Origin of the sequence: Cocleimonas sp. KMM 6892, assembly GCF_035798195.1 — a bacterium.
Taxonomy (GTDB): domain Bacteria; phylum Pseudomonadota; class Gammaproteobacteria; order Thiotrichales; family Thiotrichaceae; genus Cocleimonas; species Cocleimonas flava.
Genome location: NZ_JAPFBV010000001.1, coordinates 115,344 through 173,014 on the forward strand (window position 1 = coordinate 115,344; position 57,671 = coordinate 173,014).

At 40.0% G+C, this 57,671-nt stretch carries 54 protein-coding genes and 8 tRNA genes (1 of these 62 only partly in view); 18 read left to right on the plus strand and 44 right to left on the minus strand.

From position 1 onward, the window contains the following. Window positions 1–171 carry the 3' portion of a peptidylprolyl isomerase gene (locus OO007_RS00560; protein WP_131904101.1) on the plus strand. 111 nt of this gene lie to the left of the window's left edge, so only the last 171 of its 282 coding nucleotides appear in the window; the start codon falls outside the window, past its left edge; it ends in the stop codon at window positions 169–171. A gap of 60 nt (window positions 172–231) precedes the next feature. On the opposite strand, the gene OO007_RS00565 is transcribed toward OO007_RS00560, so the two are convergent. The 6 genes from OO007_RS00565 to rpsU form a co-directional block, all read right to left on the minus strand. Next, the gene (locus OO007_RS00565) at window positions 232–1,242 is read right to left on the minus strand and encodes a hypothetical protein (RefSeq protein ID WP_325807236.1); all 1,011 of its coding nucleotides are present in this window, start codon (window positions 1,240–1,242) and stop codon (window positions 232–234) included. Window positions 1,243–1,427: 185 nt separating this feature from the next. Continuing rightward, on the minus strand, window positions 1,428–2,021 hold the full coding sequence (locus tag OO007_RS00570) for a sulfite oxidase heme-binding subunit YedZ (protein WP_325807238.1): 594 nt from the start codon (window positions 2,019–2,021) through the stop codon (window positions 1,428–1,430). 80 nt (window positions 2,022–2,101) lie between these two features. Beyond that, a complete protein-coding gene (gene msrP / locus OO007_RS00575; RefSeq protein WP_325807240.1) occupies window positions 2,102–3,025 on the minus strand; it encodes a protein-methionine-sulfoxide reductase catalytic subunit MsrP in 924 nt (307 codons plus the stop codon). A 307-nt stretch (window positions 3,026–3,332) separates the two neighbouring features. Further along, window positions 3,333–4,388, minus strand: coding sequence for a uroporphyrinogen decarboxylase (gene hemE, locus OO007_RS00580; RefSeq protein WP_325807242.1), 1,056 nt, complete (start codon window positions 4,386–4,388; stop codon window positions 3,333–3,335). A gap of 151 nt (window positions 4,389–4,539) precedes the next feature. Continuing rightward, a complete protein-coding gene (locus OO007_RS00585) occupies window positions 4,540–4,989 on the minus strand; it encodes a GatB/YqeY domain-containing protein (protein ID WP_131904106.1) in 450 nt (149 codons plus the stop codon). A 96-nt stretch (window positions 4,990–5,085) separates the two neighbouring features. Beyond that, entirely contained in the window at window positions 5,086–5,301 is a 216-nt protein-coding gene (rpsU, locus tag OO007_RS00590) for a 30S ribosomal protein S21 (RefSeq protein WP_131904107.1), read from the minus strand. Between the two features lie 339 nt (window positions 5,302–5,640). Here rpsU and OO007_RS00595 point away from each other — a divergent pair, with 339 nt between their 5' ends. Beyond that, a complete protein-coding gene (locus OO007_RS00595) occupies window positions 5,641–5,871 on the plus strand; it encodes an outer membrane protein assembly factor BamE (protein WP_325807247.1) in 231 nt (76 codons plus the stop codon). 13 nt (window positions 5,872–5,884) lie between these two features. Here the strand turns inward: OO007_RS00595 and OO007_RS00600 are convergent, their stop codons facing one another. The 3 genes from OO007_RS00600 to OO007_RS00610 are packed head-to-tail and all read right to left on the minus strand — an operon-like array spanning window position 5,885 to window position 6,881. Continuing rightward, complete coding sequence (locus OO007_RS00600) at window positions 5,885–6,124, minus strand: hypothetical protein (protein ID WP_131904109.1); 240 nt, start codon at window positions 6,122–6,124, stop codon at window positions 5,885–5,887. Further along, window positions 6,125–6,457: an RnfH family protein gene (locus tag OO007_RS00605; protein ID WP_325807250.1), complete on the minus strand. Its 333-nt coding sequence runs from the start codon at window positions 6,455–6,457 to the stop codon at window positions 6,125–6,127. Then, window positions 6,450–6,881, minus strand: a complete 432-nt coding sequence (locus OO007_RS00610) for a type II toxin-antitoxin system RatA family toxin (RefSeq protein WP_325807252.1) — start codon at window positions 6,879–6,881, stop codon at window positions 6,450–6,452. Before OO007_RS00610 ends, OO007_RS00605 begins: the two co-directional genes overlap by 8 nt. A 116-nt stretch (window positions 6,882–6,997) precedes the next feature. Here OO007_RS00610 and smpB point away from each other — a divergent pair, with 116 nt between their 5' ends. Beyond that, entirely contained in the window at window positions 6,998–7,480 is a 483-nt protein-coding gene (gene smpB / locus OO007_RS00615; protein ID WP_131904112.1) for an SsrA-binding protein SmpB, read from the plus strand. A 111-nt stretch (window positions 7,481–7,591) separates the two neighbouring features. Here smpB and dnaQ read toward each other — a convergent pair whose 3' ends face one another. Genes dnaQ through OO007_RS00630 form a run of 3 tightly spaced genes read right to left on the minus strand, consistent with a single transcriptional unit; the run spans window position 7,592 to window position 9,608 of the window. Then, window positions 7,592–8,311 carry a DNA polymerase III subunit epsilon gene (gene dnaQ, locus OO007_RS00620; RefSeq protein ID WP_325807255.1) on the minus strand — a complete coding sequence of 240 codons (720 nt, stop codon included), beginning with the start codon at window positions 8,309–8,311 and terminating at the stop codon, window positions 7,592–7,594. 14 nt (window positions 8,312–8,325) lie between these two features. Then, a complete protein-coding gene (gene rnhA / locus OO007_RS00625; RefSeq protein WP_325807257.1) occupies window positions 8,326–8,775 on the minus strand; it encodes a ribonuclease HI in 450 nt (149 codons plus the stop codon). After that, window positions 8,772–9,608 carry a class I SAM-dependent methyltransferase gene (locus tag OO007_RS00630; RefSeq protein WP_325807259.1) on the minus strand — a complete coding sequence of 279 codons (837 nt, stop codon included), beginning with the start codon at window positions 9,606–9,608 and terminating at the stop codon, window positions 8,772–8,774. The genes rnhA and OO007_RS00630 overlap by 4 nt, the downstream gene beginning before the upstream one ends. A 212-nt stretch (window positions 9,609–9,820) precedes the next feature. Between OO007_RS00630 and OO007_RS00635 the strand changes: the two genes are divergently transcribed. Continuing rightward, window positions 9,821–11,230, plus strand: a complete 1,410-nt coding sequence (locus OO007_RS00635; RefSeq protein ID WP_325807261.1) for a transglycosylase SLT domain-containing protein — start codon at window positions 9,821–9,823, stop codon at window positions 11,228–11,230. Between the two features lie 71 nt (window positions 11,231–11,301). Beyond that, window positions 11,302–11,886 (plus strand): 5-formyltetrahydrofolate cyclo-ligase, encoded by a 585-nt coding sequence (locus tag OO007_RS00640; RefSeq protein ID WP_325807263.1) that lies wholly within the window; start codon window positions 11,302–11,304, stop codon window positions 11,884–11,886. Here the strand turns inward: OO007_RS00640 and OO007_RS00645 are convergent. The 16 genes from OO007_RS00645 to OO007_RS00720 form a co-directional block, all read right to left on the minus strand. Further along, on the minus strand, window positions 11,883–12,491 hold the full coding sequence (locus OO007_RS00645; RefSeq protein ID WP_325807265.1) for a hypothetical protein: 609 nt from the start codon (window positions 12,489–12,491) through the stop codon (window positions 11,883–11,885). The genes OO007_RS00640 and OO007_RS00645 overlap by 4 nt on opposite strands. A 2-nt stretch (window positions 12,492–12,493) precedes the next feature. Continuing rightward, on the minus strand, window positions 12,494–13,783 hold the full coding sequence (gene mtaB, locus OO007_RS00650) for a tRNA (N(6)-L-threonylcarbamoyladenosine(37)-C(2))-methylthiotransferase MtaB (RefSeq protein WP_325807267.1): 1,290 nt from the start codon (window positions 13,781–13,783) through the stop codon (window positions 12,494–12,496). Window positions 13,784–13,973: 190 nt separating this feature from the next. Beyond that, window positions 13,974–15,881: a SurA N-terminal domain-containing protein gene (locus tag OO007_RS00655; protein WP_325807269.1), complete on the minus strand. Its 1,908-nt coding sequence runs from the start codon at window positions 15,879–15,881 to the stop codon at window positions 13,974–13,976. A 332-nt stretch (window positions 15,882–16,213) separates the two neighbouring features. Continuing rightward, window positions 16,214–16,290: transfer RNA gene (locus OO007_RS00660), tRNA-Asp, on the minus strand. 30 nt (window positions 16,291–16,320) lie between these two features. Beyond that, a tRNA-Val gene (locus OO007_RS00665) sits at window positions 16,321–16,396 on the minus strand. Window positions 16,397–16,572: 176 nt separating this feature from the next. After that, a tRNA-Asp gene (locus tag OO007_RS00670) sits at window positions 16,573–16,649 on the minus strand. Window positions 16,650–16,684: 35 nt separating this feature from the next. After that, window positions 16,685–16,760 (minus strand) — tRNA-Val (locus tag OO007_RS00675). Between the two features lie 38 nt (window positions 16,761–16,798). Next, window positions 16,799–17,071, minus strand: a complete 273-nt coding sequence (locus tag OO007_RS00680; protein WP_131904120.1) for an HU family DNA-binding protein — start codon at window positions 17,069–17,071, stop codon at window positions 16,799–16,801. A 302-nt stretch (window positions 17,072–17,373) separates the two neighbouring features. Beyond that, a complete protein-coding gene (gene lon / locus OO007_RS00685) occupies window positions 17,374–19,824 on the minus strand; it encodes an endopeptidase La (RefSeq protein ID WP_131904121.1) in 2,451 nt (816 codons plus the stop codon). Window positions 19,825–19,985: 161 nt separating this feature from the next. Then, the gene (gene clpX / locus OO007_RS00690; RefSeq protein WP_131904122.1) at window positions 19,986–21,275 is read right to left on the minus strand and encodes an ATP-dependent Clp protease ATP-binding subunit ClpX; all 1,290 of its coding nucleotides are present in this window, start codon (window positions 21,273–21,275) and stop codon (window positions 19,986–19,988) included. Between the two features lie 186 nt (window positions 21,276–21,461). Further along, the gene (gene clpP / locus OO007_RS00695) at window positions 21,462–22,067 is read right to left on the minus strand and encodes an ATP-dependent Clp endopeptidase proteolytic subunit ClpP (RefSeq protein ID WP_424273794.1); all 606 of its coding nucleotides are present in this window, start codon (window positions 22,065–22,067) and stop codon (window positions 21,462–21,464) included. Window positions 22,068–22,141: 74 nt separating this feature from the next. After that, complete coding sequence (gene tig, locus OO007_RS00700) at window positions 22,142–23,434, minus strand: trigger factor (RefSeq protein WP_325807274.1); 1,293 nt, start codon at window positions 23,432–23,434, stop codon at window positions 22,142–22,144. Between the two features lie 104 nt (window positions 23,435–23,538). Then, window positions 23,539–23,623 (minus strand) — tRNA-Leu (locus tag OO007_RS00705). 105 nt (window positions 23,624–23,728) lie between these two features. Further along, window positions 23,729–23,804, minus strand: a tRNA-His gene (locus OO007_RS00710). Between the two features lie 25 nt (window positions 23,805–23,829). Continuing rightward, window positions 23,830–23,906: transfer RNA gene (locus tag OO007_RS00715), tRNA-Arg, on the minus strand. Between the two features lie 42 nt (window positions 23,907–23,948). Next, window positions 23,949–24,025, minus strand: a tRNA-Pro gene (locus OO007_RS00720). A gap of 421 nt (window positions 24,026–24,446) precedes the next feature. On the opposite strand from OO007_RS00720, the gene folD reads away from it, so the two are divergent. Then, the gene (folD, locus tag OO007_RS00725; RefSeq protein WP_325807276.1) at window positions 24,447–25,301 is read left to right on the plus strand and encodes a bifunctional methylenetetrahydrofolate dehydrogenase/methenyltetrahydrofolate cyclohydrolase FolD; all 855 of its coding nucleotides are present in this window, start codon (window positions 24,447–24,449) and stop codon (window positions 25,299–25,301) included. Between the two features lie 114 nt (window positions 25,302–25,415). On the opposite strand, the gene OO007_RS00730 is transcribed toward folD, so the two are convergent. Continuing rightward, window positions 25,416–26,768 (minus strand): OmpP1/FadL family transporter, encoded by a 1,353-nt coding sequence (locus OO007_RS00730; protein WP_325807278.1) that lies wholly within the window; start codon window positions 26,766–26,768, stop codon window positions 25,416–25,418. A 418-nt stretch (window positions 26,769–27,186) separates the two neighbouring features. Between OO007_RS00730 and tgt the strand changes: the two genes are divergently transcribed. After that, entirely contained in the window at window positions 27,187–28,308 is a 1,122-nt protein-coding gene (tgt, locus tag OO007_RS00735; RefSeq protein ID WP_325807280.1) for a tRNA guanosine(34) transglycosylase Tgt, read from the plus strand. A 133-nt stretch (window positions 28,309–28,441) separates the two neighbouring features. Here the strand turns inward: tgt and OO007_RS00740 are convergent, their stop codons facing one another. The 3 genes from OO007_RS00740 to OO007_RS00750 form a co-directional block, all read right to left on the minus strand. Beyond that, window positions 28,442–29,854 (minus strand): peptidoglycan-binding domain-containing protein, encoded by a 1,413-nt coding sequence (locus tag OO007_RS00740; RefSeq protein WP_131904128.1) that lies wholly within the window; start codon window positions 29,852–29,854, stop codon window positions 28,442–28,444. Between the two features lie 725 nt (window positions 29,855–30,579). After that, complete coding sequence (locus OO007_RS00745) at window positions 30,580–33,042, minus strand: ABC transporter permease (protein ID WP_325807281.1); 2,463 nt, start codon at window positions 33,040–33,042, stop codon at window positions 30,580–30,582. 134 nt (window positions 33,043–33,176) lie between these two features. Continuing rightward, window positions 33,177–33,872, minus strand: a complete 696-nt coding sequence (locus tag OO007_RS00750) for an ABC transporter ATP-binding protein (RefSeq protein ID WP_325807282.1) — start codon at window positions 33,870–33,872, stop codon at window positions 33,177–33,179. 39 nt (window positions 33,873–33,911) lie between these two features. Between OO007_RS00750 and OO007_RS00755 the strand changes: the two genes are divergently transcribed. Continuing rightward, window positions 33,912–34,556, plus strand: coding sequence for an arylesterase (locus OO007_RS00755; RefSeq protein WP_325807283.1), 645 nt, complete (start codon window positions 33,912–33,914; stop codon window positions 34,554–34,556). 139 nt (window positions 34,557–34,695) lie between these two features. Here the strand turns inward: OO007_RS00755 and OO007_RS00760 are convergent, their stop codons facing one another. From OO007_RS00760 to OO007_RS00770, 3 genes are all read right to left on the minus strand, one after another. Next, the gene (locus OO007_RS00760) at window positions 34,696–35,334 is read right to left on the minus strand and encodes a rhodanese-like domain-containing protein (RefSeq protein WP_325807284.1); all 639 of its coding nucleotides are present in this window, start codon (window positions 35,332–35,334) and stop codon (window positions 34,696–34,698) included. A gap of 210 nt (window positions 35,335–35,544) precedes the next feature. Continuing rightward, window positions 35,545–36,432 carry an RluA family pseudouridine synthase gene (locus OO007_RS00765; protein ID WP_325807286.1) on the minus strand — a complete coding sequence of 296 codons (888 nt, stop codon included), beginning with the start codon at window positions 36,430–36,432 and terminating at the stop codon, window positions 35,545–35,547. Between the two features lie 182 nt (window positions 36,433–36,614). Next, the gene (locus OO007_RS00770; RefSeq protein WP_165874589.1) at window positions 36,615–36,926 is read right to left on the minus strand and encodes a putative signal transducing protein; all 312 of its coding nucleotides are present in this window, start codon (window positions 36,924–36,926) and stop codon (window positions 36,615–36,617) included. A 253-nt stretch (window positions 36,927–37,179) separates the two neighbouring features. Here OO007_RS00770 and OO007_RS00775 point away from each other — a divergent pair, with 253 nt between their 5' ends. Beyond that, window positions 37,180–37,707: a hypothetical protein gene (locus tag OO007_RS00775; RefSeq protein WP_325807287.1), complete on the plus strand. Its 528-nt coding sequence runs from the start codon at window positions 37,180–37,182 to the stop codon at window positions 37,705–37,707. Between the two features lie 144 nt (window positions 37,708–37,851). Here the strand turns inward: OO007_RS00775 and OO007_RS00780 are convergent, their stop codons facing one another. From OO007_RS00780 to OO007_RS00790, 3 genes are all read right to left on the minus strand, one after another. Continuing rightward, window positions 37,852–38,436: a YceI family protein gene (locus tag OO007_RS00780; RefSeq protein WP_442784323.1), complete on the minus strand. Its 585-nt coding sequence runs from the start codon at window positions 38,434–38,436 to the stop codon at window positions 37,852–37,854. A 108-nt stretch (window positions 38,437–38,544) separates the two neighbouring features. Then, on the minus strand, window positions 38,545–39,099 hold the full coding sequence (locus OO007_RS00785) for a cytochrome b (RefSeq protein WP_325807289.1): 555 nt from the start codon (window positions 39,097–39,099) through the stop codon (window positions 38,545–38,547). 46 nt (window positions 39,100–39,145) lie between these two features. Then, window positions 39,146–40,039 (minus strand): pirin family protein, encoded by an 894-nt coding sequence (locus tag OO007_RS00790; protein WP_325807290.1) that lies wholly within the window; start codon window positions 40,037–40,039, stop codon window positions 39,146–39,148. A 353-nt stretch (window positions 40,040–40,392) separates the two neighbouring features. On the opposite strand from OO007_RS00790, the gene tmpT reads away from it, so the two are divergent. Next, window positions 40,393–41,040: a thiopurine S-methyltransferase gene (tmpT, locus tag OO007_RS00795; RefSeq protein ID WP_325807292.1), complete on the plus strand. Its 648-nt coding sequence runs from the start codon at window positions 40,393–40,395 to the stop codon at window positions 41,038–41,040. 146 nt (window positions 41,041–41,186) lie between these two features. On the opposite strand, the gene OO007_RS00800 is transcribed toward tmpT, so the two are convergent. After that, window positions 41,187–42,320, minus strand: a complete 1,134-nt coding sequence (locus OO007_RS00800) for a hypothetical protein (protein WP_325807294.1) — start codon at window positions 42,318–42,320, stop codon at window positions 41,187–41,189. A 365-nt stretch (window positions 42,321–42,685) separates the two neighbouring features. Here OO007_RS00800 and OO007_RS00805 point away from each other — a divergent pair, with 365 nt between their 5' ends. The 5 genes from OO007_RS00805 to OO007_RS00825 all read left to right on the plus strand — a co-directional run bounded on the left by OO007_RS00805 (window position 42,686) and on the right by OO007_RS00825 (window position 48,766). Next, window positions 42,686–43,798: an acyltransferase family protein gene (locus OO007_RS00805; RefSeq protein WP_325807296.1), complete on the plus strand. Its 1,113-nt coding sequence runs from the start codon at window positions 42,686–42,688 to the stop codon at window positions 43,796–43,798. A 186-nt stretch (window positions 43,799–43,984) separates the two neighbouring features. Then, window positions 43,985–44,482, plus strand: a complete 498-nt coding sequence (locus tag OO007_RS00810) for a TspO/MBR family protein (RefSeq protein WP_325807297.1) — start codon at window positions 43,985–43,987, stop codon at window positions 44,480–44,482. A gap of 123 nt (window positions 44,483–44,605) precedes the next feature. Next, entirely contained in the window at window positions 44,606–46,573 is a 1,968-nt protein-coding gene (locus OO007_RS00815) for a putative bifunctional diguanylate cyclase/phosphodiesterase (RefSeq protein ID WP_325807298.1), read from the plus strand. Window positions 46,574–47,067: 494 nt separating this feature from the next. Continuing rightward, on the plus strand, window positions 47,068–48,459 hold the full coding sequence (locus OO007_RS00820) for a mechanosensitive ion channel family protein (protein WP_325807299.1): 1,392 nt from the start codon (window positions 47,068–47,070) through the stop codon (window positions 48,457–48,459). A gap of 13 nt (window positions 48,460–48,472) precedes the next feature. Continuing rightward, on the plus strand, window positions 48,473–48,766 hold the full coding sequence (locus OO007_RS00825; RefSeq protein ID WP_325807301.1) for a putative quinol monooxygenase: 294 nt from the start codon (window positions 48,473–48,475) through the stop codon (window positions 48,764–48,766). Between the two features lie 107 nt (window positions 48,767–48,873). On the opposite strand, the gene OO007_RS00830 is transcribed toward OO007_RS00825, so the two are convergent. From OO007_RS00830 to OO007_RS00840, 3 genes are all read right to left on the minus strand, one after another. Then, window positions 48,874–49,269, minus strand: coding sequence for a hypothetical protein (locus OO007_RS00830; RefSeq protein WP_131904145.1), 396 nt, complete (start codon window positions 49,267–49,269; stop codon window positions 48,874–48,876). A 48-nt stretch (window positions 49,270–49,317) separates the two neighbouring features. Beyond that, the gene (locus tag OO007_RS00835) at window positions 49,318–50,352 is read right to left on the minus strand and encodes a hypothetical protein (protein WP_325807302.1); all 1,035 of its coding nucleotides are present in this window, start codon (window positions 50,350–50,352) and stop codon (window positions 49,318–49,320) included. Window positions 50,353–50,777: 425 nt separating this feature from the next. Continuing rightward, on the minus strand, window positions 50,778–52,022 hold the full coding sequence (locus tag OO007_RS00840) for a glycoside hydrolase family 26 protein (protein WP_325807303.1): 1,245 nt from the start codon (window positions 52,020–52,022) through the stop codon (window positions 50,778–50,780). Window positions 52,023–52,549: 527 nt separating this feature from the next. Here OO007_RS00840 and OO007_RS00845 point away from each other — a divergent pair. Further along, entirely contained in the window at window positions 52,550–53,080 is a 531-nt protein-coding gene (locus OO007_RS00845; RefSeq protein WP_325807304.1) for a hypothetical protein, read from the plus strand. A gap of 397 nt (window positions 53,081–53,477) precedes the next feature. On the opposite strand, the gene OO007_RS00850 is transcribed toward OO007_RS00845, so the two are convergent. Beyond that, complete coding sequence (locus OO007_RS00850; RefSeq protein WP_325807306.1) at window positions 53,478–53,651, minus strand: hypothetical protein; 174 nt, start codon at window positions 53,649–53,651, stop codon at window positions 53,478–53,480. 156 nt (window positions 53,652–53,807) lie between these two features. Between OO007_RS00850 and OO007_RS00855 the strand changes: the two genes are divergently transcribed. Next, window positions 53,808–54,719 carry a helix-turn-helix transcriptional regulator gene (locus OO007_RS00855; RefSeq protein WP_325807308.1) on the plus strand — a complete coding sequence of 304 codons (912 nt, stop codon included), beginning with the start codon at window positions 53,808–53,810 and terminating at the stop codon, window positions 54,717–54,719. Window positions 54,720–54,878: 159 nt separating this feature from the next. Here OO007_RS00855 and OO007_RS00860 read toward each other — a convergent pair whose 3' ends face one another. Beyond that, window positions 54,879–56,660, minus strand: a complete 1,782-nt coding sequence (locus tag OO007_RS00860) for an N-acetylglutaminylglutamine amidotransferase (RefSeq protein ID WP_325807310.1) — start codon at window positions 56,658–56,660, stop codon at window positions 54,879–54,881. A 415-nt stretch (window positions 56,661–57,075) separates the two neighbouring features. Between OO007_RS00860 and OO007_RS00865 the strand changes: the two genes are divergently transcribed. Then, window positions 57,076–57,654: a superoxide dismutase gene (locus OO007_RS00865; protein ID WP_131904150.1), complete on the plus strand. Its 579-nt coding sequence runs from the start codon at window positions 57,076–57,078 to the stop codon at window positions 57,652–57,654. The last annotated feature ends 17 nt before the right edge of the window (window positions 57,655–57,671 follow it).

Genomic DNA, 57,671 nt, shown 5'->3' on the forward strand with positions numbered 1-57,671 from the left:
TCGAGCTGCCCTTCAAAAGCACAGGGTGGTGATTTAGGTTCTTTTGGCCCAGGCCAGATGGTTCCTGAGTTTGATAAAGTTGTATTCAGCGCGCCAGTTAACACGGTACAAGGCCCTGTTAAAACACAGTTTGGATATCACTTACTTGAAGTAACAAGTCGCACAGACTAATTACAAAAGCACATAAAAAAAGCCCTGATGATCAGGGCTTTTTTTATGTCTAAATTTTGTCTAGATCGGATTGCGATATGTATTCGTTCTGTTTCTCCAACCAGGCAACCACTTCTTTTCATTTCTACTTGGATTAGAATTTCTTACTCGACGCTCTAACACTCTCATCGAGGCATCTGCAAATTCATTAAGCGCTTGCTGTCCCGGGTTAACTGGACGCATTTCTTCAAGTACTTGCAATAAGCCCCAGTTTTGGCCTTTATAGCCGCCACTTCTGTTTAGGCCTTCACCTTTGAAATTTACATAATCAACAAGCACATACCTTCCACCTCTCGAATTTGCTACAGCGTTCAAGTTATTCGCAACTTGTCCTCGTAAATGCTGAGGTGTATTTTTAACGAGCTTAGGCATGGCACGCATTGCACGATCCATAATATATTTGGCTTGCAAGTGGCGCGTGTTGTATAAAAGTTGTGAAAATTGTTTGATTTCAGGACTGTTTTTAGCAGCCATTAATTGCTCTCTATTTCTCCAAGGAGCTCCTTCAAATCGTGCTCTTTGAACCCATGCTGGAAGTTGCACACCGTTTTTCTGCAAATAATCTAGCAGTCCCGGAAATGTATTACCAAATCTTTGGCTTCGACCCGATGGATACCAGGTGAAATGACCTATCCCCATTGCCGCGAAATCTTCTCTTAAATTCCAATGCACGAGCTGATCGATACGTCCGCCTGTTTCATTTTTGAATATTTGGTCACCAATACCATAGAGTTCTGATAACTCTGCTTGCTGACGCGCATCTGGCGAAGGTTGAGCAGGTCTTGCAACAACTCGTGGCTGTTGCACAACAGGACGTCTTACTTGTTGCTGAGATACGCTCTGCTTGTAGGTAGGCGCTCTTCTCTGTTGTTGAAAAACTACCTGTTGAGGTTTCGGTGTATGTTTGGGGGTTTGGACATAATATGTCTTTGAAGAATTAGCTGTGTTCTGGGGTGCTGCAGATTGCTGACTACAAGCTGACAATCCCAATAGGGACGCCGCAGCTACTGCACTAAAGGCTTTAACTTTCATAGAGTTACCATGTTTTATTATTATTATTTTTGGAGCTACTTTTACAGCCAATGTAATTATGGCTAGTAAAGTGGTTCACTGGTCTAACTATGGTACATAATATACGAATGAAAAACCCAGTCGAGAAAGTCACGACGAATGGACATATTTATTTAAAATATCAGATATAAAAACAATGACTTAGCTTATTTACTAAATTCATTGAATAGCCTTTCACCCAATAAAATAGCCAGTATGACTGCATAAATAACAGGCTCCGTAATATCCAGCTTTACCATCCACCAAAAATGCAGAACACCCAGCATAGAAATAGAGTAAATCAGCATATGCAACTTCTTCCATTTCTTCCCTAGTCGCCTAATCATTCCGTTAGTCGATGTAACTGCTAAAGGTGTAAGCAATATAACGGCAACCATACCCACCGTTATAAAAGGACGCTCCAGGATATCAAACCAGATCTCTTCCCAGTCAAAAAATTGATCAAACCAAAGATACCCAAATAAATGCAGTACCACATAGAAATAGGCGTATAAACCCACCATGCGGCGCAAACGGAGTAATTGAGGCCAATTGAATAAACGCCTTAGAGGAGATATCGCCAGCGTAAGCAACAGAACTCTTAAACCCCAGTCACCCAACCCTCTGATAACAGCCTCTAAGGGGTTAGCACCTAGCAAATCCTGCCAGACTCCCCAAGCATAATAGATAGCTGGGAGTGACAATAATGCGAATAGTGATGGCTTAAGAATGCGCGAAAACTTATTTTCAGAGATTTTCATTATTTAGCAGCCCTCAATGAAATGACTTATTTTTATTAGATGAGTCAATCTTCAGATAATTAATGCGTGACGCTTCACACTTAGAAATTTTTCTTTAAGTCCATTCCCGCATACAGTGATGCTACTTGTTCGCCATAGCCATTAAACAGCTGGGTTTTAATTTTACGGAATTCACCGATACGTCTCTCTCTGCGTTGACTCCACCGTGGATGCGAGACATCAGGATTCACATTTGAGAAAAAACCATATTCATTTTCATTCGCTTTTTGCCAGGAATTTACTGGCTGCGTTTCAGAAAATCGTATTTTAGCAATACTCTTAATGCTCTTAAATCCGTATTTCCAGGGAACGACCAATCGCAACGGCGCGCCATTTTGATTCATTAAATCTTTGCCGTAGATTCCCGTACCCATGAGGGTTAATGGATTCATTGCCTCATCCATTCTTAGTCCTTCCACATAAGGCCAATCGAGCACTGCACGTCTCTGACCTGGCATTTGCTTAGGGTCATGCAATGTTTCAAAGTACACATATTTTGCTTTGGATGTTGGTTGCATACGCTTAATGAGATCCGCCAAGGGAAATCCCATCCAGGGAATTACCATTGACCAGCCCTCTACACAACGAAAGCGATATATTCTTTCTTCTACAGAAACAGGTTTTAACAAATCTTCAAGGTTATATTTACCCGGCTTTTCGCATTCTCCTTCTACGATTACATCCCACGGAGAAGTGACTAAAGTATGCGCATTTTTCGCTGGGTCTTCTTTCCCCGTACCAAATTCATAAAAGTTACAGTAAGTTGTTATGTCTTTGTAGTCAGTCAGCTTTTCGTCGGTTGAATAAGGAGATACTGTTTTGGCAGAAGCCTCGATAATAGGCATACCACTGACCGCTGCAATACCGATTCCTGCAGCCGTCTTCATAAATTTACGTCGATTCTGATAGACTGAAAAGTCTGTCACTTCATTTTCGCTAAGTTCGTTATTTTTTTTAATTAACATCTATAAGCTCCGTTCTAACATTCAAAATCGAATATATCATAAGGCATACATGAAACCTTTTGACTGCACTCTAACAAAGGTAATACTCGACAGAGAATTCACACTTGGATTTTAATACGAAGTTAAATAGTTTTTGTACGCAAAATAAGAAAGGATTCTGCGAAAAAAGGAAGGTAATACTTAGGACTAACCTGATGACAGAAAGGAGGAATGCTTACTACACCCCTCTACTTTGAGGCGTTTTTTTTAGATAAATATTAGATGGATGTTAGACCCATCTAATATTTAATTTATAACTTATTAAGAGTTACTGTTTACCATATTCGTGAACAGCATCAACCAGAACAGTGACATTATCTGGATCAATGTGCTGATGTATTCCGTGCCCTAGGTTAAATACATGTCCCGTGCCTTTTCCAAAGCCAGTGATGACTTTTTTCACTTCATCTTTAATTGTATCGGCAGACGCATACAAAACACTAGGATCCATATTACCCTGCAAAGTCACCTTATCACCAACTCGTTGACGAGCACTTGCGATATCTTGTGTCCAATCCAGACCAAGCGCATCACAACCAGTCTCAGCCATGATTTCTAACCATTGACCTCCGCCTTTAGTAAATAACGTGACGGGTACTCGACGACCATCCGCTTCGCTCGTTAATCCAGATACGATTTTTTGCATATACGCCAAAGAAAATTCTTTGTATTTTTCTGGCGAAAGCACACCACCCCAGGTATCAAAAACCATCACCGCTTGAGCCCCAGCAGCAATCTGTGCATTTAGATAAGACGTTACACTGGAGGCTAACTTATCCAGCAAAAGATGCATTGCCTGAGGATTCTCAAACATCATTCCTTTTACTTTACCAAAATCTTTAGTCGTTCCACCTTCAACCATATAAGTTGCCAGTGTCCACGGACTCCCAGAGAAACCAATTAACGGCACTCGGCCATTTAACTCTCGTCGAATAGTACGAACGGCATTCATCACATACTGCAATTCATTCTCTGGATCAGGATCGGGAAGTTGCTGAATATCAGACAGAGTCTTTAAGGGACGTTCGAACTTCGGCCCTTCTCCTTCTGCAAAATATAGACCTAAGCCCATCGCATCTGGAATTGTTAAAATATCAGAGAAAAGTATCGCAGCATCAAGATCATAGCGCTCTAAAGGCTGAAGCGTCACTTCACAAGCTAAATCTGCATTCTCACACAAATCCATAAAACTTCCGGCTTTTGCACGAGTTGCCCGATACTCAGGTAAATAACGACCTGCTTGGCGCATAATCCATACTGGCGTTGTATCAACGGGCTGCTTGAGTAAAGCTCTTAGAAATCTATCGTTTTTCAATTCTGACATGGATGGAATTGTCCTGAACTAATTACATCAAAACAGAAAGTTTTAGATGTATTAAATTTATATAAAGAAGGTGTCATATTGTTATATGACAAATGATGACAGAATTTACTATGACATATCGTTGATGAACATACGATATGAAACAATTCTTTTAACCGGCTAAAGCGCTTTTGATGATACCGCTGATCTTACCCATATCAGCACGACCTTGCATCTGAGGCTTAAGAATAGCCATAACTTTTCCCATGTCCTTCATGCTTTCAGCACCAGAACTTGCGATTGCTTCTGTTACAAGACTCTGGACTTCATCATCGCTTAGCGGCTCAGGCAAATAGCGCTGAATGAAACCGAGTTCCATTTCTTCCTGCGCAACCAGATCGTCACGACCAGCATCTTTAAACTGACTGATAGATTCACGACGCTGTTTACTCAATTTGTCGAGTATAGCGAGTACATCAGTATCATTGAGATCTTCACGGGTATCGACTTCTTGCTGCTTGATAGCAGCTAAGATAGTACGAACTGTCATTAGAAGGTCTTTCTCTTTGGCGCGCATTGCCGCTTTCATATCATCGGAAAGGCGTTGTTTTAAGTCTGACATACTAGTGATCTTTGATTTGCTTGTAATAGTTAAAATGGATTAGCGTAAAACGCTAAGACACCCAATCAACTATAGTTAGCGATAAGAATGTATTGATTAATACATTCTTACGCGACGATTAATTTCGCGCTTTAAATTCTTGATGTTGCGCTTTACTGCAGCAGCCTTCTCTCTCTTACGGATTGAAGTTGGCTTTTCATAAAATTCGCGACTACGAACTTCAGCTACTACACCAGCTTTTTCACAGGTACGCTTGAAACGACGTAATGCAATTTCAAAAGGCTCGTTTTCTCTAACTTTTACACTTGGCATATTGTTGCTCTGTTTTATATTACTAATAGATAGTAAGTTAAATGAATATAGGTTTTAAAAGAACGGGATATTATACGCCTCACTAGAGCAAATGCAAAATCGAATTTACAATTATTTGTAATTAATACTCAATTGTTTCTTTGCCTAGCACCAAATAATCATAGTTATTCACCTTTTAACCTAAAAAACTAATAGCTCTCGATAAAATATTGTAGAATAATTAACCAATTACAAAATAAGCCTATAAAAATTATGTTTAAGACAACACCCAACTCAATGCTAAAAGTAATTCTTACTCTAACATTCACATTACTGGTATCAGGTTGCTCTATCTATAAAATGGAAGTTCAACAGGGTAATGCACTAAACAATGAGACCGTCTCTCAACTACAAAAAGGTATGAGCAAGGCAGAAGTGGCTTCTTTACTGGGAAATCCATTACTTCAGGATAATTTCAGAAGTAACCGCTGGGACTATATCTACTTTAAGCGCAGTGGCAGTAAATTAGGCAACAAACAGAACCTGACGTTATTTTTTGAGAACGACCAGCTGATTCAAGTTAGAAAGTAATTGAGCGATTAGCCTAGAGCCATTCGCTTAAGTAGTAAATATATTGTCCTTCCGATGATTTTGAAGGACCCACCACAATAGCAGCAAACTTTTTCTTTTCTTCGGCTGCATTAGATACAGCTAATTCTTTAGTCTCAAAAATTTCAACGCAATTCGCGGGAAAACGCTTTCTGTTTCTTTTAGGCACATACACGACAGCGAACCTTGGCAGTGAAACCTCAGTTTGAGGATCTGGCGGCACCATTCCTCTCATTTATTTTTCGACCTTATCAGCTTTAGCCTCACCACCACCTTTCTTAAGCGCTTTACCTTCAGCGGCGCGTTTTTTACGTACTTCTTTCGGGTCTGCAATTAACGGGCGATAAATCTCTATCCGATCTTTATCCCTCACTTTTTGCTTCATGGTTGTTACTTTGCCAAAGAGTCCGACTTTCATCGTGTCCAAATCGAGTTCTGGGTATTGCTCCAATACTCCCGACTGTTGAATAACCTGTCGCACCTCTTCGCCCTCTTCGACTTCTGTGACTAACAGGTTTTGCTCTTCGGATAACGCATAAATGACTTCTACATGGATTCGATTAGCCATAAACCACCTTAGCTTGCTTTACAAAAGAATCAACCATGGTGTTGGCGACTTGATTGAAGACCGGACCAACCACCACGCTGAGAATCTTACTCGAAAATTCATACTCCAAATCGAGCGACACCTTACAAGCCCCTGGCTTTAATTCCTTGAAGCTCCAAAAACCATGCAGCTTTTTAAACGGACCATCCACCAGCGTCATTTCTATTTGTTGATTTTCAGTGAGAATATTTTTGGTAGTAAAGGATTTTTTAACCGAGCCTTTTGATATGGTAACCGAACCCACCACAGTATTTCCTTCTCGTGAAATTTCTTCTGAGGACCCGCACCAAGGCAGAAATTGCTGATACGATGAAACATCATCAACTAGTTTATACATCTGTTCTGCACTATATGGTACTAATGCGCTTTTATTTACTTGAGACATAAAAAAAAACCACTACAATCCTTCTACCTAACTTACATGATATTCTAACAGCGAATATTTAGATTCGTCAGGTTATAATCCCTTTTTACTCAATATAGCAACAGGCTAGTATTTAGATGGCAAAGAAAAACAAAAAGAAAAAAGGTCATGGTGGCCAAACCATAGCGCGCAATAAGGTTGCGTTTCATGACTATTTTATTGAAGACACGTTTGAAGCCGGCATGGTTCTGGAAGGCTGGGAAGTTAAAAGTCTACGCGATGGTCGCGCCCAACTAAAAGAAGGTTATGTATTCATTAAGAATGGAGAAGCGTGGATATCTGGCGCTCAAATTACACCACTATTAACCGCATCTACTCACATTCATCCAAATGCAACTCGCGTAAGAAAACTTTTATTGCACGATTACGAAATTGTAAAACTAAAAGCAGAAGTTGATCGCAAAGGCTACTCAATATTACCACTCTCTCTTTATTGGAAAAACAATCGAGTTAAGTTAGAAATTGGTGTTGGTAAAGGTAAAAAGCAACACGACAAACGTGCAACTGAAAAAGAAAAGGACTGGAACAGAGACAAACAGAGAGTGTTAAAGGGGAGATAAGACCAAAGAAGCACTCATTTATAAGTTATTCATCAAATAGGCACCCCCCCCTACTTATAACGAGTTTTTTTGTTTTATTACCTTACCGCACAGCCCCTGGATAGTTTCTAATTAGCTCTTCCAGAGGGTCTTACCAGCCTCTTCTTGAATTTTTTGCAAATATTCCTGATGACTATCCAATTCTGTAGCGTCGGCTTTTATTACAGCAAATGGCTTTCGTTCAGCATCTAAGCGAGTGAATGACATTACACCAACCTCTGCCTCACTTGATCCTTCTGCTCCTAGCGATAACGCTGTTTGCCCACCTGTCATCGCCAGATAAACATCTGCAAGTATCTCGGAGTCTAATAGCGCCCCATGTAATTGACGATGATCATTGCTGATCATATAGCGCTTACACAACGCATCCAGAGAATTACGCTGCCCTGGATGAAGCTCTCTAGCTTGTACCAAGCTGTCACTGATTTCGCATATTGTGGCAAGGTCATTTATTCCGCCAGCGACATCGGCAGACAACAAAGAGAGCTCGTAATTTAGGAAACCAATATCAAAAGGTGCATTGTGAATGATTAGCTCTGCACCTTTCACATAGTCTAAAAAGTCTACAGCAATCTCATTAAACCTGGGCTTGTCAGCCAGAAATTCAGAAGTAATACCATGAACTGCCAAAGCCTCTTCATCACTTTCACGATCTGGTTTGATGTATTGATGATAGTTATTGTTGGTCAACTTTCTATCGACCATCTCCACGCAACCAATTTCAATGATTCGGTGTCCATCGCGCGTTTCTAAACCTGTGGTTTCAGTATCAAGAAAAATCTGTCTAATCATTTAAATATATTACCTTAGGTATTCCATTTCTTTTCATCCATGGCGCGATTCGCCAGATCATCCGCCCGTTCATTACCCGGATGACCACTATGACCTTTAATCCAATGCCAATTAATATTGTGAGTTTGTACCGCAGCATCTAATCGCTGCCATAGATCTTTATTTTTTACCGGTTTCTTTGCGGCGGTTTTCCAGCCACGTTTTTTCCAGCCATCCATCCATTCCAGAATACCTTTTCGGACGTATTGAGAATCCGTAGTCAGTTCTATTTCACAAGAACGAGATAGCATCTCCAAAGCACTGATTGCAGCCATTAATTCCATGCGGTTATTCGTGGTTTCAGCCTCATAACCATAGATTTCTTTCTCGTGCTCACCAAACTTCAATACCGCACCCCAACCACCTGGACCAGGATTTCCCCTGCATCCACCGTCTGTATAGACGATTACTTTCTGTTCACTCATAAATTCGAATAATTATCTTGTCTTATTTTTCTTGCGGTTCTGTTTAACGCGACTTTACCACCACTTAATACAGCCGGCGCCTGCCAGACCTTCTTATCTGGCCGCATTGCTATGACACGTTTTTTAGCGTGTATTACATACATATTTCCTAAAATAGGCCCTGTATATTCACCCCAACTTTCCAACCAACGTAAACTTTCGAAAAGTTTTTTATTTTTTACGCCAGGTCTATAACCCAGATAGTTAACATCCAGCACTTTAAATCCCAAGAGTGAGAACCAGTCCTTCACTCTATTAACACTACGCATTTTATAGGGACTTTGACGCTTTTGACGAAAGTGTCTCATTTGACGCCCAAGATTAGAAAGAGAATGGGGGTTAAACCCAATTAAAATACAATGACCCTCGGGCACCAGTATTCTATCAATTTCTCGTAGCACCTGATGAGGGTTTTTTGAAGACTCTAATATGTGGCTTGCAACAACAAGATCGACATTATCAGTAGATATCGGCAGCTGTTCGTTTGCCGCTATCAAAGAATAATTTTTATTCAGTTGCGACGCTAACGGCCCATTTTTTTCAATAGCATTCTTAGCTATACCTTCCCTAAACTTTAGCGCTTCGTCATTAACCAAAGAGAAGTCTGCTGCAATCCTGGAATGCTTTAATAAATCAGTCTGACCACTCAAAACACCCATTTGTATTGCATAATAACCAAATATTTCTGACATTAAATCAGAAAAAAAACCATCTAATTCGTCTAAGGTTGCGGCTCCAGAATGAGAGCTATACCAATTAGAACAATGCTTTAGTACTTCTTCGTTGTTTCTCATTTACTATTTAATCACCTCGTATAAGCGACACAGAACAAACCCAAAACCAATATATCCCTTGAGATTAAGCCCATATCATACTATATTTGATAGTAATATCGGGGGATACCATAGAGTTACCTTTAGATGAAAATATCTTAAATATATAATTATTTTTATCTCTAAAAGTATACTCTATTTTTTTATAGCATTTAAAATTTAAGGGCGCGGGGATGAAAACCAACCACTCACCAATCAGGGTGACTATTACTTTTATTATATCAATTTTATCGATATATGGACTTCCAACCTTAGCTTCTGCTCAAAATCCAACCGATGACCAAAGCATTCTAAATGCGGCTCGAGCGCTAGGAGTTGTAAATAACGCAGCGAGAACACCTCAACAACAAACATACACCCCCAGAACACAAGCTACGAATAACCCTGCTGTAAATAGAGTTAAACATGACCCTTATGCTGCTAAACGCCAGCAAATTCTTAGACAGAATGCAGCAAGAAGAAAGGCACACCAACAACGCATACAACAACTTCAAAGACAGCAATACCAAAAAGCAAATCTACAGAGAACTCAACAACAGAATTCGCAACATAACCTTTGGAATCGCGTTTACCAAGGCTTTAGATTCCGTGATTACAGACACCAACCGCTCGTAAAAAAATATACGCGCGAATTTTCACGTAGCCCTCAAAGAATTCAACAACTAGCTGATCGTTCTTCTGATTACCTGTTTATGGTAGTAAACGAATTAAACCGTCGCAGAATGCCAACCGAATTAGCTTTACTCCCTTTTGTAGAAAGCGCATACAAGAATGTTGCCTTTTCACACGCGGGTGCTGCTGGCATGTGGCAATTCATACCTGCTACTGGTCGTAGGTATGGCTTAAAACAAACACGAAGCTATGATGCTAGATTAGACTCTCATCAGGCAACACGCGCTGCACTGGACTACTTACAGCAATTAAACCGCGAATTCAAAGGCGACTGGCTTCTATCTCTGGCTGCCTATAACTGTGGCGAATACAGAGTTCACAGAGAGATCGCGAAAAACAGAAGCAGAGGCAAAAGAACAGATTACTGGAGCCTTGACCTTCCAAGAGAAACAAAGCAATACGTACCGCGTTTACTTGCATTTAAAGAGATATATCGCAACCCGAGCGCTTACCAGGTTCGCCTTAGAGGTATTCCGAACAGTCCTGCTCTGGCACGCATCAATGTAAACAAACCCGTAAACCTGAGAAAAGCAGCTGCTCGCGCAGGTGTTCCTGCAGACAAATTACTGGCTCTTAATTCTGGCTATCTGCACGGTATTACTACACCAAGATACTCAAATAAAATAACACTTCCTCGCAGATACGCTGGTCGTTTACACAAAGCAATACAATCACTACCACCTGCGAAAGATGTGCATAATGTTACTGCTAGAAAATATGCTAAATCGCGCGGGAAGCGCAGTAAGTTTCGCTACCATAAGGTTAGACGAGGCGATAACTTATTCCGTATTGCACGTAAACATGGAACAACAGTTAAACGCATAAAACGCCTCAACAAAATGAGAGGCAATAAAATCTGGCCAGGCAAGCGACTCATCATTGCCAAGAGCTCACGAAGAAGCTACTCTTAGTTATCAAAACCACCTTTTAGGTGGTTTTTTTATGTCCTTTTAATCTTCATTATTTTTAGCAATTCTTAATTATGGAACATCAACTCAGAGACTCTTTAAAGATAAAAAGATCATCGCTATCAAAGCAATCTCAAGGTAAAAAATCCAGAAAGATAGTTGAAACCGTTATATCCTCTGATGCTTACCAACACGCTAAAAAAATTGGCACTTACTATTCTGTCAAAGGAGAGGCCGACCCTGCTGATCTCATCAAGCTAGGCCAAAAAGAGGCTACAAATAAAACTTTCTATCTACCCGTACTTTCCTCAGACAAACAGCAAGGTTTGTTATTTGGCGAGTTAACGCCTAATACAAAATTTGAGAACAATAGATTTTCTATCCCCGAACCCATATTTGAAGAAAGCGACTTAATCAGTGGAGAACAATTAGACTTTGTATTAGTTCCACTTCTTGGCTTTGACAAAAATGGAAACAGACTTGGGATGGGCGGAGGCTTCTATGATCGATGCTTTGCTTTTAAAAAAAGCACACAAAATAAAACACTGCTAATGGGTTTTGCCTATGACTTTCAGGAAATAGATGAACTTACCCCAGAAAACTGGGATGTAAGACTCGATTTAATCGCAACTGAAACCCAGCTCATAGATTTGCGCTAGATTTGTTTTCCAGAGTGTTTCTTCTCATCCTGAGGGATTGGATCACTTGGCATCATCAACGGCTTAGAGAGCTCTCTCTTTAATTCTTGCGTACCTTCTTCAATAACCCGACCCAATTCATTCATCGACTCGGACAAGGACTCATCCAGACCTTTTACGCCTTCCTGCATCAAGCCATTCAACTGATCAAAAATATTATTTGCCGTGTATTTGACTACCGATGCCATCGATTTTTTAACATTCACGCGCCAACCGTGATTTGTTTTCACAAGAACAGTGACACCTGGCATTTTAATCCCTGACTCACCCATTTCACTTGTATAGAGGACAGTTGAAACTTCCGATCGTGTCTCCCCTATCATTTGCTCACCCAGTTCAAATCTTTCTGGATGCAACTTATCGGTGTTCAAATACTTCAAATAATCAACCGTATCCCACGTTGCCATGATCTTGGCTGATTCCATATCTCTATCTTGAATCGCTTGCCAAAAAGCCTGACTCACTTGTTTCGGAGACTCTGCTTTATTCGCATTGCATGCAACCAGAGAAAATATAATGACCAGCATAGGCAACACACATACAAATTTTTTGAATGTGTTTTTCATCGTTACAATACCTTTCCCATTAATACGCTTTTAGTCGATGAGTAATCCAGAATCTGAGTTCGTTTTACCCTACCTTCTAATAAGACATCATTTTGCCCAATAGATTCAACACGACAGAAGTTTGGTGCGTAACCACTATAGACTAACTTACCCTCTTCATTGTTTTTCTGACCTTCCCACAAGACATCCACTTGTTGATTAATCTGCTGTTGATGAAAGTCTTTCTTTAACTCATCTGCTAACAAGTGAAGCTCGTGACTTCTTTGTTTTTTTATTTCTTCAGCAATCTGATTTTGCAAACCCGCTGCTTTAGTTCCTTCTCTGGGAGAAAAAGCAAATATATGCATGTGACCGAAACCTATCGACTCAACATTTTTCAATGTAGAAGCCCATTCTTCATCTGTCTCACCGGGGAACCCAACAATAATATCTGTTGTTACATTAAACTCAGGGATTGCAGTTCTTGCCTGTTGAATAAGCGTCGAAAAATCTTCAACCTTGCAACGTCTAGACATGCGGCGCAAAACCGAATTAGCGCCACTTTGCAAAGGCAAATGCATATGCGGCATCAAGCGCTTATTTTCAAACAAAGTAAAAAAGTCTTCAGGTAAATCCCAAGGCTCAACAGATGCAAAACGAATTCTAGGTATATCAGTATCTGCCAAGAGAATTTTCACCAAATCAGTAAGCGAGCTATCAATATCACTACCATAACCGCCCACATGCACGCCTGTCAGCACAATCTCTTGAATACCTTGCTGATGCAAATGATTTACCTCATCAACGATATCGGCCATTGTACGGCTTTTTTCTTCGCCTCTGGCTACCGTAACAATGCAATAGGTACAGCGATAACGACAACCATCCTGAATTTTTATAAATGCGCGATGCTTACCTCTTAAAAACAAAGAAGACTCATCTGGCTCCATTGCATTTAATGGCATGGTATTCGCTGAAAACTCATCCATTACTTTTCTAGGCAACAGATCTTTATCCTGATTATTGACGACTAAATCCACACCAATTCGTGTTGCAACTTCCTTTTCTTCAAGTGTCGCGTAACAACCACTCACCACCAATTTAGATTGAGGGTTTTCACGATGCAAACGATTCATGAGTTTACGAGATTTCTTCGTAGCTTCAGTTGTCACAGCACAGGTATTAACTACCACCACATCGGCAACTTCGGCATCCTTGACTATCCTATGCCCTTCTCCTGTGAACTCTCTGGACCACTGCTCAAGCTCTGCTTCGTTGAGTCTGCAACCTAGTGCTTTTAAATGTATTTTCATGGCAAGTTTTGATCTTGGAATTAAAATAAAAAGGAATAAATTGTAATCAGATTAACATTACATCAAATACAGAATCAATTAAGCCAATGCTCTTGCGAGTCATTGGCTTAAAAACCCCTTATAAGTAGGGGGGTGTATTTAGCTTTAAAGAGCGATGAAACTAACTCTTCAAACAGTAAAAAGTGTTAATTTACTGAATGTTTTCTGGAAATAGCTCAACTTCAGCACTTTCACGCAATGACTTTAAAACAGCAGCCTGTTCACGAGATGACACCATCTGAGTAAAGCTATTTTTAAGATTATCATCTAGCTCTGTTGCTCCGTCTTTTACGCCAGTCAAAGCAATTAACACATAATCACCATCAGGAAGAATCGTATTCCCAAAGGTTTTCTTACCTGACTCAGGCTTATCCATGCTAAACAGTTTATCGATAATCGTATTATTTAAGCGCGTATCCGTACGCTTAACATCAGCAGTATTCTCAACCTTATCAGCACTAGCACCGATAGACTCAAGCGCAGACCAATCTCCTGTTTCTTTTAGAGAAGCCAGCACAGACTCACCTTTTTCAATCAGCAGCTTACGCAATTTTTGACCTAATAAACTAGCTTTAATTTGCTCTTCCACTTCTGCCAAAGGTTTTTGCTCTGGAACTTTATGCTCCTGCAAACGAAGTACTGCTACTTTGGTAGGGTCAATTTCTATTAACTCTGAATTTTTCCCTTCATTTAATACTTCATCACTGTATGCACTTTGAATAAATGCTGATGAAGAATATTTCTTTTCAGGGTTCGGTGTTTCACCGCGCTGAATCCAGTCAGAGGTTTCAACTTTTGCACCGATTGCATCAGCTGCGCCGTCTAGACTGCTGTCATTTTCGAAAGCAAGAGTTTGCAATTGATCTGATTGTTCCAGGAATAATTTTTCAGCCTGCTCTCTTCTGTAGAGCTCTTCCACTTCAGTCTTAACTTCGTCGAATGATTTTTGTTTTGTTTCAACAATATCGTTAAGCTTCAATATTTCAAAACCAGCTTCGGTTTTCACAACGTCTGACATCGCACCTTTTTCCAAAGCAAATGTTGCAGCTTCGAACAAAGGACCCATCTCGCCTCTTGCGATCAAACCCAGGTCTCCGCTTTTTTCAGCGGCTAACTTATCATCAGAATCCGTCTTCGCCGCATCTTCAAAAGTTTTAGTTCCTGCCTTAATTTCTTCATACAATGCTTTCGCTTTTTCTTCAGCCTTTGCTTCTGCACCATCTTCTTCACCAACTTTAATGAGGATATGAGAGACTTGGCGCTGCTCTGGGTCTGTGTAGCGACTCAAATTATCATCGTAAAAAAGCTTTAACGCATCATCATCAACAGGTATTGTTTTTGCTATTTCAGATTGTTCTAACAACACATAACTTACTTTAACTTTATCATTTGTCATGTAATTTGATAGATTCGCATCGTAATGAGCTTTAATTTCATCAGCAGTTACATCAACCTGAGATTCAAAATCAGCTTTTTTCAAAGTGTATGTTTCTGCATTTCTTTGTTGATTCTGCAACGCCTGATAGCGTGCTACTTCCTCAACAGGAAGAAAAGCAGCTTTGCTAATCGCCTGAGAGAATTGTTGATTAGAAATACTCGTTCTTATTTCTGTCTCAAAGCTTTTTTTACTACGTCTTTGTGACTCCAGTAAAAGCTCATAGGTTTTAGGGTCAAACTGACCTTCTTTTTGAAACGCAGGAATATTTGCGATTGTGTCGTAAACTTCCTGGTTACTTGCTCGATATCCATTATTCGCAGCTTCTTGTCTTAACAGCGCCTGATTAACAACCTGATCTAAAGCTTGTTGCTTTATAACATCTTCATTGAAACCTGGTGGCAGCGTTCCACCAAAGATTTGAGCCATTCTTTGGCGTTGTTGCAATACAAGATTTTGAACTTCTTGGACCTGGATCTCTTCACCGTTTACTGTTGCAGCAACCAAAGACCCACTTCCACCCAAATATGAACTGATACCAAATAGCGCAAAAGGAACTGCAATAAATCCTACGATTAAATATGCAACCCAACCTTTAGCTTTGTCATGAATATTTTGTAACATAATTTCTCTTTTGTGTTATCAAGTTAGATTACTGAAAAGCCCTATCTCAGTAATATAGTGTTATAAATTAAGCGCGTAATGATACCTTATGCGCCCGTAGTTACCAAGAAAGACAAGCTTTGCAAACGATAATATTTACAGTTAAACACCTTAAGACCTCGATTAAGAATAATAGAAAGATCAATTCAGTAAAAAAAGACCTGTAAGTGGGGAGGTGGCTATTAAAATACTCGATTTTATGCGCGATCCTTTCCATCAATAAAGCCCACCTCAAATCAAAATCACTTTATTTTAAACAAAAAAAAGGATGCCCTAAGGCATCCTTTCTAATATGGCGGAGCGGACGGGACTCGAACCCGCGACCCCCGGCGTGACAGGCCGGTATTCTAACCAGCTGAACTACCGCTCCGGATCACATTTTTCTAAAAAAATGTAAAAATGGTGGGTGATGAGAGATTCGAACTCCCGACATTCGCCTTGTAAGGGCGACGCTCTACCAACTGAGCTAATCACCCACTAATCTGAAATCTACTGATTTCAAAATTACTAAAAATTGTCACCTTTTTAGTAAGTGGGAAAAACTTTAAAACTATTTTAAAACCATGTTGAAAATACAATTCTAACGAATGATAAAAACAACAAGATACTACTTTTTATTAAAAAAGGATGCCCAAGGGCACCCTTCTTAATATGGCGGAGCGGACGGGACTCGAACCCGCGACCCCCGGCGTGACAGGCCGGTATTCTAACCAGCTGAACTACCGCTCCGCATTACATTTTTTCTAAAAAAATGTGAAAAAAAATGGTGGGTGATGAGAGATTCGAACTCCCGACATTCGCCTTGTAAGGGCGACGCTCTACCAACTGAGCTAATCACCCACTGGATCGAGACCAACCATCTGGCCTCAGAAAGCGCGCTAGTTTACTGCATCTTTTAGAGCTTTACCAGCCTTAAATGCAGGATTATTTGCAGCTTTAATTTGGATAGTTTCACCAGTGCGTGGGTTACGTCCAGTACGTGCTTTACGCTCACGAACTAGAAATGTTCCGAAACCAATCATAGTAACTTGGTCGCCCTTTTGAAGAGCTTCAGTGATACTTTCTACAAAGCCTTTAAATGCTCTTTCAGTATCAGCTTTAGTTAGCCCTGACTTAGCAGCAACAGCATCAATTAGTTCTGATTTGTTCATAAAATTCTTCCTTTATGTAAATAGTGGCAATATTAATTTCATATTATAATTATTTATGACAATAATTAGAATCGATAATAACAATGTAAATTAAAATCTCAATGTATTTCTTGAGTTATTAGTATATAAGCTATGTGGCATAAGCTCTGCCACATCTCACAAGCCGCACATTTATACCAGCGCGCATAACAAGTTTCAACTCAAACTATCAAAAAATATAAATTAAATAGATTGATTTAAGAATACCTGCCCAAAAACACGATAATATGCTTTCAGACAGGAATAAAACAGTGATTTACACGTTAATGAGCGCGCGACTCTTCTTCCTGATCAGGATTGTTTTGAGACTGGGTAGACTGATCTACATCGTCTTCAAGATCATCTTCTTCGTCAATTTCTTCTGGCATCGACTCTAATGCGATCTCTAAAACTTCATCTATCCACTTTACTGGCTTAATGCTCAAACCTTTTTTGACATTATCCGGAACATCAGCCAAATCTTTTTCATTTTCAGCAGGGATTAAAACAGTCGTTATACCACCACGATGCGCAGCTAATAACTTCTCTTTTAAACCACCAATAGGAAGCACTTCTCCACGTAAAGTAATTTCACCTGTCATCGCTACTTCTGCTTTTACCGGAATTCCTGTCATAGAAGAAACAATGGCAGTTACCATACCGACACCAGCACTTGGACCATCCTTAGGTGTTGCCCCTTCCGGAACATGTATATGCACATTCTTTTTCTTCAAGAACTTTTGTGTAATACCTAAATGACGAGAGCGACTTTTTACAACTGTCTCAGCTGCCTGGATAGATTCCTGCATTACTTTACCAAGACTACCCGTGCTCTTGACATGACCATTACCGGAAACAACCACAGATTCAATAGTGAGTAACTCACCGCCAACAGAAGTCCATGCAAGTCCAGTTACCTGACCCACCTGATTCTTCTTATCTGCTTTACCGTAATCGAAGCGTTGCACACCTAAGTATTTAGAGATATTTCTTCCCGTAACAGATGTTTTCGTTTTCTTACCAAGTAAATGCTCACGAATAACTTTGCGACAGATTTTAGATACTTCTCTTTCCAGACTACGAACACCAGCCTCACGGGTATAATGACGAATGATAGATAAAATTGCTGAGTCACTTATTGTAACCTCACCTTTTTCAACACCATTATCTTTAAATTGCTTAGGCACAAGGTAATTCTTGGCAATATTCAGTTTTTCGTCTTCCGTATAACCTGGAATACGAATTATCTCCATTCTATCAAGCAACGGACCTGGAATATTCATACTGTTAGATGTAGCAACAAACATTACGTCAGAGAGGTCAAAATCCACTTCAAGATAATGATCGGCAAAAGAATTATTTTGCTCAGGATCAAGCACCTCTAACATGGCAGACGCAGGGTCACCACGAAAATCGGTAGCCATCTTGTCGATTTCATCCAATAAGAACAGTGGATTACGTGTTTTAACTCGCGATAAATTCTGAATGATTTTACCTGGCAACGCACCTATATAAGTACGTCTATGACCACGTATTTCAGCCTCATCTCTCACGCCACCTAACGCCATACGCGTATAGTTACGACCTGTAGCTTTAGCCAAAGACTTGCCAAGAGATGTTTTACCAACACCAGGAGGACCAACCAAACACATGATAGGGCCTTTTAGCTTCTTAACTCTTTGCTGTACCGCAAGGTATTCAACGATTCTCTCTTTAACTTCGTCTAAACCATAGTGGTCTTCATCAAGCACTTTCTGTGCCTTAGCAAGGTCTTTACAAATCTTAGACTTTTTACTCCATGGTAAACCAACCATCCAATCGATATAGTTTCTTACCACTGTCGCTTCTGCTGACATTGGAGACATCATCTTCAATTTTTTCAGTTCTTCTTCAGCTTTTTCTTTAGCTTCTTTAGGCATCTTCGCTTTTTCAAGCTTTTCTGCCAATTGCTCTAGCTCATTTGATGGAGCATCGTCCAAGTCACCCAATTCTTTCTGGATAGCTTTCATTTGCTCATTCAGGTAATACTCGCGCTGACTGCGATCCATCTGTTGCTTTACGCGACCACGAATTCGCTTTTCAACCTGAAGAAGATCAATCTCCCCTTCTACCAAACTAACCAGATGCTCTAAACGCTCTTTAACTGACGTAATCTCAAGAATCTTCTGCTTATCTGTAACCTTTAATCCAAGATGCGCAGCAATAGCATCAGACAAGCGATCTGGCTCATCAATACCGGACAAAGATGACAAGATTTCAGGCGGAACTTTCTTATTTAAATTTACGTATTTGTCGAACAAATTAACAAGAGCTCGACTTAATAATTCTGTTTTTCTTTTATCAAAACTATCGTCTACAGGAATAACATCAATATCTGCAGTAAAGTATTCGCCTTCGATATCCATAGACGCAATTTTTACACGCTCCACACCCTCTACGAGAACCTTCAAAGTGCCATCAGGCAACTTTAGAAGCTGCAAGATTGTAGCCAAAGTTCCTACTTCGAAAATATCATCTGGGCCGGGCTCATCTACTTCTGCACTCTTCTGCGCAACAAGTAAAATTTGTTTATTGTTTTCCATTGCCTCATCAAGAGAACGAATAGACTTCTCTCTTCCAACAAATAATGGAATAACCATATGTGGGTAAACAACTACGTCTCTTAGAGTGAGAACAGGTATACCCTTAATATTCTTTTCAGCATTCGCTGTATTATTTTCTTTTTCAGTAGCCATTTTAGCCTCTTTTTTAAGCACCTCTGTATAATCACAGAAGTCTAATAGTTAGATTGGGACGCTTTAGAAAAAAATCAATACTTATATAAAATAAAGCCCCGCTAGTTTTCACTGCGAGGCTTTATTGAACATCTAATAAACAACTAACAGCTGTTGTTACTTCATTTAGATGATGATGCTTTCTTTTTGACGTCTTTACTTTCGTAAATAAGATACGGCTGAGATTCCCCGTTTACAACCGATTCATCAATAACAACTTTTGTCACATCTTTTTCTGAAGGAAGATCATACATAGTATCCAATAATATTTTTTCCATTATTGAACGTAACCCACGAGCGCCTGTCTTTCTTTCCATTGCCTTTTTGGCAATAGCATGTAGCGCATCGTCACGGAAATCTATCTCTGCCCCTTCCATATCGAATAGCTTTGTATACTGCTTAGTTAAAGCATTTTTTGGCTCAGTTAATATTCTCACAAGAGCATCTTCATTTAGCTCTTCAAGAGTAGCGATTACTGGCAAACGACCAACAAACTCAGGTATTAAACCGTAGCGAACCAGATCTTCTGCTTCAATTTCTTTGATAACATCACCAAAAGCTCGATCATCATCAGGCGCTTTAACTTCAGCCGAGAAACCAATACCACCTTTAGATGTTCTATCAAGAACCACTTTATCCAAACCAGAGAAAGCACCACCACATATAAACAGAATATTCTTAGTATCTACCTGCAAAAATTCTTGCTGTGGATGCTTGCGACCACCTTGCGGAGGAACAGAAGCAACAGTACCTTCAATAAGTTTCAAAAGCGCTTGCTGAACACCTTCACCCGAAACATCACGAGTAATCGATGGATTGTCAGATTTACGTGAAATCTTATCAATTTCATCAATGTAGACTATACCTGTTTCTGCTTTAGCCACATCGTAATCACATTTCTGTAAAAGCTTCTGAATGATATTTTCAACATCTTCGCCCACATAACCCGCTTCGGTTAATGTAGTAGCATCAGCCATAGTAAATGGAACATTCAACATTCTAGCCAAAGTTTCAGCTAACAATGTTTTACCACTACCTGTTGGACCAATTAATAGGATATTACTTTTAGACAACTCGATATCATCTTTTGATGAATTACTTTCCAGTCGTTTATAGTGATTGTATACCGCAACAGACAATACGCGCTTTGCAGCATTTTGATCGATGACATAATCATTTAAGAAATCATTAATTTCTTTAGGGATTGGAAGACTTCTCTTCTCACCTTCATCTTTTTCTTGCAACTCTTCAGTGATAATGTCGTTACATAAATCTACACATTCATCACAGATAAATACTGAAGGACCAGCAATTAATTTTCTAACTTCATGCTGACTCTTTCCACAAAAAGAACAATAAAGTAACTTGCCGTCACCTTTGCCATTTTGCCCATCTTTCTTATCTTTGCTCATTGACGAAAAACCTCAATTTTACTTTTCCCCTAATACCAACCCTAAAGTTAATCCTTATCCACTCAAAAGTACAGTAAGAACAGATAAAGTCGGTTAATTATTTTATAGGCGAATAGTTGATATTCAACAATAAAAAAAGCCTGATGATTCAGGCTTTTAATAAAATTCTAGTCTATTTGAATAGCTTTACTTGCTTCTGCTATCTAATACATCATCAATCAGACCGTAAGCTTTAGCCGCTTGCGAATCCATAAAATTATCTCGATCTGTATCTTTCTCAATAGTCTTCAAACTTTGACCCGTATGATGAGCCAAAACAGAATTTAACTCTTTACGGATCTTAAGAATTTCTTTTGCATGGATATCGATATCAGAAGCCTGACCTTGAAAACCACCTAGAGGCTGATGAATCATCACTCTAGAATGAGGCAAAGCAAAACGCTTACCTTTTGCGCCACCGGCTAACAATACAGCACCCATACTAGCAGCTTGACCAACACACAATGTACTCACATCAGGCTTGATAAATTGCATGGTATCGTAAATCGCCATTCCAGCAGTAACAACTCCGCCCGGCGAATTTATATACATATGGATGTCTTTTTCAGAATTATCAGCTTCAAGAAACAGAAGCTGAGCCATTACTGAAGTTGACATGTAATCTTCAACCTGACCAACAACAAAAATCACTCTTTCTTTCAGCATGCGCGAAAGAATATCTGAACCTCTTTCCTGACCACGCACGGTTTCAGTAACACCCGGCATTGGCAAGATACCATTTACACCGAGCATTTCATCTTGAAAACGAGTATTTGACATATTATTTCCTTTAAACATTGATTATATTATTTTTAAAGTAAAAACAATTAAGCCTGAGCGTTCATAAGATCTGTAAATTTAACAGTCTCTTCTTCTACCTTAGCCTTATCTAACACCCAATCTACGATCATTTCTTCCATAACCGCAGCTTCGATAGTTTGCATTGCCTGCTGATCACTTCGATAGTATTCGATTAATGCCTGTGGATCTTCATAGCTTGCAGCTAAAGAATTCAACATATCATCAACACGCGCCTGATCTTTTTCTAGTTTGTTCTTAGTGATAACCTCACCAACAATCAATCCTAGCTTTACACGGCGTGCAGCTTGATCTTTAAACATATCATCAGGTAAAGATGACATATCAGCACCTTGAGAATTCTGTTCCATCTCGCTACGTACTTGCTTGATTTCATCTTCAACTAAAGATGTAGGCAGATCAATTTCATGCAAGTCGTGCAAACCTTCCATTACAGACTGTTTGATTCGACTTTTAATACGCTGCTCAACTTCACGCTGCATATTAGATTTGATTTCAGCCTTGAAGCTCTTGCTTGTTCCATCTTCTACGCCAAACTTTTTGATGAAGTCCTCATCAACTTTTGGTAACGAAGGAGCACTTACTGTCTTAACATTCAATGTGAACTGCGCAGTCTTGCCTTTAAGGTTTTCTGCTGGATACTCTTCAGGAAATGTAACATCAGCTTCTTTTTCAGAACCTGGCTTCATTCCGGTTAGTGCATCTTCAAAGTCTTGAAGCATACGGCCCGCGCCAAGCTCAACAGAGAAGTCTTGAGCAGCTCCGCCCTCAAACTCTTCACCATCAATTTTTCCGTTAAAGTCGACAACCAGAAGATCACCTTCTTTAGCAGCGCGTTTAACTTCTTTCCACTCTTGCTGTTGTTTACGCAATGTTTCGATCATTTCATCAACATCAGCAGCAGCTAATTTTACAACTGGCTTAGTCACAGTCATTTTTGAAATATCGCCGATTTCGAATTCAGGATAGATATCAAAAGTTGCAGTGTACTCGAGGTCTTTACCAGGCTCTAAAGTAGTCGCATCAATTTTAGGCATTCCAGCTACTCTTAGCTTTTCCTGCTCTGCGGCTTCATAAAAAGTAGACTGAAAAATCTCACCAACAACTTCTTGATAAACAGAATCACCGTATTGTTGACTAACAACACTCATTGGCACTTTTCCAGGACGGAAGCCATCGATCTTGACTCTACCGCGCATAGACTTAAGACGTTTATCTACTTCCCCGTCAACGCGCTCTGCTGGCACAGTTATTGATAATTTACGTTCGATATTTCCGGTAGTCTCGACTGAAACCTGCATGCAATAAACCTCATCTCAAGCCACACGAAATGCCCTGAGTTCTTCTTATGGTTGAATAAAAGTTTAATAAAAGCCTGTTATAAAAACAGGCTTATTATAAATAATGGTGCGAAAGGAGAGACTCGAACTCTCACATCCTAAGATACTGGTACCTAAAACCAGCGCGTCTACCAATTCCGCCACTCTCGCAAAAAGAAAGCGATTATACAGTGCATTTCAATGCTTGTATAACCTGAATAAAGAAAAAAGCGCGATTAAAACAAAACTACTTCTTTTCTTTAATTTAAAAAAATCTGGGGTGGGTAATGGGACTCGAACCCACGACGACCGGCATCACAAGCCGGGGCTCTACCAACTGAGCTATACCCACCATAAATCCATGGCTAACCACTTAATGGCGCGCCTGGCAGGACTCGAACCTGCAACCTACGGCTTAGAAGGCTGTTGCTCTATCCAGTTGAGCTACAGGCGCAATATTAAAGTCCACCACGTACATCTATTCAATGCTGTAAATTGGTCGGGGTAGAGAGATTCGAACTCCCGACATCCTGCACCCAAAGCAGGCGCGCTACCAGACTGCGCTATACCCCGACACATCGCTATTAAACATAAATAATAGCTACTACCAAAACAGCAGAGCGCGAATGATACGCATCAATATAACCCTCGTCAACCCAATATTTGCAGATATTTTAAGTTTAAATCTTTCTGACATAATTTAATGGGAAAAAACTTGTTTTCATTCTATTTTCTGTTTTAAATATTTTACCTAGATCCCTGCAAACACTCGCTAGAAGCGACCATCTTAAGATAAGCCTGCCTTATTGGTTCATAAACTATATATCATTTGTTTCATCCTGAATTTCTACTTACGATACTTTCCAACAGCCAACAAGGTTTTATTATCGGCATTAAAGCTAATAAACTTCTCGTTTGGCTCTTGTAATGTCGTAAAAAAACACGCTTAATTTACAACTAATAGCAACGTTTAAACATTTATTGGATATCTAGTATGTCGGCTAAAATCATTGACGGAAAAAAAGTTTCTGCAGAAGTAAGAAATGAACTAAAAACAGCAATTGACGCGAGAAACGCTCAAGGTAAACGCCCACCAGGGCTTGCTGTAATTCTTGTAGGTAATGACCCTGCCTCTGAAGTATACGTAGGCCATAAACGCAGAGCATGTAACGAAGTTGGTATTTATTCTCGATCTTACGATTTACCAGAAGAAACCACTCACAACGAACTTGTTTCTCTGATCGACCAACTTAATAAAGACCATTTTATCGATGGCATACTGGTTCAACTCCCATTACCCGACCATTTAGATGCATCGTTAATTATTGAACGCATTGACCCAAGCAAAGATGTTGATGGCTTTCACCCAGTAAATGTAGGGCGTTTAACCTTACGCATACCCGGCCTTCGACCATGCACCCCTTATGGAATAATGAGATTACTCGAATCTATCGACGTAAACCCCAAAGGATTGAATGCTGTTATTGTCGGTGCATCAAACATTGTTGGTAGACCAATGATGTTAGAGCTATTGCTTCAAGGTGCTACTGTCACCGTATGTCACCGCTTTACTAAAAACACACCAGAATTAGTATCTCAAGCTGATCTTGTTGTGGTTGCTGTCGGTAAAGCCGGCCTTGTAAAAGGCGATTGGATAAAACCAGGCGCTGTTGTTATTGATGTTGGTGTTAACCGACTAGAAGATGGAACATTAGCAGGAGACGTAGAATTTGACGTTGCGGCAGAGAAAGCCTCATGGATTACACCTGTTCCCGGTGGTGTTGGCCCTATGACTGTTGCCATGCTAATGAAAAACACATTAACAGCCTGTGAAAAGCACCAGTTTTAAGCATTAAACATAATTAAGCCCCCCCCTACTTTTAGGCACTTTTTTGCCAAAAGCAGGGGGAGTGTGAATCACTCAATCTCTATAAATTACTCAATACTTTTCCGAAACAAAAACCTAAAAGTTTTTAGTGTAAGCAATACCAAATGAATTCTGACTCATACTGATATCTGCCGCAGTAACATCAGTCATTGGATTTGGTCCGACCTGAATAATCGACCCCGGAGAAGCCGGCCCCTGAGCCGTTAAGGTACCATCACCTTTGATTTTATTCTCAAAAGCATGCATGTACTGGAACGTTAAATTAGACGTTTTCGATAGCTTATAGTCCATACCTAAGGTTATGTGATCTTCAACGGTGGCAGGAGCCAAGACATTAAACGCTGTTTCTGTTTCAGGTATCGGAGACTTACCATGGTTATAACCCGCCAAAAGCGTCAATCGGTTATTCAACTGATGCTTAACACCCAATTTGATAATATTCTGATCTTTCCAACCAAAGCCCGCACCGTCGTCATCACCTAGTTTTGGACCTTGCAAATCAGCTGGAGCAACTCCTTGTAATAACTGCCCTTGTAGCTGCGCGGTATTATTCTTATTAGAAATAGAAGCAACGTCGGTATAATTGATATGCGCAAAGTCTAAAGCTATCGTTGTTTTAGATGTAGCTTTAAACGAAAGACCTGCGGTAATCATACTTGGTATATCAAAGCGACCTTGCTCTGCCAATAGACCACTGTAATTATCAAATTTACTCATCTTGGTCTTACCACGATAGGCTAAACCAAGTGTTAATTTATCATTTACCTGACCTTGCCACCCAAGCGAAAGACCTGCACCCGTAGAACCATCGTAGCCATTATTGGAAAGATTACTTGCATCACTACTGAACGGCGCAAAAGAATCTACACCACCTATTTTGATTCGCTGATAAACAAGGTTAAGAGAAGCACCAATACTGTTTTTTTCTCCCAGCTTCATTGACACACTAGGTGCAACAAATAACTGAGAAAAATCGATACCGGTATTATTAGTCTGACTAAAAATGGGACGATCATAAGTCGCATTCATACCACCATTTCCGTAAGCCGCAATCCCTACCGAAAACTTATCGTTTAAATGCTTTTGAAAAGCCACTTCCGGGATGGGGAAGTTGCTATCATCATTTCCATCGAGACTGGCACCTGAAATGGATGGATTAAACTCAGGCGAATCATAACTCGTACCTCGATCAGGAACAAAAATATCCAAACCAGCCGTCCAGTTATTCGCACCGAATGATAATGCTGCTGGATTTGTCGCCATATTCATCGCGTTATCACTACCTGCAACTGCGGTTCCACCCATCGCTTTTTGTATAATACCGAAACCATGCGATGCATAACCATTGGTTGCATTCGCTGAGGTAGACAATAAACATGCCACAGCGACTGAGGTCGCTAGTATTGATTTTTTTAACTGATGCTCCATCGATTCTCTCCTGTTTGTTTTTTATATTTCATCTTTTTTCATTCCCTTACAAAGAGTGTCAGAATTAACCAATACCAACAATACACATTTGTGGATAGGTTTTTTATAGCTAGGTTATTGATTTAACTAATATTATTAAATAATAATATACTTCTACTCCATATATACGTAGATGGTAGCCTTACCCAAGCACCTTTTTTACTTTTTTTACACCCCCCTACTTTGGGGCACTTTTTTATAACAATTATTCTTTTTAATTATTTCAAGTATCAATGAGACCTCAGACCTAGATGCCCCATGAAGAATTATTTACGAATATTTATATCAATAAGCCAGCGATTTTCCAACAAAGTTGTGCATCGATACAAAAGAACAATTAACATACGCCATTTGTACAATTTAACCTAAAGTGCCACTCATGGATTTCACACTCAAACATTCAGATAAATCGAACAACAACCTTGCTAGAAGAGGAGAACTAAACTTCCCTAGGGGAACCGTTCAAACCCCTGCTTTTATGCCCGTAGGAACTTACGGCACAGTAAAGTCAATGAAACCCGAAGAGATTAAAGACCTCGGCGCCGAGATAATACTTGGAAATACGTTTCACTTAATGCTTAGGCCAGGCACTGACATTATCGAAAAGCATGGAGACCTGCACGATTTCATGAACTGGGATAAACCCATCCTTACGGACTCGGGCGGATTTCAGGTATTTTCTCTGGCAAAAATGCGCAAGATTACTGAAGAAGGCGTTCACTTTAGATCACCTGTGAATGGCGACAAGGTATTACTGTCACCAGAAGTATCTATGGATATCCAACGCAAGCTGGGATCTGATATCGTGATGATATTTGACGAATGCACGCCTTATCCTGCGGGCTTGTCTGAAGCACGCGAATCTATGGAATTATCCTTACGCTGGGCTAAACGCAGCAAAGAAGCGCACGCAGACAATCCTTCAGCGTTATTTGGTATAGTGCAAGGCGGCATGCACGCAGAACTCAGAACGACTTCTGCACAAGGCTTACAGGAAATAGGATTCGATGGTTACGCTATCGGAGGACTGTCTGTTGGCGAACCGAAAGATGAAAGAGACCACGTATTAGAGGTAACCACCCCCCTACTTCCAGCCGATAAACCCAGATATTTAATGGGCGTTGGCAAACCTGAGGATATTGTAGAATCAGTCAGGCGTGGTGTAGATATGTTTGATTGCGTGATTCCAACCAGAAATGCGAGAAATGGATTTTTGTTTACACGCTTTGGCGAATTAAAACTTCGCAATAGCAAACATCAAGCTGACACAGGGCCTATCGATCCTGAATGTGGTTGCTACACCTGTCAGAACTATTCTCGTTCTTACCTACGTCATCTGGACAAATGCAGCGAAATGCTCGGTGCGCACCTGAATACGATTCACAACCTGTATTACTATCAGGAACTGATGAGAGGAATACGCGCCGCCATCGAAAACGATAGTTTTGATGCATTCGCTGATGATTTTTATGCACAAAGAGAAAATAAAGAGAACGTCTAATTCTCAGCAGTAACCTCTAATATCACCAAAGTCACCCCCCTACTTTGGGGGCTTTTTTTAATATAAAAAAAGCAGACACAAAAAAGCCGCGAATTTCGCGGCTTTTTTATTACATACTAAAACGAAGTGTTGTTTACATTACACCAAGCTTCTCAAGAGTATCGATAGTCAAACCGCCAGTAGCAAGTCCGTTATCTTTCTGGAATCTTTCAACAGCAGACATTGTGCCACGTCCAACATTACCATCTACAGCACCGGTATAAACACCAGCGTCTTTAAGCGCTTGCTGGATTCTTTTGTTGATATCAGGACCCATGTTCGTCTTACAAAGAACACGACGCCATTCTAAACGCTCGCTAGAAACTTTCGCACGCTTTTCAACAGTGTTGTATTCCGCAGGAATAGTTGTACGAATTTCTTCTGCTTCTGTAGCAACATTACTTACTTTGATTAGCTTGGCAACTGGCTCAACTTTCTCTTCTTCAATTGCAGCAGGTGTATCGATCACTAACTTCTTAACTTTAGTGAACTGAGCTGGAATTTCTTTAAGACAAATCTGGTTTCCAGTATAAGTACCTTCACCATCAACTGCCGCGCCTCTCCATGTGAAGCTTGCATCAGATACTTTGTTCGTTAGAGTAATTTTCTTGTACTCAGCAGGTATCTTAACTTTATCGATGGTTGCATCGCTAACTAGCTTAGATACTTTAACGCCTTTAGCTTCCTCAGGTACTTCAACTAGATCAATTGTAGAAGGAGTCTTAAGAACAGTTTTCTTGATGATCTTGTATTTAGCAGGAACCTGGATCAAACACATGATCTCACCAGTAGAGTTATCAATCTTTGTGATTGGTCCGTCACCCTTCTTCCAAACCGCTTTAGCTGGCTCGATTTCGATTTTTTCTTCGATAGTCTCGTATTCAGCAGGCTTGTAAACTTTCTTCTTGCTTGCTTGCTTAACAACTACAGTCTCTTCAGTTTCTTCGAACTGTGCTGCAGCTACTTTGATTTCTTCTGACTCTTCCTTAACAAGTACTTCTTTTTCAGTCTTTTCGTACTTTGCAGGAACATAGTATTCTTTGAAACACTCACCGATTGCTGCACTAGAAATATCAATACTGTTTGTTTTAGCTGCTGCTAGTAACGCAGGGCTTGCAGGAATACCTTTTTTACCAAGACTTGTAACCCACTCTGTGCTTGCTTTAGCCACTTCAACTTCTTCAAATTCTTCGCGGAATTTAGCAGGAATGACTTTAACTTTAGTGAAACCTTCTTTAGCAATGATTGATTTTTCTGCTTCATCAAAAACAGCTGGCTTAACTTCAACTTTTTCAGATTCTGGCTTGATTAGTACTTGTTCAGTTTTTGTTTCATATTCTGCTGGTACAATTACTTTCGCATAACACTCACCAGGTTTAGCGTCAGGTAAAGTATCTGTAGCATCAATTCTATCTTTTTCTTCTTCGCTATGAGAAGCAGCCATTGTCTGTGTAGCAGGTAGCAAAAGCGCCAATACGGCTGCTGAAGCAAAAGTTTTAGTGAACATTTGAAACTCCTTAATTTTTTTTAACTTTGATGGTTACAAGTTATTCTTGGCTTTAAGCCCACAATATTTTTTCCGAGCCGAATAACAGATTTTGCAAGGATAATCCATTAGTCACTAATGAGCAACCGTCTATCGCCTTATACGCAAAGGTATTGCTCATAATTCAAGTCGATTTTACAGAGTGTTTTACTTGAAAATGACATTAACAAGATTAAAGCAATAATAAAAACAGACGACGCTTAACGATGAAAACTCAGTTTATTTTACGGACGTTATTATTCCGCTAGAATTTTAAAGGCAACACCAACAAGAATGTTGAAATTTACAATCGATAAGCTAAAGAATTTTTTCCCTAATGGATGAATCACATCTACAAAACTGTAGCTTTGGGCAATTTTAAACCCTAAGAAGTTCCGTAAAAAAAATAATTTTTTTACACTACTTCCCTTTTTGTGATAAATCAAACAACTGAAAAAATTCACAGAGGTATTACGCTTACTTTGATTAAATGTGCACTTCACGAATAAACCAAGAAAAATGCGTTAAGCATTATTTGATAACTTAAGAAAACAAAATATTTATTCCAGCTTCAATAATAGGACTAAATAAAGCCTTAAAAACCCAAGGTTATTTATTCTGTAATTTATACATCGTCAACCTAACAGATAACTTCTGTTGATACTTCACAACAGAAATCTAAGAAAACGCATCTGATCCAGGATTAATTAACGAAACAAAGAAACCGGTACAACCGACAATAATCCTCTGACATTTAAATAGCCTGCAATACTTACAAGCACAGCCCCTAAAGCAGTCCCGAGAATGATCAATCCTAAATTGAACTGCGGCGTTAATTCAAATAATTGATAAGCCGCCACGTTACCAGCAATCAATGCAAGCACCGCAGCGAGAAATCCTGCCAAACCGCCAATCATGGCAAATTCAAGAATAAGGTTGCGACGTAAATACGCTCTATTCGCACCTAGTGATTTTAGTATTGCCAGTTCTTTTCTTCTTAGTGCTTTTTGTGACTGTAAGGCTGCGAATAGAACCACTACACCTGCGACTAACGTAAACAGAAATATTCCCTGCACCGCGAAAGCCGCTTTATTAATCAAATCACGAACCTGAGTAAGAATTGCGCTGATATCAATATCCGTCACACTAGGGAATTTCTTGATTAGATTAGGTAATACTTCAGGTTTACTTTCATCGAGATAAATACTGGTGATAAATGTTTTCGGGTAATTATCAAAAGCCTGTGGAGCCGCCAATACGAAAAAATTCGGTTTCATGCTATCCCATTGAACGGTTCGCATACTGGTAATGGTTTCGACAATGCGCTGACCTGCGATATCAAAGGTCAGTTTATCCCCCATTTTCACACCTAGATTATCAGCGATACCTTGCTCCATAGAAAAACCGGACTGCGCGCCTTTCTCGAACCATTTACCCGCAGTTATCATATTACCTTCGGGCATTTCTGCGCTTGCCGATAAATTAAATTCACGGGTTAATAAACGTTGCGCACGTTGGTTCTCTGCATATTTCGCATCATCTGGCGATATTGCTTTGTCGTTCACTTCCACTAAACGGCCGCGCACCATTGGGTATATGGGTGCTTCGGTATTATCTTTAGCGAGCAATTCTTTTAAGGGCTGAACTTCATTCGGTTGAATATTAATCAGAAAATGATTAGGCGCACCCTCAGGAAGACTCGCTTGCCAACGATCAATCAGATCACTACGTAAGGTAGTTAATAACAATAAACTAAATAAGCCCACGCCAAAAACGACCACCATCAACGCCATGCGACGATTGGCCTTGGGCAGATGCCAGCGTTCACCTAGTTTACGAATCAGTTTTAGCAACAATAAAGCGCACACCCAAAAAACGGCTAACGCAATCATCACTGCTACCAGCAAGTACAAACTCAATTTGATATCGGCCGTTTGTAACCACATCAAACCGAGGACAGATAAAGACAAACTTATAAAAGGCAACAATAATGGCGCTTTTGACGCGCTACTCGCTCGTTGAAGTATTTGCACAGGCGCTGTTTTAACCAGCTGCAAAAGATGAGGAGCAGAAAAACCAATTACCAATACTTGTGCAGTCAGCAACCCTACCCAAACGGGCATCCAGCCTGTACCAGGCAATTCCTGACCGATAAAGTCCTGTAAATAACTGGCGAGAAAGAACTGGATAAAGAAGCCCAGTATGGATCCAACAATTCCAGCAATAAGAGCCACAATCAATAACTGGGATAAATAGTGTTTTGTCACCTGCCAGCGAGATGCGCCCATTGTTTTAAGCACCGCAACCGCTGATGTTTCGTGTCTGGTCAGGCTGTAACTGCTTAGCGCTATACCAGCACCGGCTAAAATTACAGCCAGTAATGCCGCCATTTTCAGAAAACGTTGCCCTCGTTGTAGGGCTTGCTGGATGGCTGGCATGCCGTCTTCTAGCGTTCGGATTTTCTCGCTTCGCGTTAATCGTGGTTTCAACCAACTTCGAAAAGAATCGATTTGTGCTTCATTACCAGCAAATAAAAAACTGTAATTCGCACGACTTGCCGCGGTTAAAAGCCCGGTTTCAGGAAGTTGTGCCAAAGGCATGATCAATGTAGGTGCAAACTGAAAGGCATTACTCGCCTGATCCGGCATCTTATTAATGATTTTCGCCAGTACCTTCTGGCTTTTGCCTAGCTGTACTGAATCTCCTGCACCTGTTCCCAATGAAACAAACAATCTGTTATCCGCAATGATTTCATTATCAGACAAGGTATCAATGCGAGTTGCTTTAGTCACCCCCCCACTTACAGCGCTTGTTTCTATTTCTCCGTGTAACGGATATTTATCCGATACGGCTTTAACCTGGGCTAATTGAAATTTCTCGCCGCGCGACACCATGCTACGAAAAGAAACCGTAATGGCTGTACTCAAGCCTCTTTTTTCGGCTTCTTCTATATAAGAATCATCAATCGGACGAGTCGATACAATCACCATGTCGCCACCCAGTAATTGCGTAGCCTGAACATTCATCGCACGATCTGCACGATCCGTAAAAAAACCGACAGATGTAACAGCAACAACCGCTACCAGTAATGCCAAAAACAATAAGCGGGTTTCTGCGAGACGCCAGAAACGTTTAGTCTGAATCAAAAACTGTTGAAGTAGAGAAATCATTTCTGTGCTGTTATCCGCTATTATTTTTTGTCATGACAACTGTCATAACGTTGTGTTTTAAGTGATGTTGTAATTAGTAAGTTGTAATTGATAAATATATAGTTACAAGGTTGCAAACGTTCATTGTTAAAAGGCTATATAGCCAAAACACCGTTCACCAATTTGTAATGTGTCTGGCATTTTTCAGCCAAATCATCATCATGTGTAACCAGCACGAGTGTTGTATTGCTTTCTTTTTGCATCGCAAACAGCAGCTCGATAATTTCATCACCCGTATTACTATCTAGGTTACCCGTTGGCTCATCGGCAAATAACACCGAAGGTTTGGTGACAAATGCTCTTGCAAGTGCGACGCGTTGTTGCTCACCACCCGATAACTGAGTAGGCAAATGGGTAAGACGCTCACCCAAACCAACTTGATTCAAAGCCTCGCTTGCACGTTGTCGAATCTCGGGGAGTTTCAAACCAGATTGTCTATCCAGCTCTAGTGGCAGCATGACATTTTCAAGCGCGGTTAAATTATCCATCAAGTGAAAGGATTGAAACACAAAGCCCACTTTACTTAAGCGCAACGCTGCTCGCTGATCTTCATCTAGCTCGGTTAGTTCCTTTTTTAACAAACTCACCTTTCCTTCAGAAGGAACATCCAACCCTGCCAACAAGCCCAAAAGTGTCGTTTTTCCCGACCCGGAAGTTCCCGTAATCGCGACCGATTCGCCCTGTTCTACAACTAACGAAATGTTGTTTAAGATGTGTAATTTTTCACCCGTTGAAACCGGTAAGCTTTTACTTAAATTTTGTGATTCAATTACAATAGAATTATTTGACATTAATATGGTCATAAGGATTGGATAATAAGAGTATTAACTATGGGTTTCACATTGAAAGTTTTCAAGCTAGCACGACGTTCTTTTCTATTAATGACTATTATGCTTTTCAGCAGTGCCTTTAGCAGCACTGCTTTGGCTGATCAAAAAATTCTTGTTTGGGGGGATAGCCTCAGTGCGGCTTATGGAATACCTCGAGAACAAGGCTGGGTAAATCTCATGAGAAATGAGCTCGGCGAAAAAATAGAAGTCATCAATGGCAGTATTAGTGGCGAGACCACCCAGGGTGGAAGAACGCGATTACCTAAAGCATTAGAAGATCATCAACCTAATTATGTGGTTCTCGAATTGGGGGCCAACGACGGTTTAAGGGGCATTCCTCCTGATGTCACTAAAACTAATTTAGACACAATGATTCAAGAAGCGCAGAAGGCGAATGCAAAGGTGATTTTATTCGGGATGAAGATTCCACCCAATTATGGTGTTGCCTATTCAGAAAAGTTTGAGGCGGTTTTTGCAGATTTAGCTAAAAAATATGATCTTCCCTTTATTCCCTTTTTTATGGAAGACATTGCGCAGAATTTTGATTATTTACAGGCAGATGAATTGCACCCTACCGCTTCAGCTCAACCTTTATTGCTGAAAAAAATACTACCGACCATCAAAAAAGAACTCTCCTCAAGTTAATAGCCTTAACACTTCAGAGCAACAACTAGCGCAACAAACTAGAGAAACAAATTAAAGAAATAAGTAACACAAGTAAAAACGCTCAGGCATAAAAAAACCCACTCAAAAAATCTGAGTGGGTTTTGTACGCTTCAGATTTTTACTGAGGTGGTACAGTAGTTAAACCCAAAGTTACCCAGGATTGCATACCACCGCGATACCACTTAATTTTTTCCGCAGGGTAGCCTTTCTTAACCAGTGATCTGATGTTCACGGTAGATTGATGACACCATGAGCCGTTACAGAACATGACTAATGTTTTAGCATCACTGAAATCCAGTTTATCGTCATCACCTTTTACGCCAAAACGCTCTCTCATCACATCATTTGCTGAAGGCGCATCTTCTGAATCTTCCCATGCGCCGTTGCCAGCAACACTTAACTTTGTCCATGGAATATTGACAGAACCGGGGATAGTGCCACGCGCTACCCAGTCGTTAGTTCTAGAATCAATAACAATAACTGAGTTATCGGTAGACGCTTGTTTTAAATAATCCAGCATTTCCAGTTCAGCAATTGTTTCAACACCGGGTGCTGCAACACTTGGCTGAATGCAAAATGGAGGGCAAGAACGTGAAGTTTTAGCATAAAGCTTAGGGATTGTATGTCCCTTATCCTGATCTCTTTGAATGGTAATTCTATCGCCCATGTGAACCACATTTACTGAATCTAGTGTTGGCGAGATTTTTACATTCATAGAATCATCAGCTACTGCTGAAACTGAGATTAGAGAAGCCATGAGACCTCCCACTAATAGTGAAACTGCTTTGATTTTCATATCGAACCACCTATGTATTTAATTAATTATATTACTATGTACTAATATATAATAACGAGAGCATGAAATAATTGATGGAGATCAAGTAACTAAATTTAATCTAGCCGACGAAATAAGTGAGAATGCAAGCCTTCATATTCAAGCAAAAAACATCTGTGATCAGAGGCAACGTTAGAGTTCGAAAGTTTTCTCTGCTTGGCTAATGGGACAAATGAATGATAACCGAACTGCGCTCAACTGAAGATCTTCAGGCTCTTTGTCATTGCTATTGAGAATGTCAGTATCACTATCAGATTTAGACGCCGGATTCGTTGCCGATCCATATAATCTGTCTCCGACCACAGGAAATCCCAAACCCGAAAGGTGTTTTCTTATTTGATGTTTTCGTCCTGTTTCGATATTCACCGCTAATAAAGTTCGGTTAGCGTTTTCATCAAAGGACAAAACCGTGACATGAGAAATTGATTTTTTACCATCCAGTTCATCATCGATGGTGATAGAACCATTTTCAGCCACATCTGCAAAGCGTCCTTCAACCAATACCTGATAGACTTTAGTAATTTGTCTTTGCTCGAACATACGACCAAATTGAGCAGCTACTTTCTTTTTATGCGCGAGAATAATAAGGCCATTGGCGGCGCGGTCGAGACGATGAACAACAAATGCGACACGCTCAGGAACCAGTGTCTTTTCTGCCCAGCGTTGAATCGTGCAGTGATCACCCCATTTGGAACCTTGTGAGAACATTCCAGACGGTTTATTCCAAACGCTATAATCACCTTCATCACTTATCAGTGAGGCTGATTGAGGACTTTGTTGAAGAATAGTTTCATCGTAATAAAAATGCAGCACATTCCCTGTCGTTACTCTTTTTTTAGCGCGGCGAAGTCGTGACACAGGTTGTTTTTTTTGCTCTAACCATACACAGCCCTGTTGCATCACAGTCTTGATTTTTTGGCGAGAAAGACCTGATGCATCAGCAAGATAATCCACTGCTGTTTTATCGTCAGTAATAATCTCAATATGAAATTCTTGTTTTTGATTATCGGTTTGGGTCATTTGAGATCTAATCTGTATTTTATGAGTATTTTATTAATCTTTATCTGAAGAGAATTGCTTTCATAAGCATCATAATACACCCCCCTACTTTGGGGCGTTTTTTTATTGATAACTATTTATTAAAACCCTTTTATTGATTTCACTGTCTAAGCACATCAATTATCGCGACAAATGAGATCGAATTAAAAAGCTTTAATGCTCTGACAATTCCAGCAATCAGTAAATTGTGAGCTATGTTGCTCGCCGCAATTTTCACAAACCCAATTTTCATCTGGATTTGCAGGTTTCAACGCTTCTTGAACGAGCTCTTTTGCCCAGTCTTCTTTTAGGGAATCTTTCACCCAGAGCTCAGGCCAACATACTGTTAAAGGCACCTCACCCGCGAGCGAAGAAAGACGATCATTTTTTATTACACAGTCTATTCCCGCTGCATCCAGTATGTTTTTTAGATGATACAGAAAAACCACATTTTCAGACGTATGTACAAGTTTCAAATCATTAACCTTTTTATATGCGTTTTTGTAATCATTTTAACGCATTGTTTCGGATATTATCGTAGATCTTTCTTATATCTCTGACGATAAAATCTACGCACTTGATCGCATAATTGTGTTTATTTAAATTTATTAATCTCACATTCAGACAAACTAGCCTATAGTTTGCGCATAAACTATTTGACAATCACATAAGATATGTTTGATAAATGATAACTCTCATAATACTAACGATAAGGAGTAAAAATAAATAATGGATGGCCAAAGGTATCGCATCGTCGCGATCGGTGATAAATCACCCAAAATGCTATCCGAATTCTGCAATGAGTTATTAGGATGCAACTGCGAAATCCAGAGTATTTCATCACTTAGATTAGGGCACAGTTTTGTTGTCGTAGTAATGGTTGATGCGTATATCGGTGAATCTGACATTGAAAAATGTCTCTTAGGCGTTGTAGAAAACTACGACCTTAAATTAAACATAGATACTTGCACTCGCAAAACCTATAAATTTCAAAAATCAGATGTATTTATGCGCGTTAAAGGAATCAATACAACCGGTATTAAAGAAGCCGTTATTTCAAAACTAACAGCCGGTGGATTGGATATCCACGGATTAGAATCCGATATCTATCGAAAAGATGAAAAGAATATTTTTGTTATCAATGTTAAGGGTCACGCATCGTCTGAAGGCTTTGATAACTTAACGAAGCTTGCTGCAGAACTGCAGGAAGAAAATCTGGAAGTGGCCATTTCAAATGAATGGAAACTACTGATTTAAGATTTACAGCTCCCCTCCCCCGACGTAACGATTTCTAATCGTTATTTTTAGAAAGATAATAACTGCCAGGTTAACCTATTTCCCGGCAGTTATTATCAATCTTTAAACGCTTAAAAAAGCGCTTAAAAAATCGAATCAGTAACCTTATTTCTTAACGTCACCCTTCAATCTGATGCCTTCAACAGAAAGAATCATTTCTACATCCGCTGATTTAGGACCTAGATTTTTTTCGATACCAAAATCAGCCATTTTGAAAGTTGTACGACCTTCAAAACCAGCGCGGTAACCACCCCATGGATCTTCACCTTCGCCGATTTTCTCAACAGCAATTGACACTGGCTTAGTCACACCGTGAAGGGTTAAATCACCTTTCAAAGTCTTGCCGTCAAAACTGGTGCTTTCAAACGTCGCTTCTGGAAATTTATCTACATCAAGGAAATCATCACCACGAAGGTGCTTATCACGCTCTGCATGATTAGTATCCACACTGCTGGTATCAATTTTAACAGACACTTTTGCTTTTTCTGGTTCTGCTGCATCGTAGCTAAACGTGCCATCAAAATCATTGAAACGACCGTATAACCAGCTATAACCTAAATGCTGCACTCTGAATTGTACAAACTGATGTGCGCCTTTTTTATCGAATGCATAATCAGCAGCTTGCGCAGATAGAGTGCCTGCCAGTAAACCCAGTGCTAAAAATGATGTTGCCATTGTTTTTAATTTCATACTTTCTTCCTTCCTTTCTTTGTAAATAAATAATGATTAAATTTTCTACTTCTGTCTCTAATAAAACGGGTGTAAATTAATTTATTGTTTTTAGGCGTGTTTCGATTATTAAGCTTTGAGACCTAACATTCTCTTTAACGTTCGATCTTTCATAAAATAATGATGAACCAGTGCGGCAATGGCATGAACACCCACTAATATAATAAATGCTAAACCTAAGTATTCATGTACTGTGCCGGCCAATTCACCACGATCTTTACTGTCTGCCAACAGTGCAGGCACATTAAATAGACCAAAAACTTCGACCCCCTGACCTTTAGCGGTTGAAATTAAATAGCCACTGACCACCAGCACAAATACCATTAAATAGAAAAAGTAATGTGTCAGCGAAGCCAGCATATTCATCATGGTGCTTTTGACATCTAGATACCGTGGTTTGGCTTGAACCACATTCCACAGCAAACGCGCCAACATTAATAGACCAATGATGACGCCAACACTTTTGTGAATATACGGTGCATCCTTATACCACTTGTCGTAATAGTCCAAATCGACCATCCAGTCACCGACAAAATACATAGCGATAAGCGCTATAGCCATGAGCCAGTGAAGAGTGATCGATACCCAACCAAAACTTTCTTTGGTATTTGTTATTCCTGCCATTTATTTAATCGCCTGCTGTTTGTATACGTGTTTATTTAGTGTCTATTTAAAATCGGTTATTTCTAAAATCATCAAACGCTTGCCTGACTTCGTCCTGAGTATTCATTACAAAAGGACCACCTCGCGCGACTTTTTCATTCAACGGTCTGGCTGAAATAACAAGAAATCTGGCCGATTCAGTTTTGGTTTTGACCATAATCTTTTCGCCTGGTTCTAATATTCCCAATGTTTTTGCAGGCAAAAGCTGTTGCTGCAAACCGACCTCGATTTCACCGTCGATAACATACACCAGGGTATTATCCTGCGTATCTACTATTTGTTGATAATTATCGTAATTTACTAACGACACATCCATAAATAGCGGGCTGACATAGTCGTTTTTAACCGGGCCTGTCGTACCTTTTTCTGTGATGCCTGCAACAACCCGAATGGTAGTGCCATCTTCCCAGGTTTCCAACGGTACTTCTGACGCTGAAAACTCCTGATAGGCAGGCGATGTCATTTTATCTTCTGCCGGCAAGTTCACCCAAAGCTGAAAGCCTTGCAGCATGCCGTTCTCCTGCTCTGGCATTTCTGAATGAACAATACCTTTGCCCGCAGTCATCCATTGCACACCACCAGATTCGATCACACCTTCATTACCTGCGTTATCTTTATGGCGCATTTTGCCTTCCAGTAAATACGTGACTGTTTCAAAACCACGATGTGGGTGCGGGGGAAATCCGCCGATATAATCATTGGGTTCATCAGAGCCAAAGGCATCAAGCAGTAAGAATGGATCAACCATATCAAGCTCAGCTGTGCCGACGAGTCGAACCATCGACACACCATCACCATCGGTTGTTTTAAATCCTGCACTGGAACTTACTAATTCTTTTACAGAATTTTTATTACTCACAATAGTCATATTCAATTCCTCAAAATATTCAGTTTTCGACATGCAGTGTTCCAACCACATAAACATCATATATATTCATTAAAAAAGAATAAATATCGAATACCGCAAAACATTGTTCACATTATTAGATCAATTGAGGTTTTTATGATTAATCTCTTCGATAATTAGAACTATGCCACCCCCCTACTTATAGCGACTTTTTAAGATGCTTATTGCATGCTTATTTATTGTTATCCAATTATCGCTTACCCATTTATCACTTATCCATTTATCGCTCAGCTGGTAATGAAAAAAGTCTTGACCTCAAGTTAACTTGAGCTTGTATCATAATCATATAAACACCAGATTAATCCAATAAAAGCGATGACAGCGTCATCTAACTGAAGGAGTTTCAAATGGAAGCAGATTTTTGGCACGAAAGATGGAGTAAGAACGAAATTGGATTTCATGAGAATGAAGTGAATCCACTCTTAGTGAAACACATCAAGGATTTAAATCTATCAGAAGGCAGTCGTATTTTTTTGCCGTTGTGCGGAAAAACCAGAGACATCGCCTGGTTACACAGCAAAGGATACAAAGTAGTTGGCATCGAACTAAGCGAGCATGCCGTCAAACAACTGTTCACAGAATTATTAGGCGATGAAAAACTGCAACCTGAAGTGACGCAAATAGATCAGCACACGTTATATACGTTTGAAAATATCGAAGTATACGTCGGTGACTTTTTCAAGTTAAGCAAACAGCAACTGGGAAAAATTGATGCGGTTTATGATCGCGCCTCTCTGGTTGCACTGCCCGACACTATGCGCACGCAATATGCTCAGCATCTATTAGAAATTACCCAAGGCGTGTCACAACTCTTGATTACCCTCGAATATGATCAAAGCGTGATTAAAGGTCCTCCGTTTTCCATCTCTGATGCGATGATTAAAAACTATTACCAGAATGATTTTAATATCACTGAATTAGAAAGGATCTCAGAGAAACTGAAAGGAAAAGTCGACGCCGACAATGTGGTTTGGCAATTGCTTTCTAAAAGATAACGATTGTAGAAACATTGTAGAAACTATCGTTATTTCAGAAAAGCCCGGCATAAAGTTGCCGGGCTTTTTGTTAATCTTCTCAGCTAAAACTTAACGTAAAGCCATCACGACCAATATTTCATTGCTTATAAACAACGTGTCTATTTTTAAGGATTTCTTTCTTCATAAAAAACTTTCTGTTCTTCGTAGATCGGCTCCATATTTAGCTGATAAAACCCCAAGCCTCCGTTACGTATTTCGAATTCCTTTATAGCCCCAACCTCAAACTGCGCCCAATATTCTGAGGATGCCAAATCAAACTTTAGTGTAGGAACTTGTTCATCACTGGGAAGATTTTTCCGTTGTGGCTGCCACATCACGGTATCTGTCTTCGTATAAGAAAACCGTTGCAATCCTTCTGTATCAGTCCATTCATTGACCCTTAGCAATAAGGGATACATCACTGCCGCGGTTGAAAGCCCCATAAACACAGCAAAGATTACTTTTTCAGCCAGCGTGAACTTTGTTTTACTTAGCAGTAGATAACTCAAAATCACAGCTATGAAACCAGCTACTATCATGTACAGATAAGGAGGAGCACCAGCGTAAAACTCAGATAAGGTAAAATAAACCTCTGTGATGAAATAGAATAAAGCGAAGAAAACAAAGCCAGCCATCGCTATGGAAACCGGACTCGAATTGATATCAGTTCCGAGCGAATTCTCCGTTAAACCGGATTGATATTTACCATCAGCAGATCTTTTTATTTTTAACAAACCCTTAGCTTCAAATACCTTAACTAAGGCGCTTTCTTCGTACATATCCGCAATATCATGACCGAATTTGAATAACGGCTTTTTGACTTGCTGTGTGGGGTCTACCCATTGCGACGGTAACACTTTGATTGTTTTATTTAATAACTTTACATTCAATGGCAGTAGTATCGTATTTTTTGCGATGACCGATTGCACTGGCTCTACAACCTGAATTTCTGTCCATGAGATTCGCCAATCTGGATGAAAACGTTTCAACATATCAGGCAAACCGCTTTGATGTGATATACCAAACTCGTCAATTTCGAGCGTTGATTTATTCATAAACTGTTGATGAAAATAAAAGAATATCGACCAAATGAAAGGGATGTAGACAAATGAATGGGTAAAGAAGTCATCCGTTTTTATGAAGGTGTAAAGAACGACAAGTGATACAAAGGTAGATAAAATAAGAAACAGTTGAAGCCAGAATTGCCAGCCCTGAAAAGCCTGAAATCCGCGACGCCTTAAGATAAGTAGATTATTCATTCTATCATTTTTATTTTTAATGAAGCCTAAGCTTATATCAACTTATTTGTCTGATCACTCATAAGCCGATAACAGGAGTTCTCATTTAATCTTGTTTTATTGGCACCCCCCAACTTACAGGCACTTTTTTTACATAAAGTCGTCACTTACAAATCTCCAGATTCGAACTTACAAAGTCGCGTTATCCCTTGTCTTTCTCCCAAGCTTTGACCAAATGACAATTTTCACAGATCAACGCAAAAAATTTACAAAAATTGACAATAAGTTACATTTTTGTTCCCAAGTTGAGGCGTATCATATTTTCAACGACGTGCATCTATTGTGCTTTCGTCGTTAAAACCTCCGTCACCACACGTATTAAAACCATGAAATGGCACACTCTCAGTTCTAATGAAACGCTGATAATGAAGGGTATCGCGATCCTTATGATAGCGATGCATAACTTTATGCACTTGTTTCCTTTTCCCAAAGAAAACGAATTTGATTTTTCATTCGAGCGCACGTCCAGTATGTTGAATTTGTTATGGACAGAGCCTGAAAACAGCATACGCGTTTTGGCATCATTCTTCGGTCATTTTGGGGTTGAGGTTTTTGTCTTGCTCAGCGCTTATGGATTAACCAAAAAACACCTAAAACACCCACTGATTTACTGGCAGTTTATTGGCGAAAGAATCTTCAAAATATTCCCTGCTTTTATTATCGCCATTGTTATCTGGATGGCTCTGGAAGGTTTCTACTCGCATGGAATTTTCGGCCCTTTTAAAATGCTCTCGATGCATTATCAAGAGATTCTGTTAAAACTCACGTTGCTGTCGAATTTCATTCCCGATAAAGCACTGGAACCGATTGGCCCGTGGTGGTTCATCCCTTTTATATTCCAGTTTTACTTTGTCTTTCCGTTTTTATTAAAACTCCATGAACGCTGGCAAGAGATAGGACTAATTGCGCTTTCAGCATTTTGTCTGGTGTTTACCGACACCGTTGAAGGGCATCTGTACGGTGTTAACTTGTACTACACAATCGTGCCCTATATACCGGTATTCGCGCTGGGCCTCTGTCTGGCTAAAAAAGACACATTGATCAGCGAAATACACATTCCAAAATCATTTGTCGCTCTTGCTTTGGTCATTTTTATACTGGGAAATATCTATCAGCACTTATGGGTGTTGAGTAATATTAGTTTTATCCTGCTATTTCTGGTGTTGATGAATATTGTCATCCCTAAAATAAAAGGGAGTCTCCACCGCCTGTTAATTTTCACCGGTCAGATTTCAATGGGACTGTTTCTCGTCAACGGTTTTTTACGCTTTCCCATGGTGCGTTGGGCAATTGAAAAGGATAACTGGTTGTATACCTTATTCTTATGTTTTGTGTTCCTCGCAATATCTTACATCATGGCAGTCGTAGTTATTCGTTTAGAACGCTTACTGACCTCTACATTAAAAGCAAACCAATATAAACAAAAGCACAGTATATAAATTGCCACCCCCCTACTTTGGGGGCTTTTTTTATTAACGTATATTTGAGAATTCTTTTTAACTTGTACACTCAGGGTCATAGTTAAACGCACTCCGTTTAAAACCATTTCATTCTGAAACTGTCTGTGTTTTTATTAAGCCTATTAGACTTAATTATTTTAAATAAGCACTTTAGAGAAAAATGTGATGAACGCACCAACAAAACAAAAACAAGTGATTGGATTGATCGGCTGGATACTTTTATCCTTTGCTGCCTCAGCTGCTGGCGCGATAGCATCGATACAGGCCAAAACATTCTACGGAAAACTCACCCAACCCGAATGGGCACCACCAGGCTGGTTGTTTGGTCCCGTTTGGAGCGCACTATTCCTGATGATGGCAATTGCCGCGTGGCTAGTCTGGCGCGATGGTAGTTTTAGTAAACACCGGGGCGCACTCACCTTATTTATTTTACAGTTGATACCCAATGTACTCTGGAGTTGGTTGTTCTTCGCCTGGAATCGCGGCGCAATGGCTTTCGCTGACATCATATTGTTGTGGATATTGATTGCCGCTACCGTCATCAGCTTCTGGCGCATCAATCGTATCGCGGGAGCATTGTTGATGCCGTATTTACTCTGGGTAAGCTTCGCTGCATTTCTTAACTATTCGGTTTGGCAGTTGAATCCGGCCATATTAGGCTAGCTTGTCACAAGCGTTTAATTTTAATAAACAGAAGGAATACCACCTCTTATCGAAAAAAACATAAAACACCGACATCTCTGCTAGTATTAACAAGATAAATAGTTTGCACATAAAATAAAAATAATGACTTTAATATCCGCGTTTTTACATAGATATATTCTATCTTTGGGTTTTGCCGTTATCATTATCTTAATGATATGCACTACTTTATTTACTTCTTCGCTTATCGGAAAAACTCGTGCCACAATTTTACAAAACCAGAGTCAGATAAATGAAAGAAATAAAGTGCTTGATGTTATGGCAAGTGCAAATCTGGAACGTTCCCACACTATTTTTAAATTAGCGCAAAGTAGAGACACTGCGGACATCAACGTTTATATCAAAGAACTCTATAAACAGTCTGTGAGATTTAATGAAGCGAGGAAAGAATATAACTCTCTAAAACCTTCTGAAGCAGAACGAGAATTACTGTCCTTACAGGCGGTTATGACCATCCAGAATATTTTAAAAATCAATGAAGTTATCGATAACCTCATGATTAAAGACTTTAAAAAAGCAACCGATCTTGTTAATCAGGAGGTATTACCTAGAAACAAGCATGTAATATCACTGATTGAAAAATTACATACCGCTTCAAATAATAATGCTCACGCTAATTTAGAAAAGTCCAGGTTTCTGACTAAAAGCACATACCAGAAAATTTTAGCCATTCAATTTATTAGTATTATCTTAATCTTTCTATTTTTGTATTATCTAGGTAGAAAACAACGAAAAAATGATGAGAATTTATCGAATTTGGCCAATACCGACACTTTAACGGCATTGCCTAATCGCGCCAGTTTTATAAAAAATATAAACCAGACAATCTCTGAATCTGACCATTTAGGCGCCACATTTTCAATTGTATTTTTAGACATTGATTACTTTAAAAGCATCAATGATATTTACGGCCATGAAGTCGGCGATGAAGTCCTGAAACTATTCTCTGCGACGATTAAAAACCAGATTGCACCCAATGATGTTATAGCGCGTTTTGGTGGCGATGAATTCGTATTAATACTAAAAAATACAGCCAATGAGAATCATGCCAGTGATCTGATTAAAAACTTATCGAATGCACTTGATACCTCTTTTCACATTAACAACAATGAGGTGTTTATCAGCGCCAGCATTGGCGCCAGTGCTTACCCGAAAGATGGATCCAACGCCAAACAGCTGCTAAAAAATGCGGATATAGCCATGTATACGGCTAAAAATGCCGGACGCAACTGCTATCAATTCTACTCGCTAAAAAATAGCCAGAAACTAGAATACGAACATGCACTCAGCCATGCTTTACAAACGATCTTAAAAAACAACAACCGTGATAAAAATTTCCAGCTGGTTTACCAACCACTCGTGAACATTGATGATAATGACTTTAATGAGTGTGAAGCGTTGATTCGCTGGAAAGATAAAAACGGCAACAATGTTAACACCTCTGAATTCATTCAAATTGCAGAAAAAAGTAACCTGATTGAAAAAGTGAATTTATTTGTAATTGAAGAAGCCTGCCGACAACAAGCGGAATGGCAAAAACAAGGCATCAAAAATATTCGAATTAATATCAACCTTTCTGGCAACAAACGAATTTTTGAAAAACTTTTTGAAAGCCTTGCTGAAAATGTATCTCGTTACAATCTGGACCCTAAGCTTTTCGGTATAGAGTTGACAGAAAGAACCATGTACGAGATCTCAGAAAAAAGCATTGTGAATCTCACACACTTCCGTGATCTTGGAATGAAAATAGCGATAGATGATTTTGGTACCGGATATTCATCGTTGAGTTATTTAAAAGATTTGCCCATAACCTCACTAAAGATCGATCGCAAATTTACCGCTGGCTTACCGACAGAGAAGGTAGACATTGCACTGGTAAAATCGATTATTACTCTGGCGCACTCGCTAGATTATGATGTCATCGCCGAAGGTGTTGAAACACAAGCACAGTTTGATTTCTTGAAAAGCTATAAATGTAATATTGCCCAAGGCTATCTGTTGCATCGCCCGCTGAGTTCCGAAGCAATATCAGAACTCAAATTAGCGGCTTAACCCAATTATTATCATCGTATTTAGCTATTCTAGTTACTGATAGATTCAAATAATCTTTAAAGCCACCCCCTACTTTGGAGGCTTTTTTTAAATAGTGATTAAATGAATCATCACTCCCAAATTAAATCCATGTTCTAATCTTCCAGGCTTGCCTGGGTTTTACCTATTTCCTATGATCCCACAAACGTCAGCATTCAAAGTGTCAACTTTTTTACTCATCAAATGAAACCGATTTGATGCTAAGTCGCGTATACCAAAGTGACGTATAAGGCTTCTTTAGATACTCCGTAATTTGATATATCGTCCAGCTATTAAACACAAATAAACAATGACCTTATGGGAGGGTTAGTAATATCAACATTCATACATTAGTCAGAAAGTGGCTACTTGCTTCTATTTTTTTCTTCATCGTTCTATCGACGAATACTCACGCCGCTGAGTGCGCTAAAGACATTAAAGCGGTCACCACAGAAGACCCTGCTATTCCTGTTGAAGTGTTGGCGCTGCGTGTTGACCCACTAACCAAATGTGAACTTGAAGTTGAGGCTAAAGAATGGGTTTCATTGCTTCGCGAAAAGATTAAAGAGATCAGTAATGCGAAAGTCGCTGCCTTTTACAAAAAGCAGGAAATAAAAAAGTCTAAAGTCGTTGATGCCAGTTTAGAAAAAATCAAAACCGCGAAAGAAGCCAACGATAGCGAAAAAATCAAAGCGGCTGACAAGGTTGTAGAAGAAGCCCAGAAAGAAGCTGAAGAGATTGAAAAAATCTCGACCGAAGATAGCTCTGTGCAAGAAGCAATTGCAGTAGCGACAGACAAAGCAATCGATGAAGGCAAAACAATCGCGCCTGAAGAAAATACCACAGCAGCGAAAACCGACACAAAAATCGCACTGGATAAATACGCCAGCAGCCTTACCACACAAAGAACCGCGCTATTAGATCGCTTAAAAGTGGTACTCACCGAGTACGCAGCCAAAGGCGGCGACATCAAAGAATACAATACCTATATCGAGGCCGTTTCGGGCATTACGCTCGATGTTACTGATTTCAGCGCCACCTGGACAACCATCTCAGGCTGGCTCTCATCTGCTGAAGGCGGTTTACGCTGGTTGGTTAATTTCATCAAATTCATCGTTATTATTACCGTGTTCTACATACTCTCGCTACTTGCTGGTAAAGCCGCGAGCAGAGTGCTCTCAAAATCGAGTCACACCACCACCTTGCTGCGCAATTTTTTGATTATGACGGCGCGACGTCTTACCCTGATTATTGGCTTTTTTATTGGCCTGTCAGCGTTAGAAATCAATATCGGCCCTGTGTTAGCGATTATTGGTGCCGCCGGATTTGTCATCGCCCTAGCCTTACAAAACTCATTGAGTAACTTCGCCAGCGGCATTCTGATGTTGATTTACCGACCGTTTGATATTGGTGACTTTGTGAATGTAGCCAGCACGCCGGGAACCGTAGAATCGATGAATCTACTGTCGACCCAGTTAAGAACCTCCGACAACCAACTGGTAGTTGTGCCAAACAACTCGGTTTGGGGTGATGTGATTATCAACGTGACAGGTATCACAGAACGTCGTATCGACCTTGTTTTCGGCATTGGTTACAGCGATGACGTCGATAAAGCGCATCAAATTCTAGAAGACATCGTCAATGAAAATGAGTTAGTACTAAAAGAGCCTGAAGCAAAAATTAGGCTACACGAATTGGCAGACTCGTCGGTTAACTTTATCTGTCGCCCCTGGGTGAAGCCCGAAGATTACTGGGATGTATACTGGGGAATTACCCGGGAAGTAAAACGTCGATTTGATGCAGAAGGCATCTCGATACCTTTCCCACAACAAGATATCCATATCATTCAGGATCAGACCGAGAAATAAATAGGAGAGATTTATGTCAGAAGAATTATCAGTGGTAGTACTCATCGAAGTCTTACCAGGAAAAAGAGAAGAGCAAATAAAAGCATTTAAAAAAGTAGAACCGCTGGTATTGGCTGAAGATGGCTGCTTACAATATGAAATGAAAGCAGATCAGGATAATGAGAACCGATTCATCATGATAGAACGATGGTCATCGGCAGAAGCGCTAGCTGCACACGCAGTATCACCACACATGGTAGAAGCGGGCAAAAGTAATCATTTATTTAGAGCCAAACCTGCGGAAATTATAAAACTCTCAGATATCTGATTTAACGGGTTTAGCGCAAACTTATTTGGCATTCCTTACCTTTTAATGATTTACGTTTTTGGTTTTCAAAAACGTCAATAGAATTTATGCAGAGCCATGGCCTTTTTTTAAGTCAGTAAACTCGCGCCCAATTTACTCGCAATTGCATCGATCATGGGTTCGGGCGGGTATTCGACTGGGTTGCTCAAACGATAGCTTTGCCACTCATTAAATTCATTCGCCACACAGGCGTTAGTACCGTGACACGCTAAAACCTTAATCACGTGCCCAGAAATTTTCCACGGGCCTTCGCCTTCTAACCAGCCTTTGATTAATTGTATGCCTGATTGATCGTCTTGCAGATGCCAGTACGGCTCGAAAAACAATAACCCTTTGGGATGCTTGTAGAATTCAGCCATCAGCAATTCATCACCATTAGGTTTGGTGATAGTCAGTGGAGCGGTAACTGTAAATAAATCGGCCATTACGGCATTATAACGATAAGTCGTTATTAGAAAAGCCACCCCCCCTACTTTGAGGGGGTTTTTTAGTAATCAGATTCTGATGTGCGCTTATAGAGAAGTAAGCAACTGATCATCTGATCCAGAAATACTATTAGGCGGCACTGTTGAAGAAGCCCTAGCCAAACCAGCTTCAATCATTAATTCAACCACCTTATCATAAGCAAACTCATGCGCTAATCCGCACGCTTCTGGAAAATAACTAGAACCGAAAGTCATTCCTGGTACCAGATTCGCTTCCATGAAATAGCAGTCACCGTTTTTATTGGATTTAATATCTATACGACCAAAGTCCCTGACATTAAGCGCATTAAATGCATCGAGTGCCAGATTGGTGACTCTAGCTCTTACTTTGTCATCCGTAATTTTCAGAAGGGTTTCCGAATCATCTTTTTTAGCCTGCGAACCTAAAATCTTCAGTCCATTGCTTGATGTTGGTGGTATCACTTCAACCGCAGAGACGAGTAACTTCTCGTCATTGGTTTTGATCACGGCAACTGTAAACTCGCTGCCATCCAGATATTCTTCTGCCAAAATGGGTTGTTCGAATGTGTTGTATAAGGACGCTACTTTGCTTTCGTAATCGGCAAAATTGGTGACAAATGATAAGTCATCGATGCCATTACCATTTGCCGCATCCAAAGGTTTTAAAAACAGTGGGAATTTAACGGGTAATTGATGGTGATTTTTATACTGCCCCGGCGTTGCAATAAAATATTCAGCCGTCTTAATCCCTTTGTTAGTTAAATGGATTTTGGCACGTACTTTATTCGAATCAAATTTCAAGACTTCTCGTGAAGAACCCGTGTAGTTGATTTTATGTTGCGCGAAAAACTTAGACAGCCAGATATCGCTCTGACCTTTTTCCAGACCATCACTAACCGGAATGTACTTTACTGCCAGCACAACCAGTTCGGGCATTCTTGCGACTACTTCCAATAAATCTTCTTTGGTTTCACAAACATTCAATGTGGCGCTATGCCCCATTTCCTGAATGACTTGTAGAACACTGTTACATGCCTTCAAGCTGCCAAAACCGCTTTCTTTTAAAGCCTCATTGGGTGTGGTAATTATTTCAATATGCATAGCGGGACTCCAGAGTCAGCTTAATTTAAGGGACAGTAAAACGCCTGATCATTAAGTTCAGGAGTGCGCTATATTCGAGAAAATGTGGAAATACGAAAAAGCCACACCGCGAAGAAAGTGTAGAAATATAGATGCTTTTTCTGAGATCGATTAGCCTGAAAAGCCTAGCTAAATTAACAAACAGTTAAGAGAAGACTAAAGAGCGACTAAGAGATGGACTTGTGAAAACAGCGATGCTCAGTTCGCTGACGCGCGTAGTTTAACATAAATCGAGCCATATTGATCTCTTTATAATTAATCACGCGATGAGATGTCGTTGGCTTCAAGTTGAGAATCTATCATTGATTTTATACACCCCCCCACTTTGGGGCTGTTTTTTTTAACAGCGAGATTTACTTTGAATCTTACTTAAAACTGATAATTCGCTAATAGAAATTGAGACGTTGTTGGCGAAGTTTTGCTAAAACATCAGCAGGAAGATTTCTCATACCTTCTGCTTGTTTTTTACGTGACTCCAAACCGACGACGGCAGGCAACTTACTAGACGCAATTTCACGATATGAAGCAGTAGAACGTTTTGCTGACATGACTGGTGGAGGCGAATCAAGCGGAACAAATTCACTTAAAAAGTGCGAATCTAAAACGCTCTGGTTGTATGCACTCAACCCCGTATTGGCTAGACCATTTCTGGCGGTTTCATTCAAAGACCAGCTCAGCTCTTTATTTACATTAAACCAGGAAACCGCGCGTATAGCCGGATAGCTTTCTTTGATTCTGATTAGCATATTACGAATCCAGACTTCTTTGCTTTCTACCGCATCTGAATCATCACCATATTGACCCCATGCAGGATCAGGCAGATCACTGGGTTCAGTGGTAGCCACTTCTGCAATCAAGATAGGTTTGTGTGGATAGTTTTCTACCAGCGTCACATAAGCCGCACTAAACACTTCGTCGAACGTTCTCCAACTAGACCACGTGTAATTACTCCCCCAGTTGTAACCATCGAGACTGGTCCAATCGACCACATCATCCCCCGGGTAATAAACGGTTATATCGTTATAGTCATCAGTGTCCGTAGCACTTGCAGACCAAATCCACTCCACACTGTTATTCACCCCTGCGGTTTCAAACAAACCATGAATATGTCGCCAAGCTGCCTTGAATGCCTCAGGCTGATTTCCCCACGCGTACCAATTGCCATTAAATTCGTGACCAAAACGCAGCAAAATGGTTGGTCGGCTTTCTTCAGGATAGCTATCACGCCATGCTTTAAAATCAGCAATCCATCTATTGATATAACTGTCTTTCTCACCCGTAGCGATCATGCTTAACAAATCTTCATAACCTGAGTTAAAAGGCATTAAGGTAATCAAAGGTGTCGAACCACTGGCAACAATATTCGACGTTTGAGTGGTTAAAAAACTCCAATCCATCTCGAAGTTGGTATAGAGGGTTATGATGGATGTTTGTTTGTGGGTATCAGCCTTAAATTTCTCCAGAATATCTACCGACCAACCATCATTTTTCAGGTAAGCACCCAGCATGATTTTAGAATTAGGCACATTAGGACTTTTAGTCTCAGTAGAATCAGACGACGCCCCACAAGAGACGATAAATAGGCAGGTAATTAAAAAGAGAATGAGGTTTTTCTTATTGGATAAAGGCATAACTTTTCTAACTTTTCCGTTTTATTAAGATTAATTATCAGAGCGAAACGAGCAACTTTAATAATCGATAGAGGTACTTAACAGGAATAAAATCGGGAAAAGATAACCTTCTAGACAAAATAAATTAAATAGCAAATGAGTGCAAGTTTTAGGAAGCTAATTACGGTGTTTTTGGGAGGTATTCGATGAGTGGTAGAGGGATTATGTGGTTAAGTGATTGTTGGAAAGTCACCCCCCCTACTTTAAGGTGCTTTTTTCAGTAGGTTGTAAAGAATAAAAACCTAAGTTAGATCGTATTCATTCGCACACAAATGTCAGATGGTTTCCTATACAACCTATCGTTGAGACTGTTTTAACGATATATATTTATACCGCACATCCGACAAATTTTTAGTTAGTTCATCTTTGCGCTAATGTCTTACGACTATTTTAAGAAATCGTGCTGCATTTAAATATAAAAATTATAAATATGCACAACGAAAATAATAAAAAACCGATCCAGGAAAAATTTAATTTCCCTAAAAACAATGAAAAAGCAGTGGCTTAAAAAACTCAAAGTACTGTTGCTATTATCCTTTGCGATAACGGCACCTTTATCTTTGCATGCAGCAGAAGACTCTACAGAAATAGAGTTGAGTTATACATACGTTGAGTATTTGAACTTTGTAGGTACCGCAGCTGGGGCTACACGCTATTTTGGTCATGATGAAGTTATGCCCTTATCCAATAAGGGAAACCCTGCAAATAGAGTAGGCCAAACGGTTAATTTAGGAACGCTAGGCTTAAACTCAAACATAACGGGTGACTGTACTCTGGATTTTTCTACTCAAAATGATTTTCAGTTAGAACATACAACATCAGGAAAAGTATTAACATCTTATCGACTTGAATACAGAAATACTGAGATTACTAGCGGTAGTAATTTACAAATGTTACTACCTTGTAGTTCTCCTGTTAGTGACATTGATTTCACCACAACGGGAAAATACCAACACAGCAATAAACCCAAAGCCGGGGTCTATCAAGATATCGTCAATATCACGGTTACTTCTCAATAAAGACTGCTTTTAGAAATAGAGTTATTTACTAATCAAAAAAAGCATTAAGCCCCCCTCTACTTCAAGGGCAATTTCTAACTTAAAAAAAAGCCCCTGAGGTTAACTCAAGGGCTCTATACTTCTACCTTGGCAATGAACGCCAATGAGCAATTACATACTCTAGGCGACCATTACGTCGACGAGTGTATGAGCTAACATGAACATCCTTAGAACGATTGATCATGATCTTATCTCCTTCAATTAAGGAGAGCGAATAGACAAACCTGCTTTATTCATCTAAACTAATTATAGTTTTACTACAGTAGAACACAGGAGAAAAAGCACGCTCTCGTTTGCCTTTTCTTTTACTCTCATTAGTCAGAGTGTTAGAGCACTCTGATTAATGTATTCAAAATTTCTAGTTTTCTTTGCGCACCCCCTTAAACTTTTTCCCGTCTGCTTTTACGTTCATGAATTGACCTGTATCTGCGTTTCTCTTTACCCAATGACTTCCTGAGGAGTGCTTTGTTTGAGAACGTTTTTTTACTGCGCCATGTCGTCGGTTATCACCGGAAATACCATTAGTAGCCATATTTTCTTTACCTATTTTAATGAATAAAACTGAGTGTAAATATCAACTTAATACACTCGACTACTATTATATCCGATCATATTGATGATGTCTAGGTTGTATTATATTAGCACTATGCGTATTATAATGACGCTATATATTAGGAGAAGTTAGGTCATGAATAATATACTTAACGAGTTACCAAAGAATGTTTACGACAGATTAGAATATCTTGAATTTATGCTCAGATTTCGTGGCTGGGTCTCAAGAGCTGACTTAACTGAACGTTTTGAAATTGGTGAAGCCGCTGCAACAAGAGACCTAAGGCTTTACAAAGGGTTTGCTGAAAAGAATTTAAAATTAAATCAGACTAATAAGAAGTATGAAATTCAAGAGGATTCATTTACCCCTATTTTTGAGTTACCAATAAGCTCTGCTTTATCTAAACTTCGTACAGCTAAAATAACCGAAGCTATCAACGTATCAGAATTCAATGGAATATCATGCCCTCCAAGACTTGCTTTCCCAAAAATTGACTTTTTAGCCAAAATCACTAGAGCCATTTCAGGAGCAAAGCAACTAAAAATAAAATACCGCTCGGTCGATAACGGACTTTCGGAAAAAATACTCCAACCTCATGCCATTTTCGATAACGGCATCCATTGGTATGTTCGAGCATATGACGTAACTGCGTCTGAAAACCCGTTCCGCTCATACGCACTTACAAGAATTGAAAACATTGAAATATTAGAGAACAATGATGTTTATGTTTTACAAGGTGGGGGAAATATGGACTTCCAGTGGAACAGAATGGTTAACTTAGTATTTGTACCTCACCCTAATAGAAAGAATGTAAAAAACCCAGAAACAATCGAATATGATTTCAACATGGAAGAGGGGTGTTTAAAACTTACAGTAAGAGCAGCTATTGCTGGTTTTTGGTTACACTACTGGAATATAGACTGTACTGAAGATCACAGTCTAAAAGGATATGAGTATCAGCTATGGCTCAAAAACCACCAAACACTTTATGATGTTGAAAGTCGTATAATAGCTCCAGGTTTATCGACTTATCCAACTGATAAATAATAATACGAACTATTATTAACTATTTCTTCAAGCACTCAGAATTTGCTCCAGATCAAGGCGCACCGACGCACAGTGAAGGAGCATACGATAAGTATGTGACCGATCGAGCATCGGAGCAACGCCGAGCTGGAGCAAAAGCTGAGTGCGAACTACGAAGCTCTAAATCCCGTTGTCTTGTAACCAGTATTCTAGCAACGCCATATGCCACAATTTATTGCCTTGTATACGCGTATGATGCTCATCTGGCGCAGCCAATAGCTTCTCCACATAAGACCTTTGATAAATCCCACGATCCTTACATTTCTGTGAATTCAACACGTCTTGCATGAATTCTAAAAACTCACCGCGTACGTATTTAAGTGCGGGCACTGGGAAGTAACCTTTTTTACGATCGATGACGCTATCCGGAATCATCCCGCGTGATATTTGCTGGAGCACGTGTTTACCGCCGCTTTGAAGTTTCATGTGCGGTGGCATTTTTGCGGCAAGTTCAACCAGTTCGTGATCGAGGAATGGAACACGCGCTTCGAGACCATGCGCCATGGTCATATTATCAACGCGTTTGACCGGATCATCGACGATAAGCATGGTGGTGTCGGCTCTGAATACGGCATCGATAAAGGTGTCGGCATTCGGTGCTTCTAAAATGCTGGTCATGGTTTCAGCAGTGAAGTCTCTATCGATGAATTTTGGCGTGAGCATTTCTGCCATTTCGTCGTGATCTCTATCGAAATAGAATTGGCGGAAGCGTTCTAAATGCGTGCCTTTCGCCTTGTTCATTTTGTCGTACCAGAAATAACCACCGAATACTTCGTCGGCGCCCTGTCCTGATTGCACAACTTTTACGTCTTTTGCGACTTGCTCTGATAGCAAGTAGAAACCAATCGCGTCCTGACCGAACATCGGCTCGGACATATTCGCAATTGCTTCAGGCAAACGGCTGAGTGTTTGCTCGTTTGGAATATGTATTTTGTGGTGATTGGTATTAAATCGTTCTACCACAGCATCGGAGAATTCAAACTCACTGCCTTTTTCTTCTGGCTGATCGTCAAAACCGATACTGTAAGTCGGGATATCTTTGATGCCGATTTCATCGAGTAAACCCACGAGTAAACTTGAGTCCAGACCACCTGATAGCAATACGCCTACGGGTACGTCGGACACATCGTTACGACGTCTTACTGCGACACGGAGTGATTCGTGAATCGCTTCGGTCCATTCTTCGTCAGTTTTTTCTTCTTTCGGGCGGGTCGCATCTAGTGTCCAGTAACGGTTGAGTTGTTTCTCGCCATTTGCTTTGATCAATAAAGAATGTGCGGGTTCCAGTTTGCGAATGCCTTTGATGACGGTCATCGGTGCTGGCACGACCGCATGCAATGTGAATTGGTGGTGCAATGCGACTGGGTCGATTGAAGTATCGATATCATTGCTATCGTTAGATGCAAGTAACGCCTGTGTGTTGGATGCGAAGCGAAAACCTTTGCCAGTGTTGGCGTAGTACAAAGGTTTGATGCCCATGCGATCACGCGCGAGAAATAAGGTTTTTTCCTTCAAATCCCAGATGGCGATGGCGAACATACCGAGGAAATGTTTAACGCAATCGACGCCCCATTCTGCATAGGCTTTTAGAATAACTTCAGTATCGCCGGTAGAGAAAAAGGTATGGCCTTTGGCACCAAGCTCTTCGCGCAATTCCGGGTGATTATAGATGGTACCGTTAAAGACTAATGCGAGGCTGAGCTGTGGGTCAATCATCGGCTGATTGCCTTTCTCGGACAAGTCGAGAATGGATAAACGTCTGTGACCAAACGCCAAAGCACCGTCGGAGAATGTACCCGCGTGATCTGGCCCACGCTTTTCTAACTTCTCCATCATCGATTGGATATGATCTAAATTTGGCAAAGAGCCATCTAATCGATATTCACCACAAATTCCGCACATATTTCTCTATTCCTGATTATTTAGGTATACGAATACGCATTATAGGTAAGATTGGATATTTAGAAAGCCCTGAATAATCAAGATAGATTCTGTTGTTGGTTTTTATCCACCCCCCTACTTACGAGCACTTTTTTTAGTCGCTATTATTACGATCCATCAGTAACAGGCCATTGCGGGCACTAGCGCTCTTTGTATAGATATTTTTTAAGATTTAGTTAACATTAATAATACTAAGAGCTATTGCTTTTCAGGGGTGATTTACATAGTCTTACGCTGTTATAAGAAACCCCTGATCAAGTCCGCTAATTTACTTATTACACATAAGTTAAGTTGTAATCGACTTAAGGCAGGGCTTTCCTAAAAAAACGCGCTAGTTTTAACACAATCAATCTGATTACAATCAAAGGAATCTATCATGACACATGAATTACCAGATTTACCATACGAAAAGAATGCTCTTGAGCCATACATTTCTGCTGAGACTTTAGACTATCATCACGATAAGCATCACCAGGCTTATGTGACTAACCTAAACAATTTGATTGAAGGCACTGAGTTTGCTGATAAGTCATTAGAAGAGATCGTTACTTCTGCACCTGCTGGCGGCGTTTTCAACAATGCTGCTCAAGTTTGGAACCACACGTTCTACTTTAACTGCATGGGTCCTAATGCTGGTGGCGAGCCGACTGGTGCGGTTGCAGATGCAATCAACGCTGCATTCGGTTCTTTCGCAGACTTCAAAGAGAAGTTCTCTGCATCTGCTGTTGGTAACTTCGGTTCTGGCTGGACCTGGTTAGTAAAGAATGCTGACGGTTCTGTTGAAATCGTTAACACGACTGCTGCTGGCTGCCCACTAACTGATGGCAAGACACCTGTACTAACTATCGACGTTTGGGAACATGCTTACTACGTTGATAAGCGTAATGCACGTCCTGCTTATGTTGCTGATTTCTGGAACCTGGTTAACTGGGATTTCGTTAATAGCAATATGTAAAACAACTGTCATAAACC

Excerpts from the sequence above, each read along its gene's own strand:
- OO007_RS00565 (WP_325807236.1), bottom strand. The coding sequence starts at position 1,242 with ATGAAAGTTAAAGCCTTTAGTGCAGTAGCTGCGGCGTCCCTATTGGGA.
- OO007_RS00570 (WP_325807238.1), bottom strand. The coding sequence starts at position 2,021 with ATGAAAATCTCTGAAAATAAGTTTTCGCGCATTCTTAAGCCATCACTA.
- msrP (WP_325807240.1), bottom strand. The coding sequence starts at position 3,025 with ATGTTAATTAAAAAAAATAACGAACTTAGCGAAAATGAAGTGACAGAC.
- hemE (WP_325807242.1), bottom strand. The coding sequence starts at position 4,388 with ATGTCAGAATTGAAAAACGATAGATTTCTAAGAGCTTTACTCAAGCAG.
- OO007_RS00585 (WP_131904106.1), bottom strand. The coding sequence starts at position 4,989 with ATGTCAGACTTAAAACAACGCCTTTCCGATGATATGAAAGCGGCAATG.
- rpsU (WP_131904107.1), bottom strand. The coding sequence starts at position 5,301 with ATGCCAAGTGTAAAAGTTAGAGAAAACGAGCCTTTTGAAATTGCATTA.
- OO007_RS00595 (WP_325807247.1), top strand. The coding sequence starts at position 5,641 with ATGGAAGTTCAACAGGGTAATGCACTAAACAATGAGACCGTCTCTCAA.
- OO007_RS00600 (WP_131904109.1), bottom strand. The coding sequence starts at position 6,124 with ATGAGAGGAATGGTGCCGCCAGATCCTCAAACTGAGGTTTCACTGCCA.
- OO007_RS00605 (WP_325807250.1), bottom strand. The coding sequence starts at position 6,457 with ATGGCTAATCGAATCCATGTAGAAGTCATTTATGCGTTATCCGAAGAG.
- OO007_RS00610 (WP_325807252.1), bottom strand. The coding sequence starts at position 6,881 with ATGTCTCAAGTAAATAAAAGCGCATTAGTACCATATAGTGCAGAACAG.
- smpB (WP_131904112.1), top strand. The coding sequence starts at position 6,998 with ATGGCAAAGAAAAACAAAAAGAAAAAAGGTCATGGTGGCCAAACCATA.
- dnaQ (WP_325807255.1), bottom strand. The coding sequence starts at position 8,311 with ATGATTAGACAGATTTTTCTTGATACTGAAACCACAGGTTTAGAAACG.
- rnhA (WP_325807257.1), bottom strand. The coding sequence starts at position 8,775 with ATGAGTGAACAGAAAGTAATCGTCTATACAGACGGTGGATGCAGGGGA.
- OO007_RS00630 (WP_325807259.1), bottom strand. The coding sequence starts at position 9,608 with ATGAGAAACAACGAAGAAGTACTAAAGCATTGTTCTAATTGGTATAGC.
- OO007_RS00635 (WP_325807261.1), top strand. The coding sequence starts at position 9,821 with ATGAAAACCAACCACTCACCAATCAGGGTGACTATTACTTTTATTATA.
- OO007_RS00640 (WP_325807263.1), top strand. The coding sequence starts at position 11,302 with ATGGAACATCAACTCAGAGACTCTTTAAAGATAAAAAGATCATCGCTA.
- OO007_RS00645 (WP_325807265.1), bottom strand. The coding sequence starts at position 12,491 with ATGAAAAACACATTCAAAAAATTTGTATGTGTGTTGCCTATGCTGGTC.
- mtaB (WP_325807267.1), bottom strand. The coding sequence starts at position 13,783 with ATGAAAATACATTTAAAAGCACTAGGTTGCAGACTCAACGAAGCAGAG.
- OO007_RS00655 (WP_325807269.1), bottom strand. The coding sequence starts at position 15,881 with ATGTTACAAAATATTCATGACAAAGCTAAAGGTTGGGTTGCATATTTA.
- OO007_RS00680 (WP_131904120.1), bottom strand. The coding sequence starts at position 17,071 with ATGAACAAATCAGAACTAATTGATGCTGTTGCTGCTAAGTCAGGGCTA.
- lon (WP_131904121.1), bottom strand. The coding sequence starts at position 19,824 with ATGGCTACTGAAAAAGAAAATAATACAGCGAATGCTGAAAAGAATATT.
- clpX (WP_131904122.1), bottom strand. The coding sequence starts at position 21,275 with ATGAGCAAAGATAAGAAAGATGGGCAAAATGGCAAAGGTGACGGCAAG.
- clpP (WP_424273794.1), bottom strand. The coding sequence starts at position 22,067 with ATGCTCGGTGTAAATGGTATCTTGCCAATGCCGGGTGTTACTGAAACC.
- tig (WP_325807274.1), bottom strand. The coding sequence starts at position 23,434 with ATGCAGGTTTCAGTCGAGACTACCGGAAATATCGAACGTAAATTATCA.
- folD (WP_325807276.1), top strand. The coding sequence starts at position 24,447 with ATGTCGGCTAAAATCATTGACGGAAAAAAAGTTTCTGCAGAAGTAAGA.
- OO007_RS00730 (WP_325807278.1), bottom strand. The coding sequence starts at position 26,768 with ATGGAGCATCAGTTAAAAAAATCAATACTAGCGACCTCAGTCGCTGTG.
- tgt (WP_325807280.1), top strand. The coding sequence starts at position 27,187 with ATGGATTTCACACTCAAACATTCAGATAAATCGAACAACAACCTTGCT.
- OO007_RS00740 (WP_131904128.1), bottom strand. The coding sequence starts at position 29,854 with ATGTTCACTAAAACTTTTGCTTCAGCAGCCGTATTGGCGCTTTTGCTA.
- OO007_RS00745 (WP_325807281.1), bottom strand. The coding sequence starts at position 33,042 with ATGATTTCTCTACTTCAACAGTTTTTGATTCAGACTAAACGTTTCTGG.
- OO007_RS00750 (WP_325807282.1), bottom strand. The coding sequence starts at position 33,872 with ATGTCAAATAATTCTATTGTAATTGAATCACAAAATTTAAGTAAAAGC.
- OO007_RS00755 (WP_325807283.1), top strand. The coding sequence starts at position 33,912 with ATGGGTTTCACATTGAAAGTTTTCAAGCTAGCACGACGTTCTTTTCTA.
- OO007_RS00760 (WP_325807284.1), bottom strand. The coding sequence starts at position 35,334 with ATGGCTTCTCTAATCTCAGTTTCAGCAGTAGCTGATGATTCTATGAAT.
- OO007_RS00765 (WP_325807286.1), bottom strand. The coding sequence starts at position 36,432 with ATGACCCAAACCGATAATCAAAAACAAGAATTTCATATTGAGATTATT.
- OO007_RS00775 (WP_325807287.1), top strand. The coding sequence starts at position 37,180 with ATGGATGGCCAAAGGTATCGCATCGTCGCGATCGGTGATAAATCACCC.
- OO007_RS00780 (WP_442784323.1), bottom strand. The coding sequence starts at position 38,436 with ATGAAATTAAAAACAATGGCAACATCATTTTTAGCACTGGGTTTACTG.
- OO007_RS00785 (WP_325807289.1), bottom strand. The coding sequence starts at position 39,099 with ATGGCAGGAATAACAAATACCAAAGAAAGTTTTGGTTGGGTATCGATC.
- OO007_RS00790 (WP_325807290.1), bottom strand. The coding sequence starts at position 40,039 with ATGTCGAAAACTGAATATTTTGAGGAATTGAATATGACTATTGTGAGT.
- tmpT (WP_325807292.1), top strand. The coding sequence starts at position 40,393 with ATGGAAGCAGATTTTTGGCACGAAAGATGGAGTAAGAACGAAATTGGA.
- OO007_RS00800 (WP_325807294.1), bottom strand. The coding sequence starts at position 42,320 with ATGAATAATCTACTTATCTTAAGGCGTCGCGGATTTCAGGCTTTTCAG.
- OO007_RS00805 (WP_325807296.1), top strand. The coding sequence starts at position 42,686 with ATGAAATGGCACACTCTCAGTTCTAATGAAACGCTGATAATGAAGGGT.
- OO007_RS00810 (WP_325807297.1), top strand. The coding sequence starts at position 43,985 with ATGAACGCACCAACAAAACAAAAACAAGTGATTGGATTGATCGGCTGG.
- OO007_RS00815 (WP_325807298.1), top strand. The coding sequence starts at position 44,606 with ATGACTTTAATATCCGCGTTTTTACATAGATATATTCTATCTTTGGGT.
- OO007_RS00825 (WP_325807301.1), top strand. The coding sequence starts at position 48,473 with ATGTCAGAAGAATTATCAGTGGTAGTACTCATCGAAGTCTTACCAGGA.
- OO007_RS00835 (WP_325807302.1), bottom strand. The coding sequence starts at position 50,352 with ATGCATATTGAAATAATTACCACACCCAATGAGGCTTTAAAAGAAAGC.
- OO007_RS00840 (WP_325807303.1), bottom strand. The coding sequence starts at position 52,022 with ATGCCTTTATCCAATAAGAAAAACCTCATTCTCTTTTTAATTACCTGC.
- OO007_RS00845 (WP_325807304.1), top strand. The coding sequence starts at position 52,550 with ATGAAAAAGCAGTGGCTTAAAAAACTCAAAGTACTGTTGCTATTATCC.
- OO007_RS00850 (WP_325807306.1), bottom strand. The coding sequence starts at position 53,651 with ATGGCTACTAATGGTATTTCCGGTGATAACCGACGACATGGCGCAGTA.
- OO007_RS00855 (WP_325807308.1), top strand. The coding sequence starts at position 53,808 with ATGAATAATATACTTAACGAGTTACCAAAGAATGTTTACGACAGATTA.
- OO007_RS00860 (WP_325807310.1), bottom strand. The coding sequence starts at position 56,660 with ATGTGCGGAATTTGTGGTGAATATCGATTAGATGGCTCTTTGCCAAAT.
- OO007_RS00865 (WP_131904150.1), top strand. The coding sequence starts at position 57,076 with ATGACACATGAATTACCAGATTTACCATACGAAAAGAATGCTCTTGAG.